Genomic DNA, 57,190 nt, shown 5'->3' on the forward strand with positions numbered 1-57,190 from the left:
GGTCGCGGGTTCGAGTCCCGTCCGCTGCGCCACTTTTTCTTCAGATGGGTGTCATCACCGGTCTGAGGTCTGAAGGCCGAGAGCACTTCAGGCCGATCCCAGTTTCAATCAGGCGCAAGCCTGAGCGATACGCAGCGGTAGTTCAGTCGGTTAGAATACCGGCCTGTCACGCCGGGGGTCGCGGGTTCGAGTCCCGTCCGCTGCGCCATCTTCGCTTCGAGGTCCCATGAACACCTTGAAGCAACAATCAAAGCGATCAGCGTGTCGCTTTTTTTGTGCCTGCCTTTCGAGCCGTGATCGAAAGGGGGATCCCAGTTTCAATCAGGCATAAGCCTGAGCGATACGCAGCGGTAGTTCAGTCGGTTAGAATACCGGCCTGTCACGCCGGGGGTCGCGGGTTCGAGTCCCGTCCGCTGCGCCATCTTCGCTTCGAGGCCCCATGAACACCTCGAAGCAACACGAAAGCGACCTTAGGGTCGCTTTTTTGCTTTCTGGGCCCGCCTCATTCAAGTGGGCCTGCTTGTCGGTTATATGAATTTTGCCCAGCCAAGCGTGCAACGCGGTTTCAGTGATGAGCCATGTGTTGCACAATAGGCGCAGTTTGTCCTACCCGGAATCCATGATGTCCAGAACCTCCGTCTTCGGTGCGCTCGGGCTAGCCCTTGTGCTGGCGGGCGTATCCGGTTGCTCCTCGAAGAAGCCCGCCATCTACGAGCACGAAAACTTCGACGACTCGGGCACGTTTTCGCGCAGCTTCCCGGTCAGCGAAGCTGGCTCGTGCGAGGCAGCCCGGCGCGCGCTGCTCAGTCAGGGTTACATCATCACCAGCAGCGGTGCCAACCAGATCGCGGGTAACAAGAGTTTCCAGCAGAACGCCGAGAATCACCTGCAGATCAGCTTCAACATCACCTGTGTCCCGGACAGCGGTGATGAGCAGCGCTCCACCATGTTCGCCAACGCCCTGCAGGATCGTTATGCGCTGAAGAAATCCAACACCTCTGCGAGCCTTGGCGTGGGCGTGCTGGGTTCGGTATCCATGCCTATCGGTTCGACTGACGATTCCATGGTCAAGGTGGCCAGCGAGACAGTCACTGCGCCGCAGTTCTACGAGCGCTATTTCGCCTTGGTCGAAAGTTACCTGCCAAAGCCTAAGAAAGTGAAAAAGGCCGAGCCCAAGGTCGAGACGCCCAAGTCCGAAAAGCCGGCTGCTGATCTGGGGCTGCCAGAGCAGACCTCTGCACAGCCTGTGGCCGCGCCGCTCGCGGTCAGCGCACCGGCTTCGACAGCTGAGCCCGTACCGCCCCCAGCCCCAGTTGCAGCCCCAGCACCCGCAGCCCTCGCGGCGCCTGCCAGCGAAGTACCGGCGGCACCCATGGTCGAAGATAGCCAGGGCTCGCAGCCTGTCACCCCGCCTGCCGAACCTGCGCCGATCCAGGTGCAGCAGGAGGCTCCTGTAACCGAGGCGGCGCCTGCGCCTTTGTAAAGGCGATCACCTAACTTCCCGAACGTCGGCTACGTTTACCTTTCATAAACCTGTCATGAAACCTTCATCCGTCCCGCTTAGCGTGACGGCATGACCCGAACAGATGAATGAGAAGAGGAAGCAAGCCAATGGATGACTATCAGGAAGAGTTGCTCGAATACCAGGCCTATGAGCTGGACCCTATGGAGCCGGCGGACGACGCCACCGAGCTCTAGCATTTCACACAGGCCTTAGCCCACCCGCCGCTGATTGCGGCGAAACTCCCCCGGCGTCAGGCTGGTCCAGCGCTTGAATGCGCGCTGGAAGGCCTCCGCCGACGCAAACCCCAAAAGATAAGCGATTTCACCAAAGGCCAGCTCCGTGTCGCGGATGTAGGTTTCGGCGAGGTCGCGGCGTGTGTCATTGAGCAGGTTGCGAAACCGCGTGCCTTCCTCGGCCAGCTTGCGACGCAGGGTCCAGGTAGGCAGTTGCAGGTGACGCGCCACGGCTTCAAGGTCCGGTTCCTGTCCACCATTGAGCAACGGGCCGAGCAGATGAGTGATGCGCTCACCCAGGCTGCGCACGCGGGTGCGTTGGGCCAATTCCGCTTCGCACAGCTGCAACAGGTGCTGCCAGGTGCTGGGGCAATGCTGGAGGTTGGGCAAATCCAGGGTTGCGCGGTCCAGGCGCAATTGGTTGCTGGATGCGCCAAACTGCACCGGGGTTGCGCTCAACGCCTGGTATTGGGCCGCATAGCTGGGCGCCTGGAATTCGATCTCCATGCGCTCGGCCTGCACCGAGTGGCCTGCCAAGTGCGAGAGTTGGGCCAGCCAGCCAGCCAGCAGCGAGTCGACCACGAAACGGTTGTAGGCATTGTAGGGGCTGATGGAGTAGAAGCGCAGCCAAGCGCCGTGGGCGTCCTCCTGAAAGCTCGACTGGCCCCGGTAATTGGCGGCATACAGCGGCTCGAAGTGCAGCAGGACACGCGCGGCCTCGCCCAGGGTCGGGGCCTGGGCTGCCGTGACGCCAGCCAGCCCTGCCTGGGCCAGACGACTCAAGCGGCCCATGTGCAGGCCTAGGGCTGGTTCGCCGCACAGCTCGATGGCGGCATGACCCAAATGCATGTAGCGGGGAATCGACAGGCGTGCGCCCGCTTCGGCCAGGCGAGGGTGGTCCAGTCCATAGCGGCGTAGGAGAGGAGCCGGGTCGTGGCCCAGTTGCTGGAGTGCTTCGCCCAGCGGTTGGACGAAGCCCACCGAGAGGTCGCCCAGGCGTACGCGAGGCCGAGTCATGGGACTACAACCAGAGGTTGAGCAGGCGGGCACCCTGGCTGGAGCTGCCGGCCAAATGCGTGCCTGCCTGGTTGGCAAAGCCCTGTCCGTCACTGCCTTGTTCCCAAAACTGGCCACGCAGGAATACGCTCAGGCTTGGGGTGATGCTGTTGGCGGTCAGGGTCAGTTGTTGCCAGGCCGTCTGTTCGCTGACTTCGCCACGTTGCAGTGGCAATTCGGCCGTCGCGTCCTGGTGGCGGTTGCCGCGCCAGGGTGTATTCCAGGTGTCCTTGCCGCTGAGGAAAACAGGATTGGCGATCAGATCCACCGACTGCTGCGCCAATTGCCGGTAGTTTTCCGGGTACCAGCTGTCGCTGCCCACCAGCACGCCGAGGCGGCCAGCCGGGGTCTGAATGACCTGCAAGGGAAACTTGCGTCCGTGATGGACGTAGCGGCGTACTTCGCTGTCCGGATACTGTTGGCGTTGGGGTTGGCCCAGTACCGAACCGTCACCGCCGAACACTAGGCTGCTGTTGAACAGAGGGCCGCTGCCGGGGCGCAGCACGCCGTTATCCAGGTAAGGCGCGGGCAGGACGATGGAGCCTGCCACCAGCGTCACGCCGAACTCCTTGGCCAGGCCACCGAACAGTTGCTGATAGTCGCTGGCCATCTGTTCGGCCTTCATTCGCAGGTGGGCGTCGGAGCGGCGATCGTCACCGGTGGCGGTGAGCATGGCCAAACCGTAGCGCAGTGGGTTGCTCACCTCCAGCCACTGCCAGGCTTCGTGGCGCTGGGTGACCTGGTACAGCTCGTTCTTTTCACCCCGGGCCCAGAGCCAAGTGCCGATGTGTTCCGGCAACACCACCACTGTACGCGGGCTGACCAGACCTTGGGCGCGAGCCTGTTCCAGATAGGCTGACAGCTTGCGGTGCAGACGTTGCAGGTTCTGGTAATCGCCCGGGTAGAGCACCGGTTCGATTCCCAGCAAGTTGCCGTGTTCGCCCGGTACGCCGTGGTTGAGCGCCAGTTCGATTCGCAAATCGGAAAGGTAATGGCCTTCCGGTCGCTGCATCGTCCAGAAGCCGTAGCCGCAGAGGGCGGCGATCATCACCAGCGCTAGAGCGCCTGCCAGGAATTTTCGCATGAAGCGCCAAGGCACCTTCACTGTATAGGGTGCCCTAGGGTAGACCTGCTGTGCAGGAGGATCAATAAGTTGTCAGTTTCGATCATTGAGCCTGTTCAAACGGCTGTTTAATGTCGATGTCTATAAACGACGGGGCCTGCGAGGCACCCGCGCTCCGTGATCCTGCCACCTGGGAGTTCATCCATGGCCGCCACCCTTTATCCGCACCTGCTGGCCCCGCTCGACTTAGGTTTTACCACCTTGCGCAATCGGACCTTGATGGGTTCGATGCACACAGGCCTTGAGGAGCGCCCAGGTGGTTTCGAACGCATGGCCGCCTATTTCGCCGAGCGGGCTCGGGGGGGTGTCGGCCTGATGGTCACCGGTGGCATCGCGCCGAACGACGAAGGTGGGGTGTATTCCGGCGCGGCCAAGCTCAGTACCGAGGAGGAGGCTGACAAGCACCGGATCGTCACCGAGGCTGTGCATGCCTCCGGTGGCAAGATCTGTCTGCAGATACTGCACGCCGGGCGTTACGCCTATAGCCCACGCCAAGTCGCGCCCAGCGCCATCCAGGCGCCGATCAACCCGTTCAAACCCAAGGAGCTGGACGAGCAGGGCATCGAGAAGCAGATCGCCGACTTCGTCAACTGCGCCACGCTGGCCAAGCGCGCGGGCTACGACGGCGTCGAAATCATGGGGTCGGAAGGCTACTTCATCAACCAGTTCCTCGCCGCCCATACCAACCAGCGTACCGACCGTTGGGGCGGCAGCTACGAGAACCGCATGCGCCTGGCCGTTGAAATCGTGCGCCGGGTGCGTGAGGCAGTCGGGACCGATTTCATCATCATCTTCCGCCTGTCGATGCTCGACCTGGTCGAAGGGGGCAGCACCTGGGACGAGATCGTGCAACTGGCCAAGGCCATCGAGCAGGCCGGGGCTACCTTGATCAACACCGGTATCGGCTGGCACGAGGCGCGCATTCCAACCATCGCCACCAAGGTGCCGCGCGCGGCTTTCACCAAAGTGACCGCCAAGCTGCGGGGCGCTGTGAGCATTCCGCTGATCACCACCAACCGTATCAACACGCCGGAAGTGGCCGAAGCCGTGCTGGCTGAAGGCGATGCCGACATGGTGTCAATGGCCCGGCCATTCCTGGCTGACCCGGAGTTCGTCAACAAGGCCGCCGCAGGCCACAGCGAAGAGATCAACACCTGCATCGGTTGCAACCAGGCCTGCCTGGACCACACCTTCGCCGGTAAACTCACCAGTTGCCTGGTCAACCCTCGTGCCTGTCACGAGACCGAACTCAACTACCTTCCGGTCACCCAGACCAAGCGCATCGCCGTGGTCGGCGCCGGCCCTGCGGGCCTGGCCGCGGCTACTGTGGCCGCCGAACGTGGTCACCAGGTGACGCTGTTCGACAGTGCCAGTGAGATCGGCGGGCAGTTCAACGTCGCCAAACGTGTCCCAGGCAAGGAAGAGTTCCATGAAACCCTGCGTTACTTCCGCAACAAGGTGGAGCGCACCGGTGTCGACCTGCGTCTGAATACTCGGGTCGGGGTCGATCAGCTGGTGGCGGGCGGTTTTGACGAGATCATTCTCGCCACCGGCATCAGCCCGCGCACGCCGGCGATTCCAGGCATCGAGCATGCCAAGGTGCTGAGCTACCTGGACGTGCTGCTCGAGCGCAAGCCGGTGGGCAAGCGTGTGGCGGTGATCGGTGCGGGCGGCATCGGTTTCGACGTATCCGAGTACCTGGTACATGAAGGGGTCGCTACCAGCCAGGATCGCGAGGCGTTCTGGAAAGAGTGGGGCATCGATACCCATCTCGAGGCCCGTGGTGGTGTGGCAGGCATCAAGGCCGAGCCGCATGCGCCAGCGCGGCAGGTGTACCTGTTGCAGCGTAAGAAAACCAAGGTCGGCGATGGCCTGGGCAAGACCACAGGCTGGATTCACCGCACGGGCCTGAAGAACAAGCGGGTACAGATGCTCAACAGTGTGGAATACCTAGCCATCGACAATGATGGCCTGCATGTGCGTATCGGCGAGGGCGAGCCGCAGGTGCTGGCAGTGGACAATGTCGTCATCTGCGCGGGCCAGGAGCCGCTGCGTGAGCTGTATGACGGGCTGGTCGCGGCGGGGCAGTCGGTGCACCTGATCGGTGGGGCGGACGTTGCGGCGGAGCTCGATGCCAAGCGGGCAATCAACCAGGGGTCGAGGTTGGCTGCTCAATTGTGATCGTCTCGAGGGCGCGGGGGCGCTGTGCGCCCCCCCCACGTCACTCTATCTGGACTTGGGAAGTTTCCTCAGAACGCTCGGAAACGTCGCCTATTGGGGGATTCAGCACAGCACATAGGCTCTTGGGCTACCCGGACTTATGAGAGCGCTGCATGTTTTCCTCAAAGATGCTCGAAGCACTTACATTCTTGCGTTGGTTCAAAGCGGGTGTGTTTCTTGGAATGTTGACCGGACCTCTTTGTAGCGAGGCGGCAGAGACCGTCATCAGCGCTCGCTACAACGGTAATGCTTCTGGAGAATTCGAGAGCACCACGCCCGAGGCTGCCTATTGCAAGAGGTTCCCTGGCCGGTGCGGTGAGTACAAGCTGTTCACGGCAAACTTGCCCATTACCTACGATAGACAGTCGGTACATGGTTCCCCGGACCCTCGCCGGCAGTTCTACTTAAAGGCGCCTGCGAGCCGTACCGTTCGGGTGACCCATGATAAGGGCATTGACGCCCATGAGCTGCAGTTCGAGATTACTCACCTCAGCCAGGGGCTGACGAACGACCCTAGGTTCCCGGGGGCGGCGAATCCGGTGTTCACGGCCTACGTCTACGGAGGGTGCAGTCATGTCGCGGCAACAGCCGTAGGTTCGATGAGTTATTACCTGCGGGCCGTTCGTTCTCCCGCAAATCCAACAGGTTGTTACTCAAGCGGTCAAGAGGGCAATGCGGGTGATGTTCATCAGAATCCCGTCGACACACTGGGCGTGGGCTATAGACTGGCCATGCCTTCGGCGTTGCGAATGAAACAGGGTATCTATCGGGGCAGCCTTGATTTCACTGTTGGCCCTGGAGGCGATTTTGACTTGGGCGAGGGGGTTACCAACCTCAATTCGCCAACCCTGCGGATCAACTTCGAACTCGATGTCCAGCACGCCTTCGCTCTGGACTTTCCCGCCGCGAGCGACCGTGCCGTGCTGGAGCCTCCTGGGGGCTGGTCGCGATGGCTCGGGGGTGGCACGCCGCCCTCTCGCCTGGAGCGCAGCCTGCGCTTGAACCTGTGGTCCACTGGCCCGTTCAAGGTCTACAAGATGTGTCAATACGATCAAGGGACGAGCTGTGGCATTCGCAACGGCGCGGGCCACCAGGTGCCGGTAGACGTGGCCTTGACGCTGCCCTCAAGCGTGCAACATGCCAATGCGCCTGTGCAGCGATTGACTATTCCGACCGGCCGCGCTAGCGCCTTGGCGTTTGAAATGGCGATGCCCGTGGCTGGCCAGTCGGGGCAGTTGCACTTCGATGTCGTCTCCCAGCATGTCAAATCCATGCTCGACTATCCCGGCAGCACGTATCTAGGCGATGTGACAGTGTTGTTCGATGCCACGCTTTGAGCGGGTGGCGCGGGTGGTGCAAAGGCGGAGCACGGGGTGCACAGCAGCACCCTGATCTCGATACACTCTCACGATGTCTAACGCCTTTGCCGACCTTCCCCAAGCACCTTTGCAGTCGTTGTCCTTGCCCTGGCTCGAGCACGCCGGTGTCCAACTCGCCGTGCTGCGTCTGGATCTGATCGACCCGCTGATCAGCGGCAACAAAGGCTTCAAGCTTCGCCATCACCTGCTCGACGCCCATGCCATGGGCGCCCCTGGGCTGATTAGTCTGGGCGGTAATCACTCCAATCACCTTCACGCCCTGGCGGCGGCGGGCAAGCGCTTTGGCTTCGCCACTGCGGGGCTGCTGCGTGGACATCCGCAGGACACACCCACGGTTCGTGACCTGCAGGCCTTTGGCATGGAGCTGCACTGGCTGGGTTACGCCGGCTACCGGGCGCGACACCAGGCCGGTTTCTGGGCGCCCTGGCAGGCGCGCTATCCCGGGTGGTACTGCATTCCCGAAGGCGGGGGCGGGCTGGCAGGGGCCGAGGGTTGTCGACTGATCGTCGAGCAGGCTCGGACGCAACTCCCGGCGCTCGGTTGGGAGGAATACCACGGCTGGTGGCTGGCAGTGGGGACCGGCACCACGCTGGCGGGCTTGGTGATGGCAGAGCAGGGGCTTCGTGAGGTGCACGGGGCCCTGGCGGTGCCCCCCGGGCATGGCGTCGAAGAAAACCTCTCGGCCTTGGTGCAGGGCGGTCATGAACTGCATGACGCGTGCCGTGGCGGATTCGCCCGGATCGACGATGAACTGCTGGCGTTCATCGACCAGAGCGAGCGCGAAAGTGGCCTGCCGTTGGAAGCGGTGTACACCGGCAAGGCCTTGCTGGCCCTGCGCGATCAGGTCGTGGCCGGGCGTTTTGCGCGCGGCACACGCCTGATCTTCCTGCACACCGGCGGGCTGCAGGGACGTCGCGGTTATTTGTAGGGCAGCATGCGCAGCAGCGTGTCGTCGCGGCGCACATAGTGGTGATAGAGGCCGGCCACGGCGTGCAGGCCGATCAACCAGTAGCCCCAGCTGCCGACTCGCTCATGCCAGCCTTTGACGAATTTGGCCAAGTCCTGATCGGGCGCGACCAGTGCAGGCAGGTCGAGGCCATAGAACGGGATCGGTTTGTCGGCGGCGCTGAGGATGATCCAACCGGCGATTGGCAGGCCGATCATCATCACGTACAGCAGCAGATGCACCAGGTGCGCCAGCCCCGTCTGCCAGGCCGGAGGTTTGGGCACGATCGGTGGGGTCGGGCGGCTCAGGCGCAGGGCCAGGCGCAGCCAGACCAGCACGAACACCGTCAGGCCGAGCATGAAGTGCAACTCTTTCATCAGGTCGCGCTCGGCGCTGCCTTTGGGAAACAGGCCGCGCAGCTCGATGGTGGCGTAGACCGCAGCCAGCAGCACCAGCATCAGCCAGTGCAGGGCGATGGACAGACGCGCGTAATGCGCCGTGGGCGTGGGTGAAGCCATGGTGGTTCCTCATCATCAGGTCGGAATTGCGCTCTTGGGTGGCGCGTGGGAGGTATTTTAATGGCAGGCTGGATTTTTTCTTTGCGCCAGGTCGATGAAATTTGATCTTGGTGTGGCCCCGATGTGAGGTCGGGGCGTTTTGATTATCAAGCCGAGAGTTGCGGCCAACTGTCGGCGACCAGGAACACTCGCTCGGCCTCTTGCCAGGTACCGTCCCCGGCCACCTCAAGCCTGACCAGCAATTGCGCGCGCGCCTGATCGTCCAGTTCGCCCAGCCAGGCCTCGAACTGCAGGGGCGACCAGCACGCCATGGCCTCCACCCGCGCCGGTGCCAGCCAGGCATGGCGGGGCAGGGGCTGCCAGCGTCCGGTTGGATTGGCCTGCTGGTAATCAGGCCAGTCGCTTCGACGCAACCAGCGCCCGCGCAGATGTTGTGCGTTGGCGCCGACCGGCGATTCGGCAAGCAATGGCCAAGGGTAGAACAGGTAGCCGCCGAGCCAGGCATGTGCCCGTGCCTCGTGCACCCCTAGCGATGCCAGGGCCTGGCGGCTCTGGGGCCAGGACGAGATTGTCAACTGATGGCGGGCCAGGTGGCCCAGTTTGCGGTCCAGGCGGTCATGGCAGCCCGGGCCCAGCCAGTGCGCCGGATCATGGCCGTCCCCGCCGGAGGGCCCCAGGTAGAGCTTGATGGCCAGTTCCAGATGGTGAACGCCTTCCCGGTCACGCAGGACGATATCCAGCTCTCCCAGCGTGTGTCCGCCTTCGCGGATCGGCAGGTTGGCTGCCAGCAGCTCGACGCCGGGCGCCTGGCCCAGGGCGAACTGCCACAGGCTTTCGTAGTACAGCCCAAGGCGGTGGCTGGTGAGGCGGGCGAGCCAGTCGAGCAGCGCCTGGTCGTCCTGGTCCAGCGCCAGTAGCCACTGTCGCAGGCGTTCGGGGTCGTCCGCCCAGGCACTGGCCGTCAACGGGTGACGTTGCGCGCAGGGCGGTTGGCTCAGCAGGGCAGGCGACAACATTGTCCACGCCAGGTCGCGTACGGCGGGGCGGCGCAACTGGCCAGGGAGGTCGTGAAGATCGGCGAAAGGCGTCATCCAGCGAGCATAGCCGGTTTGCCGCTGGCTGGTCGTTTCGCCCATAATCCCAAGGGCCACACTGGCCATCCGTCACCCGCCGCAGAGCCTTGCAGGAGCACCATGGAGCAATTTCGCAATATCGGTATCATCGGTCGCCTTGGCAGCTCCCAGGTGCTGGACACCATTCGCCGACTGAAAAAATTCCTGATCGAGCGCCACCTGCATGTGATCCTCGAGGACACCATTGCCGAGGTGCTGCCCGGCCATGGCCTGCAAACCTCCACACGCAAGCTGCTGGGCGAGGTCTGCGACCTGGTCATCGTGGTCGGTGGCGACGGCAGTCTGCTCGGCGCCGCCCGCGCCCTGGCTCGACACAACATCCCGGTGCTGGGGATCAACCGCGGCAACCTGGGCTTTCTCACCGACATCCGTCCCGACGAGCTGGAGACCAAGGTCGCCGAGGTGCTCGACGGCCATTACCTGGTGGAAAACCGCTTCCTGCTGCAGGCGGAGGTGCGTCGTCACAACGAGGCCATCGGCCAGGGCGATGCGCTCAATGACGTGGTACTGCACCCAGGCAAGTCGACGCGGATGATCGAGTTCGAGATCTACATCGATGGCCAGTTCGTCTGCAGCCAGAAGGCCGACGGCCTGATCATCGCCACCCCCACCGGCTCCACTGCCTACGCGCTCTCCGCGGGTGGGCCGATCATGCACCCAAAGCTCGACGCCATCGTCATCGTGCCGATGTACCCGCACACTTTGTCTGGACGGCCGATCGTGGTGGACGGCAACAGTGAACTCAAGATCGTCGTCTCCCAGGACCTGCAGATCTACCCGCAGGTCTCCTGCGACGGCCAGAACCACTTCACCTGCGCCCCAGGCGACACCATCACGGTAAGCAAGAAACCGCAGAAGCTGCGCCTGATCCATCCGCTGGACCATAACTACTACGAGGTGTGCCGCACCAAGCTCGGCTGGGGCAGCCGTCTGGGGAGTGGAGGCGACTGATGTTCGATCCGGCACGCAGTTTCGACATCATCGGCGATGTACACGGTTGTGCCCTGACCCTGGAGCGCCTGCTCGACGCGATGGGTTACAAGCGCCAGGGGGGCGTGTGGCGCCATCCTCGCCGCCAGGCGCTGTTCCTCGGCGATATCGTCGATCGCGGCCCGCGCATCCGCGAGGCCCTGCACATCGTCCATGACATGGTCGAAGCCGGGCAGGCCTTCTGCATCATGGGCAATCATGAGTACAACGCCCTGGCCTGGGTCACTCCGGCGCTGCCAGGCAGCGGCAAGACCTACGTGCGCGAGCACACCCCGCGCCACGCTCGGCTGATCGACGAAACCCTGACCCAGTTCGCCCAGCACCCAGGTGACTGGCACGATTTCCTGCAATGGTTCTATGAGCTGCCGTTGTTCGTCGACGCTGGGCGCTTCCGCCTGGTCCATGCCTGCTGGGACCCGGGGCTGATCGAGCCGCTGCGCCGGGAGTACCCGAACGGGTGCATCGATGAGCATTTCATCCAGGCCTCGGCGGTCTCCGGTAGCTTTGCATCTACCGTGTGCAACCGCCTGCTGCGCGGTACCGACATGCGCCTGCCGGACGGTCTGACGCTGACCGGTGGCGATGGTCTGACTCGTGCCTTCTTCCGCACCAAGTTCTGGGAAGAAGACCCTCAAACCTATGGAGACATTGTGTTCCAGCCCGACGCCCTGCCCGAGGACGTAGCCCGCACACCCCTGAGCCACAGCCAGAAAAACGCCCTGCTGCGTTACGCCGAGGACGAGCCGTTACTGTTCGTCGGTCACTACTGGCGCAGCGGCCGCCCGGCCCCGATCCGCGGCAACCTGGCCTGCCTGGACTACAGCGCCGTGCTCTACGGAAAACTGGCGGCCTACCGCCTGGATGATGAAACCCGCATTGACCCCCACAAGTTCGTCTGGGTCGATGTCGAACGCCTGCAGGCCAGCCAATGAACGTGATCGCCGCAATGCGCCTGCCGCTGTCGGTCGACCTGGGCGGATTCGTCAAGATGTTGCGCCGGTTGCAGGTCCCGCACCGGGTGGTCGAGCAGGGACAGGAGCAGATCCTCTGGGTGCCGGCGTCGCTGGCCGAGGACGTGCGCGAGCTGTATCAGCGCTATCCGGAGGGCAACGACGAGATCCAGTTGCCCGAAGAAGTGCTCGCGGGCATGGCCCAGCGTCCCTCCCTGGCTGAGCAGGCCCGGGCCTGCAAGATCACTGCCGGGATGCTGCTGGTGTGCCTGGTCGTCGCCGTGCTGACCGGTCTGGGTGACAACCTGTCGACGGTCGGCTGGTTCACCTTCCTGGATTTCCGAGTGCAGGGCCAGTACCTGTACTTCACCTCGCTGGAGCAGGGCTTGGCCGAGGGGCAGTGGTGGCGACTGGTGTCGCCGATGCTGCTGCATTTCGGTGTGCTGCACCTGGCCATGAACGCCCTGTGGTACTGGGAGTTGGGGCGTCGCATCGAGTTGCGCCAGGGCCCTTGGGCGTTGCTGGGCCTGACCTTGCTGTTCAGCCTGGTGTCCAACCTGGCCCAGCATTACACCAGCGGCCCCAGCCTGTTCGGCGGCCTGTCCGGTGTGCTCTACGGTTTGCTCGGGCATGTCTGGCTGTACCAGTGGCTGGCGCCCAGCCCGTTGTTCAGCCTGCCCAAGGGCGTACTGGTGATGATGCTGGTGTGGCTGTTGATCTGCCTGACCGGCGTGGTCGGCCAGCTCGGCTTCGGCCAGATCGCCAATGCCGCCCACGTCGGTGGACTGCTCATCGGATGCCTGACCGGGCTCTTGGGCGGGGCCCTGGCACGGCGTAAACTGTCGGCTTGATTTAGGAGATGTTATGTCCACCTTTGCGCAAATGATCGAAAACATCACCCCCGAGATCTACGAGAGCCTGAAACTGGCCGTGGAAATCGGCAAATGGGCTGACGGCCGCAAGCTGACCCCGGAGCAGAAAGCGCTGTCGCTGCAGGCGGTGATCGCCTGGGAGATGAAGAACCTGCCCGAGGAGCAGCGCACCGGCTATATGGGCCCACAGGAGTGCGCGTCGAAATCGGCACCGGTCCCCAACATTCTGTTCAAGTCGGACTCGGTACATTGATCGAACTCGCTCGTGGCTCTCTGAGCAAAATGGCGGTGCGCCTGGAAGCACCGGTTGTCCAATACGCCTTTCGCCTCGGTGAGGAGCAGGTGCCGGTCAATCCACTGATCGGTAAGACCCTGCGCCTGGAGTACCTCGGCGCCATCCACTGCACCCACTGCGGCAAGCGCACCAAGACCAGCTTCAGCCAGGGTTACTGCTACCCGTGCATGACCAAGCTGGCCCAGTGCGATGTCTGCATCATGGCCCCGGAAAAATGCCATTACGACGCCGGCACCTGCCGTGAGCCGTCCTGGGGCGAGCAGTTCTGCATGACCGACCATGTGGTGTACCTGGCCAACTCCTCGGGTATCAAGGTCGGTATCACCCGCGCCACCCAACTGCCCACCCGCTGGCTCGACCAGGGTGCCAGCCAGGCCTTGCCGATCCTGCGCGTGGCCACCCGGCAACAGTCCGGCCTGGTCGAGGATCTGCTGCGCAGCCAGGTACCGGACCGCACCAACTGGCGAGCGCTGCTCAAGGGCGACGCCGACGTGCTCGATTTGCCAGCCATCCGCGAACAGATCTTCGATGCCTGCGCCGAGGGCCTGCAGGGCTTGCAGGCGCGCTTTGGCCTGCAGGCGATCCAGCCGCTGGCCGACGCCGAAGTGGTCGAAATGCGCTACCCGGTCGAGGCCTATCCGAAAAAGATCGTGAGCTTCAACCTGGACAAAGACCCGGTGGCCGAAGGCACGCTGCTGGGCATCAAGGGCCAGTACCTGATCTTCGACACCGGTGTGATCAACATTCGCAAGTACACGGCCTATCAATTGGCCGTGCACCAGTAAAAGGACCAGCACGATGCGTACCGAACAACCGCAAGTGATCTACCTCAAGGATTACCAGGCGCCTGAGTACCTGATCGACGAGACGCACCTGACGTTCGAGCTGTTCGAGGACCACAGCCTGGTCCATGCGCAGTTGGTCATGCGCCGCAACCCGGCCCGGGGCGCTGGTCTGCCGCCGCTGGTGCTCGACGGCCAGCAACTGGAGCTTCTGAGCGTGCAGCTGGATGACCAGACGCTGGCCACCGGCGACTATCAGGTCGATGACGAAAGCCTGACCGTGCAGCCTAAGGCCGAGCGGTTCACCCTCGACACCAGCGTGAAGATCCATCCAGAGAGCAATACCGCGCTCGAAGGCCTGTACAAGTCCGGCAAGATGTTCTGCACCCAGTGCGAGGCCGAGGGTTTTCGCAAGATCACCTACTACCTCGATCGCCCGGACGTGATGAGCAAATTCACCACCACAGTGATCGCCGAGCAGCATCGCTACCCGGTGTTGCTGTCCAACGGCAACCCGGTCGGCAGCGGACCGGCCGAGGACGGTCGTCACTGGGCAACGTGGGAAGACCCGTTCATGAAACCGGCCTACCTGTTCGCCCTGGTGGCCGGTGACCTGTGGTGCGTCGAGGACACCTTCACCCGTCAGTCCGGTCGTGACGTGACCCTGCGTATCTACGTGGAGCCGGAGAACATCGACAAGTGCGACCACGCCATGGTCAGCCTCAAGAAGTCCATGCGCTGGGACGAGGAGGTCTATGGCCGTGAATACGACCTGGACATCTTCATGATCGTCGCGGTCAACGACTTCAACATGGGCGCCATGGAAAACAAGGGCCTGAACATCTTCAACTCCAGCTGTGTGCTGGCGCGCGCCGAAACGGCTACCGACGCCGCCCACCAGCGTGTCGAAGGCGTGGTGGCCCATGAATACTTCCACAACTGGTCGGGCAACCGGGTGACCTGCCGCGACTGGTTCCAGCTGTCGCTCAAGGAAGGCTTCACCGTGTTCCGCGACGCCGAGTTCAGCGCCGACATGAACTCGCGCACGGTCAAGCGCATCGAGGACGTAGCCTACCTGCGCACGCACCAGTTCGCCGAGGATGCAGGTCCCATGGCCCACCCGGTTCGCCCGGACAGCTTCATCGAGATTTCCAACTTCTACACACTGACCGTGTATGAAAAGGGTGCCGAAGTGGTGCGCATGGTCCGTACCCTGCTGGGCAGCGAAGGCTTCCGCAAGGGCAGCGACCTGTACTTCGAGCGTCATGACGGCCAGGCCGTGACCTGCGATGACTTCATCAAGGCCATGGAAGACGCCAACGGTGTGGACCTGACCCAGTTCAAGCGTTGGTATAGCCAGGCAGGCACGCCGCGCCTGGAGGTCCGCGAAGCCTATGACGCCGCCGCGCAGACCTACAGCCTGACTTTCCGCCAGAGCTGCCCGCAGACCCCGGACAAAGCCCAGAAGCAACCGTTCGTGATCCCTGTGGAACTGGGCCTGTTGGATGCCCAGGGCAACGACCTGCCACTGCGACTGGCCGGCGAAGCTGTGCCGCAGGGCACCAGCCGCGTGCTGTCGGTGACCGAAGCCGAGCAGACCTTCACCTTCGAAGGCATCGCCGCCAAGCCACTGCCGTCGTTGCTGCGTGGTTTCAGCGCGCCGGTCAAGCTGAGCTTCCCCTACGATCGCGACCAGTTGATGTTCCTCATGCAGCACGACAGCGATGGCTTCAACCGCTGGGAAGCGGGTCAGCAGCTGTCGGTGCAGGTGTTGCAGGAGCTGATCGGCCAGTATCAGCGTGGCGAGACCCTCAAGCTCGATCAGCGGCTGATCACTGCCCTGGGCACGGTACTGGGCAATGCGTCGCTCGATGCAGCGATGGTCGCCGAGATGCTATCGCTGCCAGGTGAGGCGTACCTGACCGAGATCAGCCAGGTGGCCGACGTCGATGCCATCCATGCCGCCCGCGAATTCGCCCGCAAGCAGATCGCCGAGCAGCTGTTCGACGCCCTGTGGGCGCGCTACCAGGCCAACCGCGAAGTCTCCGGCAAGACCCCTTACGTCGCCGAGGCCGAGCACTTCGCGCGCCGCAGCCTGCAGAACATCGCCCTGTCGTACCTGATGCTCACCGGCAAGCCGCAGGTGTTGCAGGCGACATTGGAGCAGTTCGAGCACTGCGACAACATGACCGAGCGTCTCACCGCCCTGGCGGTGCTGGTCAATTCGCCGTTCGAGGCCGAGCGCGCCAAGGCCCTGGAAGCCTTCGCCGAGCACTTCAAGGACAACCCGTTGGTCATGGACCAGTGGTTCAGCGTGCAGGCCGCCAGCCCCCGGCCGGGTGGCCTGGCGCGGGTCAAGGCGCTGATGCAGCACCCGGCTTTCACCCTGAAGAACCCCAACAAGGTGCGTGCGCTGATCGGTGCCTTCGCCGGGCAGAACCTGGTGAACTTCCACGCCGCCGACGGTTCGGGCTACCGCTTCCTGGCGGACCTGGTGATCGAGCTCAACGCCCTCAACCCGCAGATCGCTTCGCGCCAGTTGGCGCCGCTGACCCGCTGGCGCAAGTACGACGATGCGCGCCAGGCTCTGATGCGTGGCGAGCTGGAGCGCATCCTGGCTTGTGGTGCGCTGTCCAGCGATGTGTATGAAGTGGTGAGCAAGAGTCTGGCCTGAACCGGACTGACAGGGGCTGCTGGGCAGCCCCATTGCAGGCTTCGTCAGCTCCTATCAACCTAGGTGGGAGCTGGCGAAGCCTGCGATGGGGCGCAGCAGCCCCTTTCTTTTGCTTAACAAAACATAACGTCCCACTCGTTGTTTTCCCGCCGATATCCCCGATAGGATGGCCCCAAAGCCATTGCAGTGCTCTGGAACAGGGTTTTCGCAGCACCTGCCAATAGGCTTACCCACTACAAGAACACAAAAGGGGAGCGGTCATGAGAGACCGGATTAGGGCGCGTGCCCGGCGTGGTGCCTGGCCACTGGCGGCCAGCATGTGGCTGGCGCTGGCCATGTCGACAGCAGCAGGTGGTGCCCAGGCCGCCGCTGCCGAGGAGTACTCGGTGGAGTCGGCCAGGGCCAGCCAGAGCCTGCTGATCGATGCCGCCAATCTCGGTAAACGGCTGGTGGTGGTCGGCGACCGTGGTCATATCCTGTTCTCCGACGACCAGGGCAAGACCTGGACCCAGGCCCGGGTGCCCACCCGGCAGTTGCTCACGGCAGTGTTCTTCCTCGACGACAAGCGCGGCTGGGCGGTCGGCCATGACGCCCAGGTGCTGACCACCAACGATGGCGGCGCCACCTGGAGCAAACAGTTCGAGGACCTCGCGCGCGAAGCACCATTGCTCGACGTGACCTTCCTCGATGCCCAGCATGGATTTGCCGTGGGTGCCTATGGCGCCCTGATCGAGACCACCGATGGCGGCCAGCACTGGCAGGACATCGCCGAGCGGCTGGACAACCCCGATCAGTTGCACCTCAACGCTATTGCCAGCATCAAGGATGCAGGCCTGTTTATCGTCGGCGAACAGGGCAGCATGTTCCGTTCCAGCGACAACGGCCAGAGCTGGTCGCGCGTCGAAGGCCCCTACGAGGGGTCGCTGTTCGGCGTGATCGCCACTGCTCACCCCCGCACGCTGCTGGCCTACGGCCTGCGCGGCAACCTGTTCCGTTCCACTGATTTCGGCGATACCTGGCAGCCGATCGCGCTCAAGGCTGCCCGTGGCTCGTTGGAGTTCGGCCTGGCGAGCGCCACCTTGCTCAAGGATGGCAGCCTGGTTCTGGTGGGCAATGGTGGCACGGTACTGCGCAGTCGCGATGACGGCCAGAGCTTCACGGTCTACAACCGCGCCGACCGTCTCGCCCTGTCGGGCGCCGCGGAGCTTGCCAATGGCGGACTGCTGTTGGTGGGCCAAGGGGGCGTGCACCTGGCCACCGCCGAAGGCGCAGAGGAGGGGCAGCAATGACCAGCCGGGAGAGTTTCGACATGCACCAGCACCATCATCAAGACAAGGCGACCTTGCTCGAGCGGCTGATCTTCAACAATCGGCCGGCTGTCATCGCCCAGTGCCTGCTGGTGAGCATCTTCCTGTTCTGGCAGGCCACGCAGATCCGCCCGTCTACCAGTTTCGAGAAGATGATCCCGCTGCAGCACCCGTTCATCGAACAGATGCTCGAGCACCGCAATGACCTGGCCAACCTCGGCAACACCGTGCGCATCTCGGTGGAAGCGGTCAATGGCGACATCTTCGACAAGGACTACATGGAGACCCTGCGCCAGATCCATGACGAGGTCTTCTACATTCCGGGCGTCGACCGGGCTGGGCTCAAGTCGCTGTGGAGTCCGAGCGTGCGCTGGACCGAGGTGACCGAAGACGGCTTCGCCGGCGGCGAGGTGATCCCCAACACTTACAACGGCTCGGCCGAAAGCCTCGACGAGCTGCGCGACAACGTGCTCAAGTCCGGCCAGGTCGGGCGTCTGGTGGCCAACAACTTCAAGTCCAGCATCGTCGACGTGCCGTTGATGGAGAGTTACCCGGACCCTCAAGACCAGAGCAAGCAGGTCAAGCTTGACTACCAGCAGTTTTCCCATCAGCTGGAAGAGAAGATTCGCGACAAATTCCAGGCCCAGAACCCCAACGTGAAGATCCACATCGTCGGTTTCGCCAAGAAAGTCGGTGACTTGATCGACGGTCTGGTGATGGTGGTGATGTTCTTCGGCGTGGCCCTGGCCATCACCTGGGCACTGTTGTACTGGTTCACCTGGTGCATCCGCAGCACCATCGCCGTGCTCATCACCACCTTGGTGGCCGTGGTCTGGCAGTTGGGGCTGATGCATGCGGTCGGCTTCGGGCTGGATCCCTACTCGATGCTGGTGCCGTTCTTGATCTTCGCCATCGGCATCTCCCACGGGGTGCAGAAAATCAACGGCATCGCCTTGCAGTCGAGCGGAGCCGACAACGCCCTGACCGCTGCCCGGCGCACGTTCCGGCAGTTGTTCCTGCCGGGCATGATCGCCATCCTGGCCGATGCCGTGGGCTTCATCACCTTGCTGGTGATCGACATCGGCGTGATCCGTGAGCTTGCCATCGGTGCGTCGATCGGCGTGGCGGTGATCGTCTTCACCAACCTGATTCTGTTACCGGTAGCGATTTCCTACGTAGGCATCAGCCAAAAGGCCATCGCCCGCAGTAAGAAGGACGCCACCCGTGAACACCCGTTCTGGCGTCTGCTGGCTAACTTCGCCAGCCCCAAGGTGGCCCCGGTGTCCATCGCCCTGGCCCTGGTGGCTTTTGCCGGCGGCCTGTGGTACAGCCAGAACCTCAAGATCGGCGACCTTGACCAGGGCGCGCCGGAGCTGCGTCCTGACTCGCGCTACAACCAGGACAACAACTTCATCATCAGCAATTACTCCACCAGCTCCGACGTGTTGGTGATCATGGTCAAGACCCCGGCCGAGAGCTGCTCGATCCATTCGACCATGGCACCGATCGACGAGCTGATGTGGACCATGGAGAACACCCCCGGCGTGCAGTCGGCGATCTCCTTGGTGACCGTGTCCAAGCAGGTGATCAAGGGCATGAACGAGGGCAGCCTGAAATGGGAGACCCTGTCGCGCAACCCGGACGTGCTCAACAACTCCATCGCCCGCGCCGATGGCCTGTACAACGCCGACTGCTCCCTGGCACCGGTGCTGGTGTTCCTCAACGACCACAAGGCCGAGACGCTGGAGCGGGTGACCGCGGCGGCCCAGGCCTTTGCCGACAGCCATAACAAAGAGGGCCTGCAGTTCCTCCTGGCGGCCGGCAACGCGGGCATCGAGGCGGCCACCAACGAAGTGATCAAGTCGGCCGAGCTGACCATCCTGGTGCTGGTGTACCTGTGCGTGGCAGTGATGTGCCTGATCACCTTCCGCTCGTTCGCTGCAACGCTGTGTATTGTCTTGCCACTGGTGCTCACCTCGGTGCTGGGCAACGCCCTGATGGCCTTCATGGGCATCGGCGTCAAGGTTGCCACCTTGCCGGTGGTGGCCCTGGGCGTGGGGATCGGCGTGGACTACGGCATCTACATCTACAGCCGTCTGGAGAGCTTCCTGCGGGCAGGGCTGCCGCTGCAGGAGGCCTACTACGAAACCTTGCGCTCCACCGGCAAGGCGGTGCTGTTCACCGGCTTGTGCCTGGCCATCGGGGTGTGCACCTGGATCTTCTCGGCGATCAAGTTCCAGGCGGACATGGGCCTGATGCTGACCTTCATGTTGCTGTGGAACATGTTCGGGGCGCTGTGGCTGCTGCCGGCGCTGGCGCGGTTCCTGATTCGTCCGCAGAAGCTGGCGGGCAAGGCGGGTGGGTCGATCTTCGCGCATTGATCCGAAGGGGGGCCGCTTTGCGGCCCTTCGCAGGCGTGACTCGCGGCCACAGCTCTCGCGTCGCCGAGGCTATAATGCCGGTCCACTTCTCTGCGGACCTTTCCATGACCACCCTTGCCACTGCCCTCGAATCCTGTGACATGCTGCTGATCGACGGGCTGCATGCCTTCGATTTCACCTTCGACGCCGATGGCCTGTCGGTCGAATGCATGGACGGTCGTCAACTGCGCCGTTGGCGCTTCACGCCAGAGCAAGTCGCCGCCGCAGTCGCCGAGGGCGATCAGTGGCTGCTCGACGATGCCGACGGTGAGCATCGGCTAGTCTGTATGGATGCCTTGCGCGCCTCGGAAGATGACGACGATGAAGATCTGGAAGAGCCTGCTGACCGCTAGTCTCATGGGCCTGACGTTCAACGCACACGCAGGCGTGCTGTTAGTCGGTAGCTATACCGATGGCACCAGCCAGGGGCTCTATCGCTATAGCTTCGATACCCGCAGCGGCCAGATCGACCCCACGCCGCTGCAGGTGGTCAAGAGCGTGAGCCCCTCGTGGCTGGTGCTCTCGGCTGACCAGCGCTTGCTGTTCGTGGTCAACGAAACGCCCCAGGGCCACGTGAGCAGTTTTTCGCTGGGCACCCAGGGTCAGATCAAACCGCTCAACCAGGTGGCCAGCCGTGGCGACGAGCCGACCCATGCCAGCCTCAGTCATGACCAGCGCTACCTGTTCATTGCCAACTACGCTGTCGCACCTGTGCCGGGGGGGAGCCTGGTGGTGATCCCGGTGGCACGGGACGGCACGCTCAAGGAGGCGGTCCAGCAGCTGCGCCATGCCCCGAGCAAGGTCAATCCCGAACGTCAGGCCGGTGCCCATGTGCACTCGGTGGTGCTTTCGCCCGACGGTCGCCACCTGTACGCCAGCGACCTGGGCGCCGACAAGGTATTCATCTACCGCTACGACGGTGCCAGCCCCCAGCATCCCTTGAGCCCGGCGATCCCCGCTTCGGTGGCCTTGCCTGCCGGCAGCGGCCCGCGTCATCTGTTGTTCGACGCCAAGGGCCGGTACGCCTACCTGACCTTGGAAATGAGCGGCGAGGTGGTGACGTTCGAGGCCCAGGACGGCAACCTGATCGAACGCCAGCGCCTGCCCCTGACCGAGCAGCAGGACGCTGCGGCCAAGGCGTCCGGAGGGCTGCACTTGTCGGCCGACGGCCGATTCCTCTATGTCAGCAACCGCGGCACTGCCAACGAGATCGTGGTGTATGCGGTGGGCAAGGATAACGGCCAGTTGAGCCTGTTGCAGCGCCGCTCGGTGGAGGGGGACCACCCCCGGGAGTTCGCCCTCGATCCGAGTGGCAACTTCCTGCTGGTGGCCAACCAGAAGAGCAACCAGATCGTGGTCATGCGCCGCGACCCACGCAGCGGCAAGCTCGGCGAGACCGTCCAGACCCTGTCCCAGGACGCGCCGTCGGACCTCAAGTTTCTCGAGTGACTATCAATCGGCTTGATAATCGCTACTGGCGCAATGAATTTCTGCGGGCCTCCCTGACGGCGTAAGTTTGACCCAAGGCCAACAACGGCCATCGTCAAACCATCGAAGTCGAGGACAGCCCGCATGAACTTCAATCTCTTCCCGGTCATTGCCGCTTCCGCCATTTCCGCCTCTGTCGTCCTGCCTGCCCATGCTCAGGTCGAAGTGCGCGGCAAATCGTCTGTCACCCAGAGCTATACCGAAAAGTACCTGCAGCAAAGCGCGCATTTCCATGCAGCCCTGGGCGGAAAACACGCACATTGATTCGTAGAAGGGGGTGGTAGTAGCACAACGCCATATGTTTAAATTTGACGCTGTATTTTTGACTCCGGAGGTGGAGCATGATGTGGCGTATCGCGGCGGTGGTGCTGTTGCTGTTCTCTTCGCCGATCCTGGCTATCTGAAAGATACAAACGTCGGTCTCGAGTTGCTGCGCCGGCCTCTTCGCGGGTTTTAACCCGCTCCCACAGGTCCTTCGGTGCTCTCAAGCACACCGCTGTACCTGTGGGGACGGGCTTATCGAGGCGTCGAGCCGCCGCGAATGGGCACCCTGCAGACACAGGGCCTCAGCGGGTCATGATGGCCTTGAACAGGTCTGATTCCAGCCAGCCCTGCAACCAAGTGCGCACACGTGGGTACGGTGCCCCGGCAAACCAGGCCGGTTCCACCCCCGCAAACTGACGCATCAAGGGGAGCAGGGCGGCATCGGCCAGGCTCGGGTGCTCTGCCAGCAGGTACGGACGGCCTTCGAGCAATCCTTCCAGCTCCGCCAGCCAGGGTTCGGCCTGCTGGCGATAGTGCTCGCGCGAATGTTCAGGGTGACGTTCGGCGTACTTGTACAGGTTCACCTGGGCTTTGAAGGTCTGGTCGTTGCGCGCAATCAGCTCCAGCGCCTGGGTCGCCGCCGCAGGGGCGGCCTGCAGACGCCAATCCTGCGGATCGTGCTGCTCCAGGGCCCAGCGCATGATGTCCAGGCTTTCTTCGAGCACCTGGTCACCGGTGTCGAGCACCGGCACCGTGCCCTTGGGCGACAGTGCCAGCAGTTCGGCGGGCTTGTTCTTCATCGCCACTTCGCAAATCTCCACCGCGCAACCGGCATAGCGCAGGGCCAGGCGTGCGCGCATGGCCCAGGGGCAGCGGCGGAACGAATAGAGCTTCACCCGCACACCTCCACATCGCTCAGGCCATTGCCCTGGCGGCGCACCTGGATCTGCACTGGGATGCGCTCATGCATCTCCTGTACGTGGGAAATCACCGCCACCTTGCGCCCCTGGGCCTGCAGGCCGTCGAGGGCATCCATCGCCAGTTGCAGGGACTCCGGGTCCAGGCTGCCGAAGCCCTCATCGATGAACAGCGATTCGATGCGCAGGGTGCTGGAGGCCATGGACGCCAAGCCCAAGGCGAGGGCCAGGGACACCAGGAAGGTTTCGCCGCCGGAGAGCGAATGCACCGACCGCAGCTCGTCGCCCATCTCGGTGTCCAGTACCAGCAGGCCCAGGGCGCTGCCGCCGCGCTTGAGGCGATAGCGCTTGGCCAGTTGGCGCAATTGGCTGTTGGCGTGATGCAGCAACAAGTCCAGGTTGTAGCCTTGGGCAATCTTGCGGAAGACATCGCCCGAGGCCGAGCCGATCAGGGTGTTCAGACGTGCCCAGCGCTGCCACTGGTGATAGGCCTGCTCGATTTCGCTGGCCAACGCCTGGTGCGCTTGCTGGCGACGCTGATCGTCGGCCTGACGGGCGCGCAGTTCTGCGCACTGCTGCTCCTGGCTGGCCAGGGCTTGCTCAAGGGTGGTCAGCGCTTCGTCCAGAGACTCGGGGTCCACTTCGCCGGTGGCTTGGGCGACGTGCTGCTGCAGGCGCTGTTCACGCTCCTGCAACAGCACGCGGCCTTGCTCGATGGCTTTTTCCGCTGTTTGCAGACGCTGGCGCAATTCGCCGAGCTGGGCATCGTCGATGGCCAGCAGGCGGTCGAGACCGGAGTCGTCCAGTTCGGGATGTTCGCTGCGCCATTGGGCGATCTGCCCCTGCAACTGCTGGCACTCCTGCTCCAGCGCCTGCTGGCGCTGGCGGCTGGCCTTGAGCTCGCCGGCCAGTTGCACACCTTGGGTGCGCAGCGCCTGCAAGCGCTCGGCGGTCTCGGTCTCGGCGAGGCGGGCGTGTTCCAGTTGCGCGTCCATGTGCTGTTGCCAGGCCTCGGCGCTGAGTTGTTCGCCGAGCAGTTCAGCCAGGGTGGCCAAGGCTTGCAGGCGCTGTTCATCCAGGGTGGCGAGCTTGTGTTGAAGCTGCTGCTGGGTGTTCAGGCGCAATTGCTGCTGGTCGCGCAGCTTGTCCAGCTGAACCTGGCGTGCCTGTTGTTCTTGCTGCTCGTCCTTGCGCTGGTCGAGCTGCTGGCGGCGCTGGGCGATCTGCTGGTCGAGGCCGAGGAAGGCGTTGGCCGGATCGTCGCGCAGGGCCTGGAGGATGTCTGCGGGCAGGACGTTGGTCAGATCGTTCAGACTTTGCTCAAGCTGTTGCTCATCGGCCCCCAGGGCCTGGTGTTGTTGCTCGAGATGACGCTGGGCCTGCTGCTGGGCTTCGCTGGCAGCCTGCAACTGCTGGTTCAGGCGGGCAGCGTCTTTTTGCAGGGCGAGCAGGGTGCCCTGGCGCTTCTCGTCGCGGGTGATCTCTTCATCCAGGCGGCGCAGCTGGCCGTCGAGCCAAGCACCGCGGGCTTTGTCGTCCTGCGGTGCGAGGGCGGGCCACAGGGCATGGGCCTGGAGCTGCTCGAGGATCGGTTGCAGTTGCTCGCCCAACTGTACCTGTTGCTGCTGGTAGTCCTTGAGCTGGGCGTTTACCACGCCCAGTTGGGTACGCAGCTCCACCAATTGGCTATTGAGGGTTTCAACTTGGGTGCGGGCGGCGTCTTCTTCGGTCTGGTCATGGCGGCCCAGGCTCTGCAACAGGGCTTCGGGCTGGTGGAAGGGATGCTCGGCGCTGCCGCAAACAGGGCAGGGCTCGCCGTCGCGCAGTTGCGCGCGCAGCTCCTCGACGCTGCTGGTCCGTGCCAGGCGCTGGCGTTCCAGCAACTGGCGGGTCAGGGCGAGGGCCTGTTCGGCGGTTTCCAGCTCGGCCTTGGCGGCGGTGCCTTGGCCGATGAGCTGTTGGCGCTGTTGCATGGCCTGCTGCTGGCGCTCGCGCAGGCTGGCCAGGGTATGACGCAGTTCCTGTTCGCGGCCATGCAAGCGTGACAAGTCTTCGACCTGGCGTTGCTGCTTGCGGTTGTCCTGAAGCATCGCGCCCAGCAGGTCGATCTGCTCGGCCAGCGCCTGGGGCTCGGCACCGGCTTCGCGGAACAACAGCTCGAAGCTGTCGCGTTGGGACTGCAACTGCGCATTGGCCTGGCTGACCTGGGCCTGCAGGCCCGGCAGCTCTTCGCGGCCCTTGGCCAGGCGGCCGCCCACCAGCATCACTTGCTTCAACTGCGGCAGATAGGCCTGCCAGGCATCGGTCAGCCCGGCCAGCTGTTCACTGTGCGCGAGCGCCGCGTCGATCTGCTCCAAGGTTTGCAGACTGCGTTGCTGGTTTTCCTCCAACTGCTGCAATTGCTGCTGGCCGTCGGCGACCTCCTGGGCCGCCTGCTCGGCAGCGGCGCGTTGGGCGGCCAGTTCTTCGCTCAGGCGCGCCAGGCTGTCCTGGGCAGCGAAGGCCTGGCGCAGGCGTGGGGCGTTTTCGCTGTGCTGGGCTTGGCGCTGGGCAAGCGCTTGGCGCGCGCCTTCAAGCGCCTGCTCGAGTTCGCCCATGCGGGCTTGCAGTTCGTCTTGCTGGCGGGCTTGGTCGGCGAGCTCCGCAGCCAGTGGGGTCAACTGTGCGGTCAGTACTTGCTGGCGATGGAACTGGTGGCGCTGCGGCGCGAGGCGTTCCAGGCGCTGCAGGTCCAGGCGCTGCTCGGCCAGTTGCTGCCACTGTTGCTCGGCCGCGTGCAGCGCCTGTTGGGCCTCGGTGTGCTGGGCCTGCAACTGGCGCTGCTCCTGAAGCCAGGTGCGTTGTTGCTGCAGTTGCCGCTGGCGCGCCTGGTCGGCCTTGAACTGTTGTTGGGCCTGCTCCAGTTGCTGGTCGAGTGCGGCGCGGGCTTCGGTGTCCATGGGCAGCAGGTGCTCGGCCTGCTTCTTCAGGTCGTTGTGCCGTTCGCCGGTTTCTTTGGCCTTGGTGAAGGCGCGTTGGCCCAGGCGGGTGTAGATGGCGGTGTTGGTGAGCTTTTCGAGCAGCTCGCTGCGTTCTTTGTCGTCGGCCTTGAGGAAGGCGCCGAATTCGCTTTGGGCCAACATCACCGCGCGGGTGAACTGCTCGAAGTTCAGGCCCAGGCGTGCTTCGACCAATTGCTTGTATTCGTTCTTGCCGCTGCCAAGCAGTTGCTCGCTGTCCAGGTCGTACAGGCTCTGGCGGCTGTGCTGCAGCTTGCCATTGGCTTTCTCGCGGGCGCGGTTGGCTTCCCAGCGGGCGCGGTAGCGGCGCCCGTCGATGCCGACGAAGTCCACCTCGGCATAGCCGCTGCCGGTACCTCTGCGCAGCAGGTTGCGTGGGTCGGAGGTCGGGATCTCGCCATCGGCGTCGGGCACCTTGGCCTCCCGGCCGATGTCGTCCAGGCGGGGGACTGCGCCGAACAGCGCCAGGCACAGGGCATCGAGCAGGGTGCTCTTGCCAGCGCCGGTGGGGCCGGTGATGGCGAACAGGCCGGCGCTGGCCAGGGGCTCGGCAGTGAAGTCGATGTCGATCGGGCCTGCCAAGGAGGCGAGGTTTTTCAGGCGAATGGCAAGGATCTTCATGGCTGAGCCTCCTCCAACTGGACGTCTTGCAGCAGCTGGGCGAAATCAGCCAGAGCCTGCTCATCGACCGGGTTGCCATAGGCCTGTTCCCAGGCACGACTGAACAGGTCTTGCGGGGTCAATTGCGACAGCTCGACGAAGGGGTGCTCGTCCTCGTCCTGCCTGTCGCGCCCAGCGTATTCGGCGCTGATGCGCACCAGACGCACGGCCTTGCCCTGCAGGGCACTCTCGATCTGCTGGCGCAGGTCTGGCTGCGGCTCGTCCAGGTGCACCCGCACTTCCAGCCAGCTCTGGCGGTTGGGATCGTCCAGAAGATCGACCACCGGCAGGTCGGCCAGCTGTTGCAGCAGCTCGCCCAAAGGTGCCGGACCGATGCGTTGCAGGGCCACGGCCCGTGGTATCGGACGAGGCTCGACGCTGACCAGTTCGGCGCCGTCGAGCTCGATTTCCAAGACCTGGTGCGGGTAGTTGATTTCAGCGAACGACAACGGAATCGGTGAGCCGCTGTAGCGGATGCGCTGCTCACGGTTGACCCGTTGCGGTTTGTGCAGGTGGCCCAGGGCGACATAGCTGATGGCTTTGTCGAACAGACGCGCCGGCAGGGCCTCGGCGTTGCCGATGATCAGGCTGCGCTCGGAATCTTCCGAAACTGCGCCTCCGGCCATGTGCGCATGGCTGATGGCGACCAGGGCCTGGTCTTTCTTGCGCTTGGCCTGGGCTGCGGCGATCAGTTGCTGGTGCACCTGGGTAATGCCTTGCAGGTAATCGTCGCCCAGCTGTGGGCCGGTGACTTCCGCCGGGCGCAGGAATGGCAGGGCCAAACACCAGGCGCAGACCTTGCCGCGGGCATTGGTCAGCGGAATCAGCAGGCGCTCGGCGTCCAGCTGGCCTTCATCGAGCCAATGCACACGGCCCAGCGCGTGAGTACGCAGGCGCCGCATCAAGGCAGCCGGCAGTTCGATCCGCGAGCCGGAATCGTGGTTGCCGGCGATCATCACGATGTCGAGCTTGGGCTGTTGCTCATGGGCCTGGACGATGAAGTCGTAGAGCCGCTCCTGGGCTTTGACCGGTGGGTTGACCGTGTCGAAGATGTCGCCGGCGATCAACAAGGCGTCGGGTTGGCGCAGGCGCAGTTGGCCGAGCAGCCAGTCGAGGAAGCAGGCATGTTCGAAGTCGCGTTCCTGGCCGTGCAGGCTTTGGCCCAGGTGCCAGTCGGAGGTGTGAAACAGACGCATTGAAATTTCCGCAAGCATGCAGGCGTGGAGTCGAGGACCACGCGCTGAAGGTTATTTGGGGTAAAGCGGCGGCAGGCTGCCTGTCTCGCCCGAAGGCGTCAGAACCTGCTCGGCCGGTGGGATGGTGCCGATGGCGCGCCACAGTTCGTCGCCTTGCCAGTACTGGCCGCTTTCGCTGTACAAGGCGCCATTGAGCCCATCCAAGGCATCGGACAAGGGTACGAAACGGGCGGCCATCTCGGCCAGGGTTTCCGGCTGCTGGCGTGCCCAGGCGTCAAGCGCCTGACGAGTGGCCTGGGGGTCGTTGGCCTGGCAGGCGCGCTTGAGATCGTCCAGCAGGCTGCGCGGGCTCGGACCGCTTTGGGTGGCCCGCAGCACCGCCGGCTGCGAGCGTGCGCGCCACCACAGGGCGAAGCCCAGCAGGGTGGTCAGCGCCAGCACCAGGGTCGCGAGCTGCCAGGGCCACACGCGAGCATTGCTGGCACTGCTGTCGCCGACCGGCGTGTCGGCGCTCAGGGCCGGGTTGTCTTCCACTTGCAGGGTGCGCGCCGGCAGGCTGCTGTGCTCCAAATGGTCTTCGCGGGTATTCCACCAAGTAATTTCCAGTGCAGGCAGGGCCAGGGCGCCGCTGTGGGTCGGGACCAGTGCCTCGCGCTCCTCGCGATTGGCGGTCATGCCCCGTTCGCTGATTTCATTGCGCAGTACAGGTTGGTCCGGATAACGGCGCAAACCGTGGATCTCGGTAGCTGGCAAAGGCGGTAGCTGGGTGCTGGACAGCCCCTCGGCGCGCAAGGTGATGCTGCGGGTCAGGGAGTCGCCGATCTGCGTCTGCTGGTTGCTTGGGTCCGGGCTCCAGTGTTCTTCCAGGGTCAGGCTTCGCGTCGGCAGCCAGGGTTGGTCGGCAGGCCAGGCGCCGGGGATCGGCCGCACCTTCAACTGCAGTGGCAACGAGCTCACCTGGACCTGGCGACCCACACGCGGGGTTCCGGCCGGCTGCCCGCCATTGTCGGCGGCGGTGGCGGTGAAGGTCAGTGCCGGGAGCTCCAGGGTGCCGCTTTGTTGCGGGTAGATCGCATAGCGGGTCTCGATCACGCCGTGGCGTACGCCGTTGATTTCCTTTTCATAGGTGCGCGATTCGCCCAGTGGCTCGACCTTGGCGTTGTCCAGTTGCAAAGGGCTCAGGCTGCTGTCGTCGTACAGCGACACCGAGTGATAGATGCGCAGGGTCAACACGGCCTGGGCCTGGACGTACACCTCTGGGCTGTCCAGGCTGGCCTCGACGAAGACCTGGGAGGCGCTTTCGGGACGGCTGGCATCGGCTTGCAGTACTTGCAGCTCGATGGCTTGGCTCTGCGACTGGCCCAGTTGCAGCTCGGGGATACGCAAGCTGCCACTGCGCTTGGGCAGCAGGGTGATGATCCAGCGGGTGCTCGCGCGGGTCTCTCCGTCAAGGGTGTGCAGGCTGTTGAGCTGGCGGGTGCCACGCACTTCGAAGTCGCCTTCCAGGGCGCGCAGGTCGGGCTTGCCGAACTGTGTGACGTCTTGGCTTTCCAGGGTCAGCTCGAAGGTTTCGCCGGCCTGCAGGCGAGTGCGGTCGACGCTGGCCTGCAGGGTCGGTTGGGCCTGGGCCTGGAGAAGCCACAGCAGGCTGAATAGAAAGACGCCGAGGCGACTCATCGTGAAGTGTCCTGATGCAATTGCTGTTCATACCAGAATTTGCGCCGCAGCAGCTGGGCCGGGTTGTCGGGGATTTCCCGCAACCATTGCTCCAGGGCCTGGCGCTGTTCGGCATCCAGGCTGGTGGAGACCGGCCGCTGCGGCGGCTGGGTGGTGCTGTCGTCATCGCCAGGTTGCGAGCTGCCTGGCCCTTGCGCATTGCTTGCGTTCTCGCCCTGGGCCTGGGAGGAGGCCTGCTCATCGCTGCCAGGTGTGCCTTGGGCTGGGCTGGACGCTGAGCTGCTGTTGCCCTCGGTCTCGTTGCCGGGGGTACCTTCGGACTCGCTGCCGGCCGGTTGTTCCTCGGCCTTGGCCTGGCGTTGCTGCAACAATTGCTGGACCAACGCCTGGTTGTCCAGGGCCGGCTGCAGGTCGGGTTGACGTTCCAGGGCCTGCTCGTAAGCATCCAGCGCGGCTTCCAGCTCACCGGCGCGGGCCAAGGCATTGCCTCGATTGTAGTGGGCTGCGGCGCTGCTGCCTTGGGCGAAGGCCTTGGCTGCTGCTTCATAGTCGCCCGCCTGGTACAGCGCCATGCCGCGCCACTGCGGGTCTTCGAAGTGCCGGGCAGCGTCGGCAGGGTGTTGTTGCTCGAGCAGGCGCTGGCCTTGCTGGTCCGGGCGCAGCCACAGGTCGTTGAATTCGAAGGCCTGGCTCGGTTGCGGCAAGGCCAGCAGTAGCGGCAGGCAGAACAGCCAACCGCGCCGACCGGCGCAGGCGGCCAGCACGAGCAAGGGCAGCAGCAGCCAGTAGCCTTGGTCCGCCCAGCTGTCCAGTTGCACGGTCTGGCCGTTGCTGCGCAGGGCGTGAGGGTTATCGAACAGCCCCAGGCCACGCAGGTCCAGGTCATCGATGCGGGCGTGGCGGTAACGTCCACCGGTGCCGTTGATGAAGGCTTTGAGACTGGCGCTGTCCAGGCGGGGCAGGAGAATGCCGCCCTGATCGTCCTTGAGGTATTCGCCGTTGGCCTGACGCACCGGTGCGCCCTCGCTGCTGCCGATTCCGAGCATCAGCAGGCTGGGGCCCTGGCGGCCCAGGGCCTTGAGTATGCCGCTGCGTTCGGCGTCGCTCAGCGCCGAGCCGATCAGCAACAGGCGCCCCTGGCCCAGGCCGCTCTGGGCGAGCAGGGCAAGGCCTTTCTGCACGGCCAGGTCGGCCCGTTGGCCGGGCTGCGGCATGATCGACGGATCGACCGCCTCCAGCAGGTTGCGGGTGGTACCCAGGTCATCGGACAGCGGCACCAGGGTATGCGCGCTGCCGGCATACACCACCAGGGCGGTCTGGCTGTCGCGACGATGCTCGAGCAGGTCGAAGATCTTGCGGCGGGCCTGCTCCAGGCGGTTGGGCGTGCTGTCTTCGGCGAGCATCTGTGGGGTCAGCTCGAGCAGGATCACCAGCGGGTCGGCGGGGCGCTGGCGGGTTTCTTCCAGGCGTTGCCAGCTTGGGCCGAGCAAGGCCAGGACCACCAACAGCCAGGCCAGGCCCAGGGCGATCCACGGCAACTTGCTGGTCTGGCCGTTGCCGCCGCCGAGCAGCACACCATGGAATTGCACGGGCAGGATCAGCTGCCAGCGCCCGGCGCGCTTGCGCCGGTGCCAGAGCTTGAACAGCAGCCAGCCGAGCAGAGGGATCACCAGCAGCCAGAGAGGGCGCAGCCATTGCGGCCAGAATTCGATCATCGCCGCCTCCTCAGACGCAGGCGCTTGAGGCGCTGACGCCATTCCGGGTGCGGCTGTAGAAAGCGCGGTCGGCGCAGCAGGCGTTGGAAGAGGTTGTCCGGCCATTGCACGGCGACCACCAGCAGCACACTCAAGAGCAATGCCAAGGCCAGCGGCCAGGCGTAGAGGGCTTTGGCGGTGCGTGCCTGGGTCGGTTGCTGGGCCACCGGTTCGAGCTGGTCGAGGGTATCGCCGATCGCGACCAGCTCGGCGCCGTCATGGGCGCGGAAGTAGGCCCCCTGGGTCAGTTCGGCGATCTCTTTGAGCGAGGCTTCGTCCAGGTCCAGGCTCGGGTTCAGGCCCAGCAACCCTGGCGTACCGCTGGCTTCGGGGTTGGCACCGATGCCGATGGTGTAGATGCGCACGCCTTCCTGGGCGGCCAGGCGGGCGGCGGTGAGCGGGTGGATCTGCCCACCGTTGTTGGCTCCGTCGGTGATCAGCACCAGCACCCGGCTCTGCGCCGGACGCTGGCGCAGGCGTTTGACCGCCAGGCCAATGGCGTCGCCGATGGCGGTGTTCTTGCCGGCGATGCCGATCTGCGCCTCGTCGAGAAAGGTGCGCACGGTGCGTCGGTCAAAAGTCAGCGGCGCCTGCAGGTAGGCTTCGCTGCCGAACAGGATCAAGCCGACCCGGTCGCCCTCGCGGTCCTGGAGAAAATCGCCGAGCAGCGCCTTGACCAGGTCCAGGCGGCTGATTTCGTCGTCCTTCCACTGCATGTCGGGAAAGTCCATCGAGCCGGACACATCCACCGCCACCAGCAGGTCGCGACCGCTGGCCGCCACCGGCACCGGATCGCCGAGCCATTGGGGACGGGCAGCGGCCAGCAGCAGGAGCAGCCAGATCGTCACGAAGGGCGCCTGCTGGCGCCAGGTCGGCAAATTCAGGCGGGCACGGCGCCCGGCCAGGCCTTCGAGTTCATCGAGAAAGCCCACCTTGAGCACCGGCTCGCCGCTGTCGGCAGCCGGCAGCACCAGGCGCGCGAGCCAAGGCAACGGTAACAGCAAGAAGACCCACGGCCAGGCCAGCTCAAACATGCTTGCGGATCCAGATTTCGACCGCCTGGGCGAGCCCGGCGATGGCCTTGTCGTCGAGCTTGCACTCGGGTTTGTAGGCGCCTTCGACCAGCACCATCCATCGAGTCAGGCCTGCGGCCGGGCAGCGGTTGTCTAGAAACGCCAGCCACTGACGGCCGTTGAGCGTGTGGCTGTTGGCGCCGGGGTAGTGGTTGCGGCACAGGCGTTTGAGCAGCGCGTTGATGTGCTGCAGCCAGGCGCCGGCAGGTGCGCCGTCGTAGGGGCGGGGCAGGCGAGCCAGTTCGGCCAGTGCTTCCAGGCGGATGGGGTCCAGCGGCTGCTCGGCGCGCACCACTCGGGGTTTGGCCGGACGCCAGTGGCGCAGTCGCCACAGCCCCCAGCCGAGCAGGGGCAGCAGGGCGAGCAGCCCCCACCAGCCCGGCGCGGGCGGCCACAGGCTCACGGCCGGCGGCGCGATCAAGGGTTGCAACTGGTCCAGCGGGTTCATTGACCGTTCCCCGGGCGCTGGGCGTTGAGGTACTCACGCAGTTGCTCGATCATCTCGCTCTGGGTGCTCAAGGGCATCAACAGTACCCGCAGCTTCTGCGCCAGCAGCTCCCAGCGCTCGATGCGCGCCTCGGCCTGCTGGCGGTAGGCCTGGCGCAGGTTGGCATCGAGGGTGTCGAGCTCCAATTGGGCACTGCGTTGGGCAAAACGCAGCAAGCCGGCGGCCGGCAGCGCGTGGTCGAGCGGGTCGGAGACGGGCATCAGCAACAGATCGCAGTGGCGCGAGAGCATGCTCAGGTGCTGCTCGACACCAGGGGTCAAGGCGCGTTCGTCACAGATGATGATGGCCAGGCTGCCTGGGCGCAGCACCTCGCGGGCGCGGCGCAAGGCAAGGCCCAGGCTGTCGGGCTGAGGCACGGCCTCGGTGTGCAGCGACTGGTTCACTTTGGCCAGTCGGTTGAGCAACTGCAGCAGGCTTTGTTTGCTGCGCCGGGGCTTGATCTCGTGGTGTTCGTTGTCGCCGAACACCAGTCCGCCGATGCGGTCGTTGTGGCCCAGCGCGGCCCAGCCGAACAGGGCCGCAGCCTGGGCCGCCAGGACTGACTTGAACATCAGTCCGGAGCCGAAGAACAGGCGTTGGCTCTGCTCGACCAGGATGAAGATCGGCCGTTCGCGCTCCTCGTGGAACAGCTTGGTATGCGGCTCCTGGGTGCGCGCGGTGACGCGCCAGTCGATGTTGCGCACGTCGTCGCCGGCCTGGTAGACCCGCACCTGGTCGAAGTCCACGCCGCGTCCGCGCAGCTTGGAGTGGTGCAGGCCCACCAGCGGGCTGCGCTGGCCGGGCCGGGAAAACAGCTGGATTTCGCGCACGCGGTGACGCATGTCGATCAACTCGGCAAGGCCGATGCGGATGCCGGGTTCGGTCAGGTGCGCGGTGGGCATGGGGTCAGGCGACAGCGACAACGTCGAGGATGCGCTGGACCACCCGGTCCTGGTCGATCCCCGCCGCTTCCGCCTCGAAGGACAAGATGATGCGGTGGCGCAGCACGTCGAACAGCACTGCCTGGATGTCCTCGGGGCTGACGAAATCACGCCCGGCCAGCCAGGCGTGGGCGCGGGCGCAGCGGTCCAGGGCGATCGAGCCGCGCGGGCTGGCGCCATAGGCGATCCAGTCGGCCAACTCGGCGTCGAACTTGGCCGGTGTGCGGGTGGCCATCACCAACTGCACCAGGTACTCCTCCACGGCGTCGGCCATGTACAGGCCGAGGATTTCCTTGCGCGCGGCGAAGATCGCCTGCTGGCTGACCCGCCGCTCCGGCTTGACCTCGCCGCCGAGCGCCTCGCCGCGGGCCTGCTGGAGGATGCGCCGTTCCACGGCGGCATCCGGGAAGCCGATCTTCACGTGCATCAGGAAGCGGTCGAGCTGGGCCTCGGGCAGGGGATAGGTACCTTCCTGTTCGATCGGGTTCTGGGTGGCCATGACCAGGAACAGCGGCGACAGCTCGTAGGTGCTGCGCCCGACGCTGACCTGGCGCTCGGCCATGGCTTCGAGCAACGCTGACTGCACCTTGGCCGGTGCGCGGTTGATTTCGTCGGCCAGCACCAGGTTATGGAAGATCGGCCCCTGCTGGAACACGAAGCTGCCGGTTTCCGGGCGATAGATTTCGGTGCCGGTGATGTCGGCCGGGAGCAGGTCGGGGGTGAACTGGATGCGGTGGAACTGCGCTTCGATACCTTCGGCCAGTTCCTTGATGGCCTTGGTCTTGGCCAGGCCCGGTGCGCCTTCGACCAGCATGTGGCCGTCGGCCAGCAGCACGATCAGCAGGCGTTCGACCAGCTTCTCCTGGCCAAGGATCTGGGAGGAAAGAAAGGTGCGCAGCGCGATCAGCGCCTCACGGTGTTCCATCGTCGACGGTTCCTGGAAATGGGCCTGGCGTGCTGGTACAGCGGCGTCCGGGCAGGGGGTGATACTTTAATCCATCCAGGCCCATGCCGACCAATGGCGGCGTGGATTTTTCTTGCAGGGCTGTCCGGTGAAGCCGAGGCAGTTCAACGGGGTGGCTCGGCCCGATCGTGGGTTGGCTGCGATCGGGCCGCCAGTGCGCGTCAGTTCTTCGCGCTGGAATGCTTGCGCCCTTGGTCGAACAGGGCAAAGACCACCACCAATACGCCAGAGATCGCCAAAATCAGTGCCACACCGTCAGTGGAATGGGTGGCCGATCCGGCCACCAGGGCCAGTCCGCCCAGTGGCGCCAGGCCGCCGGCCACGGCCGTGCCGATCTCGCGGCCGGTACCAAAGCCCGAAGAGCGCGTCTGGGCTGGGAACTGTCGACTGAGGAACGAGCCCTGAGGGGCGAACATCATGGGCGCGAGGATGCCGGTACCGATCGCGATGGCAATGTAGATCAGGGTCGGCTCGCCCGTGCTCAGCAATTGCAGGAAGGGGTAGGCGAACACTGCCGACAGCACACCGCCAAGCATCAGTACGGTCTTGCTGCTCCATTTGTCGCACAGCCAGCCGAACAACGGCACGGTGAAGATTGCCACCAGGCTGGCAATGGTCACCGACAGCGAAGTGACATGGGCCTCGACGCCCTTGAATTGGGTCAGGTAGGCCAGGGAAAAGGTCTTGAAGATATAACTCAGTGCGTTGTAGCCGATGGCTACGAAGAACACCACCGCCAGGCCCTTGAGGTCATGTTTGAACAGCAGCTTGAGCGGCGAGACCTGGGGTTTGTCCTTGGCCTGGTCGAGCTTCTTGAAATCCGGGGTCTCAGGGATGCTCTTGCGCACCCACAAGCCGATGCCGACCAGTGCGATGCTGGCGATGAACGGGATGCGCCAGCCGCCGGCGAGCAGGAATTCATTGCCGTTCATGGTCAGCAGATACACGGTCAGCGACGACAGCAGCAGACCCAGGTTCAGGCCCAGTGCCGGCCAGGCACCCTGGCTGCCGCGCTTGCCTTCGCTGGCGTGCTCGTAGGAGGTGACCGCCGCGCCGGACAATTCGGCGCCCGCGCCCAGGCCTTGGATGATGCGGATCACCACCAGGATGATCGGGGCCCAGATGCCAATGCTGGCGTAACTGGGAATCAGGCCGATCAGGGCCGTGCAAATGCCCATCATGCAGAAGGTGATCACCAGCACCTGTTTGCGCCCGAAGCGGTCGCCCAGGTAGCCGAACAGTACGCCGCCGAAGGGGCGGGCGATGAAGCCGATGGCGAAGGTGGAGAACGCCAGCAGCGAGGCCACGGCCGGGTTGCTGGCATCGAAGAAGATCTTCGAGAAGACGATCGCTGCCATGGTGGCGTACAGGTAGAAGTCATACCACTCCAGCATCGAGCCGAAGATGGTCGCTGCTGCCACCTTGCGCAGGCGTTTGCGCTGCTGGTCCGGGGTTTCGGTCGCGGCCAGGGCCGCCTCGTGTACCGACATCTGAGGTTTCCTTATTGTCTTTGTAGTGGGCTATGCAGGGGTTTCAGCGGGCCTTGAGGATCTTCGCGGCGATCATCTGGCCAATAGGGATGGCGGAGGTGGCTGCAGGCGAGGGTGCGTTGCAGACATGCACCATGCGTGGGGTCTCGGCGAACAGGAAGTCGTGCACCAGGGTGCCGTCGCGCATGACCGCCTGGGCGCGGATGCCGGCCTCATACGGCAGCAGGTCTTCTACCTCCAGTTGCGGACAGTACTTGCGGCACTGCTCCAGGTAGCCTCGCTTGAACAGCGAGTTCTTCATTTCAGTGGTGCCCGAGCCCAGGTTATTCCAGATCGTTTTCCAGAAGCCCGGGAAGCGCGCGTACTCGGCCACATCGCGCCAGTTCACCGAGAACTTGCGGTAATTCTCCCGGCCCAGGCCCAGCACCGCGTTGGGGCCGACGGTGACGCTGCCGTCGATCATGCGTGTCAGGTGCACGCCAAGGAACGGCAGGTCCGGGTCAGGGATCGGGTAGATCAGGTGGTTGACGATCTGGTTCTTGCTCGCCGGCAGGCGGTAATACTCACCGCGGAACGGGATGATCTGGTGGTCGATCTTCACTCCGGCCAGGCGCGCCAGGCGGTCGGACTGCAAGCCGGCGCAGGCGACCAGCTGGCGGGCGCGCCAGCTTTGGCTGTCGCTGCTCACCTCCACGTAGTCGCCCTGTTCCTGGATCGCCCGCACGGTGGTGGCCAGACGAACGTGACCGCCGGCCTTCTGGATGACCCGGGCCATGGCGTCGCACACCTGCTTGTAGTCGACGATGCCGGTGGCATCGAGAAACAGCGCGCCCTTGCCGACGATGTTCGGCTCGCGGCGCTTGAGTTCGGCGGCGTCCAGGCGCTCGACCTTCAGCCCGTTCTGCTGTGAGCGCTCGTACAGCGCGTGCATGCGCTGCATTTCCAGATCGTTCGAGGCCACCAGCAGTTTGCCGCAGACCTCGAAAGCGATGCCGTGCTCGGTGCAGAAGTCCTTGGTGGCCTGGGCGCCGCGTTTGCACAGGTCGGCCTTGAGACTACCTGGTGCGTAGTAGATGCCCGCATGGATCACGCCGCTGTTGTGGCCGGTCTGGTGAAGACCGAGGCTGGTTTCCTTCTCGAGGATCAGCAACGAGGCGCCGGGGCGCTGTTCGAGCAGGGCCATGGCGGTGGCGAGGCCGACGATGCCGCCGCCGATGATGCAGTAGTCGTAAGTCATGCAGGGGATACCTTGGTGTTCTTGTCGGTGAATCTGCTTATCAGGTTGTCTGACTAAGTCGGGCGAATGAAAGATCGCCAGGCCGTATGCGAAGGCTCCGAAATCAGTCGAGGTCGGGAAGGTCGATCTTCAGGCGCCTTGCCGATGCCCGCAGGTGGGCTTCAGCGCAGGCGGCAGCCGCCTGGCGGTCACCGTCGGCAATGGCTTGGTACAGCGCCTGGTGTTCACGGTTGGCATCGGCTGCACCGCCTTGGGGAAGGGCCGCGGAGTTCTCCCAGGCGTTGCGGCGCGCGGTGGCTAGCTGGCCACCCAGAAAATCATGGAAGGCCACGAAATAATCGTTCTTGCTGGCTTCGGCAATGGCCCGGTGGAAGGCCACGTCGGCGGCAGAGGCTGTAGCCAGGTCGCTGCGCCCGTCGAGCATCGTCTGCAGGGCCTGGGCCATGCGGGCGAGGTCCGCGTCGTCGCGGCGTCGGGCCGCAACGGCGGCAGCTTGGGTTTCGATCCACAGACGCATCTCGAACATCTGCACGAGATCTGGCTTGCGCCCGTTGCTCCCGGGGAAGCGGAAAACCGTGCCGCAGGGCGTTTGCGAGATATAGGAGCCGAGCCCGCGCCGGGCGATGAGCACGCCGTCCGCCTTCAGTTGCGCCACTGCCTCGCGCACCACCGAACGGCTGACATTGAGCTGTTCGGCCAGTTGCTGTTCGGTGGGCAGGCGCGATTCGGCGGCCAGGCGGCCGGAATCGATTTCTGCGCGGATGGCGCTGACGACCCGTTCGACCAAGGTGTCCGGGCGCTGAAGCTCTAGCATGGGTATGCCGCCTATTGATCAGGTTGTCAGACAATGCCTGGGGTGAGGATCGCCTGTCAACGATTTCAAGGGGTTATGAGAGCGGGCCCTGGGGAAAGCAAGCCTGCCGCTACCGCGTTCAGAGCTCGCTGACGTAGGTCCCGGTGCCGTCGAGAATGTTGCGCAAGGTCAGCTCGACCTCCTCGAGGTCCGTGCCCGGTGAGGTCAATAGGATCTCCAGCTGCTCCGAGCCCTTGAGCGCATCCCGGTCGCCGGCGGCCACTTCGATCAGCAGGCGGTCGGCGCTCAGCGTGACCTTCAGCCCGTCTAGCGTCGAGGGCTCGTCGTCCAGGGTCAGGTCCACGGTGTCTTCGTCGGGGTAACGGGTGAGCAGGAACATCTGCCCCTTGTCGCTGTGGCAGCACAAGGTCGCCATGTTGTCTTCCTCTTCGTCGCAGGGTGTGGCGAAGAGCAGGGCGGTTTTCAGTTGCATGGGCAGGCTCAGGTCAAAGAAATGAGCGGGAATTCTGACAGCCTTGGGCATGGACATAAACGTAAAGTTACCGCCCCTTGACCGAAATTGTCGCAGCGCTGCAAGCCGTGGTGACCGCTCAGTCGTTAAGCTGCCCAGTCGATGGACACCCGTAAAGCCACAGCCCTGAGGGGCAGTCGTCTTTGCAGGTGCCCATCCATGGAACGGATGGACGTGCAGATCGCGTCCAAACGCCTGGTTTTCACCGCCCTGTCGTCACGGTTTGACTATCGTTGACCGTGAACGGCGGACGCACGCGACGCTTCACCTAATAACAAAGCCCAAGCGGAGTACCACAGATGGCGTTCTTCACCGCAGCCAGCAAAGCCGACTTCCAGCATCAACTGCAAGCGGCCCTGGCGCAGCACATCAGCGAGCAGGCACTGCCACAAGTGGCGCTGTTCGCCGAACAGTTCTTCGGCATCATCTCTCTGGACGAACTCACCCAGCGCAGGCTTTCGGACCTGGCCGGTTGCACCCTCTCTGCCTGGCGCATCATCGAGCGCTTCGACCCCCAACACCCGCAGGTGCGGGTCTACAACCCCGATTACGAACGCCACGGCTGGCAATCGACCCACACCGTGGTCGAGGTGCTGCACCATGACCTGCCGTTCCTGGTCGACTCGGTGCGTACCGAACTCAACCGTCGCGGCTACAGTATCCACACCCTGCAGACCACCGTGCTCAGCGTGCGCCGCGGCGCCAAGGGCGAGCTGCTGGAGTTGCTGCCCAAGGGCACCCAGGGCGAGGGCGTGCGCCATGAATCGCTGATGTACCTGGAGATCGACCGCTGCTCCAGCGCTGCCGAGCTGACCACCCTGACGAAGGAAATCGAGCAGGTGCTGGCCGAGGTGCGGGTGGCTGTCGCCGACTTCGAGCCGATGAAGGCCAAAGTCCGCGACCTGGTGGAGCTGGTGGAGCAGACCGCATTCGGTCCGGCGCAACATGACAAGGCCGAGGTGAAGAGCTTCCTGTCGTGGCTGCTGGACAACCATTTCACTTTCCTCGGTTACGAAGAGTTCGTGGTCGAGTCCGACGCCGATGGCGGCCACCTGGTCTATGACGAAGGTTCGTTCCTCGGCCTGACCCGCCTGCTGCGCGCAGGGCTGGGCGCCGATGACCTGCGCATCGAGGACTACGCCGTCGCCTACCTGCGCGCGCCTGAGCTGCTGTCGTTCGCCAAGGCCTCGCAGCCGAGCCGTGTGCACCGCCCGGCGTATCCGGACTACGTGTCGATCCGTCAGATCGACGCCGACGGCAAGGTCGTCAAGGAGTGCCGCTTCATGGGTCTGTACACCTCGTCGGTGTACGGCGAGAGCGTGCGTACCATTCCGTACATCCGCGGCAAGGTCGCTGAAGTCGAGCGCCGCTCGCACTTCGACGCCAAGGCCCACCTGGGTAAGGAGCTGGCCCAGGTGCTCGAGGTGCTGCCTCGTGACGATCTGTTCCAGACGCCAGTGGACGAGCTGTTCACCACGGTCATGTCGATCGTGCAGATCCAGGAGCGCAACAAGATCCGCGTGTTCCTGCGCAAGGACCCGTACGGCCGCTTCTGCTACTGCCTGGCCTATGTGCCGCGTGAAATCTACTCCACCGAGGTGCGCCAGAAGATTCAGCAGGTGCTGATGGAGCGCCTGAAGGCCAGCGACTGCGAGTTCTGGACGTTCTTCTCCGAGTCGGTGCTGGCGCGTGTTCAGCTCATCCTGCGCGTCGATCCGAAGAACCGCATCGACCTGGACCCTCAGCAGCTGGAAAACGAAGTCATCCAGGCCTGCCGTTCCTGGCAGGACGACTACTCCGCCCTGGTGGTGGAGAATTTCGGCGAGGCCCAGGGCACCAACATACTGGCCGACTTCCCCAAAGGCTTCCCGGCTGGCTACCGCGAGCGCTTCGCTGCCCACTCGGCGGTCGTCGACATGCAGCATGTATTGGCGCTGTCCGAGAGCAAGCCACTGGCGATGAGCTTCTACCAGCCGCTGACCCGTCTGGGCGACCGCCTGCTGCACTGCAAGCTCTACCACGCCGACACCCCGCTGGCGCTGTCGGATGTGCTGCCGATCCTGGAAAACCTCGGCCTGCGCGTGCTCGGCGAGTTCCCGTACCGCCTGCGCCATGCCAGTGGTCGCGAATACTGGATCCACGACTTCGCCTTCACCTACAGCGAAGGCCTGGACCTGGACATCCAACAGCTCAACGACATCCTGCAGGATGCCTTCATCCACATCGTCAAGGGCGACGCCGAGAACGACGCCTTCAACCGCCTGGTACTGACCGCCGGCCTGCCATGGCGTGACGTGGCGCTGCTGCGCGCCTACGCACGCTACCTCAAGCAGATCCGCCTGGGCTTCGACCTGGGTTATATCGCCAGTACCCTGAACAACCACACCGACATCGCCCGCGAGCTGACCCGGCTGTTCAAGACCCGCTTCTACCTGGCACGCAAGCTCACCGTCGAGGACCTGGACGACAAGCAGCAGCGCCTGGAACAGGCCATTCTCACTGCGTTGGACGAGGTTCAGGTACTCAACGAAGACCGCATCCTGCGTCGCTACCTGGACCTGATCAAGGCCACCCTGCGCACCAACTTCTACCAGCCGGACGCCAACGGGCAGAACAAGTCGTACTTCAGCTTCAAGTTCAACCCCAAGCTGATCCCCGAGCTGCCCAAGCCGGTGCCGAAGTTCGAGATCTTCGTCTACTCGCCGCGGGTCGAGGGTGTGCACCTGCGCTTTGGCAACGTTGCCCGCGGTGGCCTGCGCTGGTCGGACCGTGAGGAAGACTTCCGTACCGAAGTGCTCGGCCTGGTCAAGGCCCAGCAGGTGAAGAACTCGGTGATCGTGCCGGTGGGAGCCAAAGGTGGTTTCCTGCCGCGCCGTCTGCCGCTGGGGGGTAGCCGCGACGAGATCCAGGCCGAGGGCATTGCCTGCTACCGGATCTTCATCTCGGGCTTGCTCGACATTACCGACAACCTCAAGGACGGCGGCGTGGTGCCTCCGGCCAACGTGGTGCGTCACGATGACGACGACCCCTACCTGGTAGTGGCCGCGGACAAAGGCACCGCGACCTTCTCCGACATCGCCAACGGCATTGCCAATGACTACGGCTTCTGGCTGGGCGACGCCTTCGCCTCCGGTGGCTCGGCTGGCTACGACCACAAAGGCATGGGCATCACCGCTCGTGGCGCCTGGGTCGGCGTTCAGCGCCACTTCCGCGAGCGCGGCATCAATGTGCAGGAAGACCCGATCACCGTGGTGGGCATCGGTGACATGGCCGGCGACGTGTTCGGCAACGGCCTGCTGATGTCCGACAAGCTCAAGTTGGTGGCGGCATTCAACCATCTGCACATCTTCATCGACCCGAATCCTGACCCAGCCACCAGCTTCGTCGAGCGCAAGCGCCTGTTCGAGCTGCCGCGATCGGCCTGGAGCGACTACGACACCAGCATCATGTCCGAAGGCGGCGGAATCTTCCCGCGTAGCGCCAAGAGCATCGCCATCAGCCCGCAGATGAAGGAACGCTTCGCCATCGAAGCCGACCGCCTGACGCCGACCGAACTGCTGCACGCACTGCTGCAGGCCCCTGTGGATCTGCTGTGGAACGGTGGTATCGGCACTTACGTCAAGGCCAGCAGCGAAAGCCATGCCGATGTCGGCGACAAGGCTAACGACGCATTGCGGGTCAACGGCAACGAACTGCGCTGCAAGGTGGTGGGCGAGGGCGGCAACCTGGGCATGACCCAGCTTGGCCGGGTCGAGTTCGGCCTCAACGGCGGCGCGACCAACACCGACTTCATCGACAACGCCGGTGGCGTGGACTGCTCCGACCACGAGGTCAACATCAAGATCCTGCTCAACGAAGTGGTGCAGGGTGGCGACATGACCGAGAAGCAGCGTAACCAACTGCTCGGCAGCATGACCGACGAAGTCGCCTCGCTAGTGCTGGGCAACAATTACAAGCAGACCCAGGCCCTGTCCCTGGCGGCCCGCCGTGCCTTGGAGCGGATCGCCGAGTACAAGCGCCTGATGGCTGATCTGGAGTCGCGTGGCAAACTGGACCGGGCTATCGAGTTCCTGCCGTCCGAGGAGCAACTGGCCGAGCGTCTGGCCGCAGGCCAGGGCCTGACCCGCGCCGAGCTGTCGGTGCTGATTTCCTACAGCAAGATCGACCTCAAGGAGCAACTGCTCAAGTCGTTGGTGCCCGATGACGACTACCTGACCCGCGACATGGAGAACGCGTTCCCGCCGTCGTTGGTCAGCAAGTTCGCTGACGCCATGCGCCGTCATCGCCTCAAGCGCGAAATCGTCAGCAACCAGATCGCCAACGACCTGGTCAACAACATGGGCATCACGTTCGTCCAGCGTCTGAAGGAATCCACCGGCATGAGCCCGGCCAACGTCGCCGGTGCCTATGTGATCGTTCGGGACATCTTCCACCTGCCGCACTGGTTCCGTCAGATCGAGGCGCTGGACTACCAAGTCCCGGCCGAGATCCAGCTGACCCTGATGGATGAGCTGATGCGCCTGGGGCGTCGCGCGACCCGTTGGTTCCTGCGCAGCCGCCGCAACGAGCAGGATGCCGGTCGCGATGTCGCGCACTTCGGGCCGAAGATCGCCCAATTGGGCCTGAAGCTCGATGAGCTGCTCGAAGGCCCGACCCGCGATCGCTGGCAGCAACGCTACCAGGGCTTCGTCGAAGCCGGGGTGCCGGAGTTGCTGGCGCGCATGGTTGCAGGCACCACCCACCTGTATACCCTGTTGCCGATCATCGAGGCCTCGGATGTCACCGGTCACGATCCGGCCCAGGTGGCCAAGGCGTTCTTCGCCGTGGGCAGCTCGCTGGACCTGACCTGGTATCTGCAGGAGATCAGCAACCTGCCGGTGGAGAACAACTGGCAGGCCCTGGCCCGCGAGGCGTTCCGCGACGACATCGACCTGCAACAGCGGGCGATCACCATCTCTGTGTTGCAGATGGCCGATGCGCCGGAAGACATGGACGCCCGTGTTGCACTGTGGTGTGAACAGCACCGGGTGATGACGGAGCGCTGGCGCGCCATGCTCGATGACCTGCGCAACGCCACGGGCACCGACTACGCAATGTATGCGGTGGCCAACCGTGAGCTGGTCGACTTGGCCATGAGCGGGCAGGCGGCGGTGATACCGTCCTGAGCGTAAGCTGAAAACAAAAAGCCCCGGCAGCGATGCCGGGGCTTTTTTCATTGGGGCTGTCGAAATTCGTGACGGCGGCGGGGCACGTCTGCGGGAACGGATTGGCCCGCGAAACAAACGGCGCGGATGTTACTTGAAACGCCGCTCTACACCCTTCTCGACCAGAATCTTCGCCGAGATTTCCTCAACCGAGAAATGCGTGGAGTTGATGTGCGGGATGTTCTCCCGGCGGAACAGGCTCTCCACCTCGCGCACCTCGAACTCGCACTGGGCGAAGCTCGAATAGCGGCTATTGGGCTTGCGCTCGTGGCGGATGGCGGTGAGGCGGTCGGGGTCGATGGTCAGGCCAAACAACTTGTGATGGTACTTTTTCAGTACCGCCGGCAATTGCAGACGTTCCATGTCGTCTTCGGTCAGTGGGTAGTTGGCTGCACGGATGCCGAATTGCATCGCCATGTACAAACACGTCGGCGTCTTGCCACATCGCGACACGCCCACGAGGATCAGGTCGGCTTTGTCGTAATAATGGGTGCGCGCGCCATCGTCGTTATCCAAGGCGAAGTTGACTGCCTCGATGCGCTCCATGTAGTTGGAGTTGCCGCCAATCGAGTGGGACTTGCCCACGGAATACGACGAATGGGCGGTCAATTCCTGCTCGAGCGGGGATAAAAACGTCGAAAAGATGTCGATCATGAAGCCGTTCGACGTTGCCAGGATTTCTCGGATGTCCTGGTTGACGATGGTGTCGAAAATGATCGGCCGCATGCCGTCCCGTTCGGCGGCAGCATTGATTTGCTGCACCATGCTCCGGGCTTTGTCCGGGGTGTCGATGTAGGGGCGGGTGAATTTATTGAAAGGAATGCTTTCGAATTGTGCCAGCAGGCTTTGGCCCAGTGTTTCTGCAGTGATACCGGTACCGTCGGAGATGAAGAACGCGGATCGTTTCATTTGCACCCTGGGCCTTAAGCTGCCGAAGTTTTCTGGAGTATGATAGGTTCGGTTTGCCGAACGTGACTGTTCGGCATTCTCACTTATTTTCCAGGTCCAGGCCACAAGCGTCCGGCCAAGTCAGTGTGACAGGCGGCCGCCCTTGAGCTTTTCCAATACAGTTAGTGGAGAGATCACCTTGGTTGAGTACGTAGTTTCCCTCGATAAGCTCGGCGTCCATGATGTAGAGCATGTGGGGGGCAAGAACGCATCCCTGGGCGAGATGATCAGTAACCTCGCAGGTGCCGGCGTATCGGTGCCGGGCGGCTTTGCCACTACGGCTCAGGCGTACCGCGATTTTCTCGAGCAGAGTGGCCTGAACGACCGTATCCACGCAGCCCTGGACGCGTTGGACGTCGATGATGTCAACGCCCTGGCCAAGACCGGCGCGCAGATCCGCCAATGGGTAATGGAAGCCGAGTTCCCGGCGCGTCTGGATGCCGAAATCCGCACCGCCTTCGCCGAAATGTCCCAAGGCAACGACAACATGGCCGTGGCCGTGCGCTCCTCGGCCACCGCTGAAGACCTGCCGGACGCCTCCTTCGCCGGGCAGCAGGAAACCTTCCTGAACATCCGTGGCGTGGACAACGTGATCCGCGCCGCCAAGGAGGTGTTCGCCTCCCTGTTCAACGACCGCGCCATCGCCTATCGCGTGCACCAGGGCTTCGACCACAAACTGGTCGCCCTGTCCGCCGGCGTGCAGCGCATGGTCCGTTCGGAAACCGGCACCGCCGGTGTGATGTTCACCCTCGACACCGAGTCGGGCTTCCGTGACGTGGTGTTCATCACCGGCGCCTACGGCCTGGGCGAAACCGTCGTACAGGGTGCGGTCAACCCTGACGAGTTCTACGTCCACAAGCAAACCCTGCAGGCCGGCCGCCCGGCCATCCTGCGCCGCAACCTGGGCAGCAAGGCCATCAAGATGATCTACGGCGACGAGGCCAAGGCCGGTCGTTCGGTCAAGACCGTCGATGTCGACCGTGCCGACCGCGCGCGTTTCTGCCTGACCGACGCCGAGGTCAGCGAGCTGGCCAAGCAGGCCATGATCATCGAGCAGCACTACCAGCGCCCGATGGACATCGAGTGGGCCAAGGACGGTGACGACGGCAAGCTGTACATCGTCCAGGCACGTCCCGAGACCGTGAAGAGCCGTTCCAGCGCCAATGTCATGGAGCGCTACCTGCTCAAGGAGAAGGGCACTGTCCTGGTGGAAGGTCGCGCCATCGGCCAGCGCATCGGCGCCGGCAAGGTTCGCGTGATCCACGACGTCTCCGAGATGGACAAGGTCCAGCCGGGCGACGTGCTGGTCTCGGACATGACCGACCCGGACTGGGAACCTGTGATGAAGCGCGCGAGCGCCATCGTCACCAACCGCGGCGGGCGCACCTGCCACGCGGCGATCATTGCGCGTGAGTTGGGCATCCCGGCGGTCGTCGGTTGTGGCAATGCCACCCAAGTGCTCAAGGATGGCCAGGGCGTGACCGTCTCCTGCGCCGAAGGCGACACCGGCTTCATCTTCGAAGGTGAGCTGGGCTTCGACGTCAAGCAGAACTCGGTCGATGCCATGCCTGAGCTGCCGTTCAAGATCATGATGAACGTCGGCAACCCGGACCGCGCCTTCGACTTCGCCCAACTGCCGAACGCAGGCGTGGGCCTGGCGCGCCTGGAGTTCATCATCAACCGCATGATCGGCGTGCACCCCAAGGCGCTGCTCAACTACGCAGGCCTGCCGGCCGACCTCAAGGAGAGCGTCGACAAGCGCGTGGCCGGTTACTCCGACCCGGTCGGCTTCTATGTCGAGAAGCTGGTCGAGGGTATCAGCACCCTGGCCGCGGCGTTCTATCCGAAGAAGGTCATCGTGCGCCTGTCGGACTTCAAGTCCAACGAATACGCCAACCTGATCGGCGGCAAGCTGTACGAGCCGGAGGAAGAGAACCCGATGCTGGGCTTCCGTGGCGCCTCGCGTTACATCAGCGAGTCGTTCCGTGACTGCTTCGAGCTCGAGTGTCGCGCCCTCAAGCGCGTGCGCGACGAAATGGGCCTGACCAACGTCGAGATCATGGTGCCGTTCGTGCGCACCCTGGGCGAGGCAAGCCAGGTGGTCGATCTGCTGGCCGAAAACGGCCTGGGCCGTGGCGTCAATGGTCTGCGCGTGATCATGATGTGCGAACTGCCCTCCAACGCCTTGCTGGCGGACGAGTTCCTCGAGTACTTCGACGGCTTCTCCATCGGTTCCAACGACCTGACCCAGCTGACCCTGGGCCTGGACCGTGACTCCGGCATCATTGCCCACCTGTTCGACGAGCGTAACCCGGCAGTGAAGAAGCTGCTGGCCAACGCCATCGCCGCGTGCAACAAGGCCGGCAAGTACATCGGCATCTGCGGCCAGGGCCCTTCGGACCACCCAGACCTGGCCAAGTGGCTGATGGAGCAGGGCATCGAGAGCGTATCGCTGAACCCAGACTCGGTGCTCGAGACCTGGTTCTTCCTGGCCGAGGATCAGGGCGCGGCATGATGCAATGAACGCGGGAGCGCTTCATGGCGCTCCTGCCTGGTTTCTTCCAGGGCGAGTTCCAGCGATGGATCCCGCCCTTTTTTGTGCAATCGACCTATGCAAAGCAGCAGTACCCTGTTTCCCGTGGCCTTGCTCAGCGCCGAGCGCCGGGGTGATCTGAGCGAGGATGTGTACCGGATCAAGGCCGGCAATAGCCCCGACCCCAGCGTCGAGTTGGCCGTTACACGCCTGGGGCTGGCCGACCAGGCCGCAGCCCAAGGCGTGCCGGTGATTCTCCTGCACGGCAGCTTCTCCAATCGCCGCTTCTGGTATTCGCCCAAGGGTGTCGGCCTAGGCGCCTTTCTGGCGCGCGCCGGGTTCGATGTGTGGATTCCGGAAATGCGCGGCCATGGACTTTCTCCCCGCAACCGCCACTGGCGTCACAACCGGGTGGCCGACTATGCCCGCTTCGACTTGCCGGTGATCGGCGCATTCATCCAGGAGCAGGCCGGGCAGGCGCCGCACTGGATCGGCCACTCCCTGGGCGGCACCATTCTCGCCGCAGCCCTGGGCGGCGCATATTTGGAAGCCGAGCAGGTAGCCAGCGCGGCGTTCTTCGGTACCCAGGTCAGTCGGGTCTATTGGCCGTTGAAGGTTCCGCCTGTGGCCTGGAGCGCGCGTTTGCTGCTCAAGCGCCTGGGTCAGCTGTCCGGGTCGCGGCTCAAACGTGGGCCGGAGGACGAGCCGATCGGTCTGGCCTTGGAGACCCTGGGCTGGCACGGCCTGTTCGGGCGTTTCGGCGACAAGCAGGACGACTGGTGGGCGGGGCTGGCGACCGTGAACGTGCCGGTGCTGGCAGTGGCCGGTGCGGCGGATTACCAGGACCCGGTCTGGGCCTGCCGCAAGTTGTTCGAGCAGTTGGGTGGCCAGCGCAAGCAGTTTTTACGGCTTGGCGCTGAAGAAGGCTTCGACGCATTCGGGCATGTGGACATGTTGGTTAGCAAGGCGGCCCAGGTGCAGGTATGGCCACTGGTGGAGCGCTGGCTGAGGGCCCCTGAATCACCGTTGCCGGGGGCTACGGTGGTTGTCGAGTCTGCCCCAGCGCTGTAGAGGCTGACTGAGTAGTCTCGGATGACTGCAAGGCCCTCCCCGGTGTAGCCTTGCTCAAATCCCGCTTTCGTTGTGACTGACAGGAGTTTGCCATGCAGCATTACGTAACGCCCGACTTGTGCGACGCCTACCCGGACCTGGTCCAGGTCCTGGAGCCCATGTTCAGCAACTTCGGTGGCCGCGATTCCTTTGGTGGCCAGATCGTCACGATCAAATGCTTCGAGGACAACTCGCTGGTCAAGGAGCAGGTCGAGCTCGATGGCAAGGGGAAGGTCCTGGTGGTGGACGGCGGTGGTTCGCTGCGCCGCGCGCTGCTGGGTGACATGCTGGCCGAAAAGGCGGCCAAGAACGGCTGGGAAGGCCTGGTGATCTATGGCTGTGTGCGTGACGTGGACGTGCTGGTGCAGACCGACGTCGGTGTCCAGGCCCTGGCCAGTCACCCGATGAAGACCGACAAGCGCGGTATTGGCGATCTCAACGTGGCCGTGACCTTCGCTGGGGTGACCTTCCGTCCGGGCGAATATGTGTATGCCGACAACAATGGCGTGATCGTCTCGCCAAGCCCGTTGAAAATGCCGGAGTGATGCGCCGCGCGCGCTGATGGAGCAGGAATGTTCGAGGAAGACAACGCGCAGTGGGGGCTGGTCCATGCCCTGGTGCTCGATGGTAAAGGCGGTGCGCGCTCGATTGCCCGGACAGCGCTGGATGCGCTCCAGTTGCAACCAGAGGAAAGCCTTTGGTTGCACTGGGATCGCAGCCATCCCCAGACGCGTACCTGGTTGCTCCAGGAGAGCGGCCTGAGCACCTTCGCCTGCGACTTGCTGCTGGAAGAGAACACGCGTCCGCGTCTGTTGCCCTTGGCCAACGAGCAGATGCTTTTGTTTTTGCGGGGCGTGAATCTCAATCCCGGCGCCGAGCCCGAAGACATGGTCTCGGTGCGGATCTTCGCCGAGGCCCGGCGAGTGATTTCGTTGCGCCTGCGACCACTGCGCGCCAGTGATGAAGTGCTTCAGCAATTGGACGAGGGCAGGGGGCCGAAGTCGGCCTCCGAGCTGTTGCTGCTGATGGGGGAGCTGCTTACCGAGAAGGTCCAGGCGTTGGTTAGCGACCTGTCGGAAGTGGTCGATCTCGAAGAAGAGAAGGTGGAAACCGATGAACGGTATTCGCCGGTGCAAGGCAGCCTGCAACAGATCCGCCGTCGTGCTGCTGGGCTACGGCGTTTTCTCGCCCCACAGCGGGAACTCTATGCGCAACTTTCGCGCAACAAGTGGAGCTGGTTCGGCGAAGGGGATGCCGACTACTGGAACGAGCTGAACAACAGCCTGATCCGCTATCTCGAAGAGCTCGAGCTGACCCGCGAGCGGGCCGCTCTGGTGCTGGAAAGCGAGGATCGACGGCGCAGTGAGCGGATGAACCGAACCATGTACCGCTTCGGCATCATCACCTGCATTTTCCTGCCGATGAGCTTCGTCACCGGCCTGCTGGGCATCAATGTCGGGGGCATTCCGGGCGCCGAGAGCCCGTATGGCTTCCTGTTCGCCTGCGCCGTGGTGCTGGGGTTGGCGGCGGGGCAATGGTGGCTGTTCCGACGGTTACGCTGGGTATGATGGGCTGTCCTGCCGGGGGATGCATGAGGCATTTTGAAACATCCGTCCCACATTCATGTGTGACCCGTAGTCCCGAGCCCTCGTCTTTGACAGACATTGCGCGAGGTGCCTATGCACGATCCGTTTGAAGAATCCTTGCGCGACCTGCTCAAGGCATCGCCGTCCGGCCAAGACCGAGACGATGCCGCATGCCTGGGTCGCGTCCTCAAGACCGCCAACCGCCAGGTCGGCGCGGGCGATCTGTTCAGCTTGCTGGGGCGCTGGAGCCAGGCGCTGATGATCGCTGTGAACAATGGCTCGGCGCATGTCGCGCCGGTGCGTCGCAACCCTGCCGCTGGCAGAAAAGCAGATAAGGCCGATTGAATATGGAACTCGATCTCTGGACCCAGAGCCTGGTCACCGCCATGACCGCCCTTTGGACCAAGGTGGCGAACTTCATCCCGAACCTGTTCGGCGCGCTGGTCGTGGTGTTGCTCGGCTTCGTGGTGGCCAAGCTGCTCGATACGTTGTTGTCCAAACTGCTGGCCAAGTTCGGCCTGGACCGCCTGATGAGCGGTACCGGTCTGACCAAGATGCTCAGTCGGGTGGGCATCCAGGTCCCTATTTCTACCTTGATCGGCAAGATCGTCTATTGGTTCGTGTTGCTGATTTTCCTGGTTTCGGCCGCCGAGTCCTTGGGCCTTGAGCGTGTCTCGGCCACCTTGGACATGCTCGCCCTCTACCTGCCCAAGGTATTTGGCGCAGCTCTAGTGTTGCTGGCTGGCGTGCTGTTGGCGCAGTTGGCCAATGGCTTGGTACGTGGCGCTGCCGAAGGCGTCGGTCTGGAATATGCCGCAGGCGTCGGGCGTATCGCCCAAGGTCTGGTGATTATCATCAGCATCTCGGTTGCGATCAGCCAGTTGGAGGTCAAGACCGATCTGCTCAACCATGTCATCGTCATCGGCCTGATTACCGTTGGTCTGGCCGTTGCGTTGGCGATGGGGCTGGGCAGCCGGGAAATTGCCGGGCAAATACTGGCCGGCATCTACGTGCGCGAACTCTATCAAGTGGGCCAGCAGGTGCGGATTGGAGAGGTTGAAGGGCATATCGAGGAGATCGGTACGGTCAAGACGACCCTGCTGACCGATGATGGCGAATTGGTGTCGCTTTCGAATCGAGAATTGCTCGAGCAGCGAGTCAATAGCCGCTAACCGCACAAAAGCTGTTAATGTATGCCGCCGCGAAAACGGCCCAAGGGGGCCGCGCGGCGACATTGACCTGACTGTCGGCCAGATCCGTTTTGAATAAAGTTCACTCGCCGCCCATGCGCTATGACCCCCGTGAGCTCACCGATGAGGAGTTGGTGGCGCGTTCGCATGAGGAGCTGTATCACGTAACGCGCGCCTATGAAGAACTCATGCGGCGCTATCAGCGGACCCTTTTCAACGTCTGCGCGCGTTATCTGGGGAACGACCGGGATGCCGACGATGTCTGCCAGGAAGTGATGCTCAAGGTGCTCTACGGTCTGAAGAACTTCGAGGGTAAGTCCAAGTTCAAGACCTGGCTCTACAGCATCACCTACAACGAATGCATTACCCAGTACCGCAAGGAGCGTCGCAAGCGACGGTTGATGGATGCCTTGAGTCTGGACCCTGTTGAAGAGGCGTCCGAAGAGAAGGCACCCAAGGCCGAAGAGAAGGGCGGACTGGACAGATGGCTGGTGCATGTGAACCCGATCGACCGGGAAATCCTAGTGCTTCGATTTGTCGCAGAGCTGGAATTTCAGGAGATCGCCGACATCATGCACATGGGCCTGAGCGCCACGAAAATGCGCTACAAGCGTGCGCTCGACAAGCTTAGAGAGAAATTTACGGGGCTGGCTGAAACTTAGCACCGCGTAAATATCTCTAACCAACCGGCAAGTTCTGCTAGACTTGCCGTCGAGTTGTCCCCCGGATGTTGGTGGGACTGCTTAACTATCACCAGATGGGGATTTAACGGATGAAATTGAAAAACACCTTGGGCTTGGCCATTGGTTCGCTTGTAGCCGCCACTTCGTTTGGCGCTCTGGCACAAGGTCAAGGCGCCGTCGAGACCGAACTCTTCTACAAGAAAGAGTTCTTCGACAGCCAGCGCGACTTCAAGAACGACGGCAACCTGTTCGGTGGCTCGATCGGTTACTTCCTGACCGACGACGTCGAACTGCGTCTGGGCTATGACGAAGTTCACAACGCTCGTGGCGAAGACGGTAAGAACATCAAGGGCTCCAACACTGCCCTGGACGCCGTTTACCACTTCAACAACCCGTACGATGCCATCCGTCCGTACGTTTCGGCTGGTTTCTCGCACCAGAGCCTGGGCCAGACCGGCCGTGGTGGTCGTAACCACTCCACCTTCGCCAACGTTGGCGCTGGCGCCAAGTGGTACATCACTGACATGTTCTACGCCCGTGCTGGCGTTGAAGCTCAGTACAACATCGACCAGGGCGACACCGAGTGGGCTCCTAGCGTCGGTATCGGCATGAACTTCGGCGGTAGCCCGAAGCAAGCTGAAGCTGCTCCGGCTCCTGTTGCTGAAGTCTGCTCCGACAGCGACAACGACGGCGTTTGCGACAACGTCGACAAGTGCCCTGACACCCCGGCCAACGTTACCGTTGACGCCGACGGCTGCCCGGCTGTTGCCGAAGTCGTACGTGTTGAGCTGGACGTCAAGTTCGACTTCGACAAGTCGGTCGTCAAGCCAAACAGCTACGGTGACATCAAGAACCTGGCTGACTTCATGAAGCAGTACCCACAGACCACCACCACCGTTGAAGGTCACACCGACTCCGTTGGTCCAGACGCTTACAACCAGAAGCTGTCCGAGCGTCGCGCCAATGCTGTCAAGCAGGTCCTGACCCAGCAGTACGGTGTTGAATCCAGCCGTATCGACTCGGTTGGCTACGGTGAGACCCGTCCGGTTGCTGATAACGCCACCGAAGAAGGCCGCGCCATCAACCGTCGCGTTGAAGCTCAGGTCGAAGCCCAAGCCAAGTAATTTGGTTTGATGCTTCATGAAAAACCCGGCCTCGGCCGGGTTTTTCTTTTTTCGGGGGCGCCCGGTGAGGGCCCCAGGAGAATTGCTGCACGCCTGTTTTCCAGGGATTCTCGTCCGCTTAGGGCGCGCGCCGTGGAACTGACAAGCAACCCATGTGCCTAGAGCCCTGTCGTCCGAGCCGCGCGGTGGCTATAATCGCCCCCTCACTCACCGCGAGTCTAGCCCGCCCATGTATACCCTGGCCCGCCAGCTGTTGTTCAAGCTTTCCCCGGAAACCTCCCACGACCTCTCCCTAGACCTGATCGGCGCCGGTGGCCGCCTCGGTCTCAATGGCCTGCTGTGCAAGCAGCCGGCGGCGCTGCCGGTGACAGTCATGGGCTTGAACTTTGCCAATCCGGTGGGCCTTGCCGCAGGTCTGGACAAGAACGGCGCCGCCATCGACGGCTTCGCCCAGCTCGGTTTCGGCTTTGTCGAAATCGGTACCGTGACGCCACGCCCGCAGCCTGGCAACCCCAAGCCGAGACTGTTCCGGCTGCCAGAGGCCACTGCGATCATCAATCGCATGGGCTTCAACAACCTGGGTGTCGATCATTTGCTGACGCGGGTACGTGCGTCGCGCTTCGACGGCGTGCTGGGCATCAATATCGGCAAGAATTTCGATACCCCGGTCGAGCGCGCGGTGGATGACTATCTGATCTGCCTGGAAAAGGTCTATACAGCCGCCAGCTACATCACCGTCAACGTCAGTTCGCCCAATACCCCAGGTCTGCGTACCCTGCAGTTCGGCGACTCGCTCAAGCAACTGCTCCAGGCGCTGGCCGTGCGCCGCGAACAACTGGCCAGTGAGCATGGCAAGCGTGTGCCGCTGGCGATCAAGATCGCCCCGGACATGACTGATGAAGAAACCGCCATGGTGGCCTCTGCGCTGCTCGAGACCGGCATGGACGCAGTGATCGCGACCAACACCACGCTGAGCCGTGAAGGCGTCCAGGGCCTGCCATATGGTGAAGAGGCGGGCGGTCTGTCCGGTGCGCCAGTTCTCGAGAAAAGCACTCACACCGTGAAGGTTCTGGCGGGCGAGCTGACCGGCAAGTTGCCGATCATTGCCGCCGGTGGAATCACCGAGGGGCGTCATGCAGCCGAGAAGATTGCAGCCGGCGCGAGCCTGGTGCAGATCTATTCGGGCTTTATCTACAAAGGGCCTGCGCTGATCCGTGAGGCAGTGGACGCGATTGCTGCCATGCCACGGCCGTAATAAAGGCAGACATAAAAAAGGGCCCCTTGAAGGGGCCCCTGGGCCTCAGCCCGCCGCCCGGATAGGGCGCGCATGGTGACTCGAATTCAGTGTCCTCGTCTCAGCCAACGGCGTGATTTTCGTTGAGTCTCTGGATGCCTGCGGTGCCGGTCATTCCATCCCAGTTATCGCCCCGGCCCTCCCGCCAGCCATTGATCCAGGCTTGACGAACGGATGGCAGATTGAAGGGGCAAAGTTCGCGGGATTTGCCGGTAACCCCGTATTGGTAGCCACGTGAATATGCTCTTTCCAACGGATCACGCTTAAGTCTTCTCATAGGGTGTTGCCCTCACTTGTTGACTGTAATGTCCCGTCGGCCTCTCCGAGGCCGGGCAGAATCGTTCTGCCGGTGTGCGCTCGCTGCCGGCGTGGCGAGCAGAAAGTGTTGCCTCGTTGCGAGACAACCTAAGGCCAGTTCTAACCAAAGCGGGTCACAGTGTGAATGATCGATTTGTCATAAGGACGTAACGTTTCATAGGGTCAAAGGATAAGTAAATAATTGCGACTCAACGTGATTTGTCCTTAAGCCCGCTATGATCAGGGTTTAATGCCCTTTGCAGTCATCTGGCCAGCGTCGTGGTCGGGTGTGCAGTAATAATTTGAAATGCGACGAAGGGTCACATGCGTGGCCGCGTTGCTGGAAATTTTCATACTGCCGGACGATCTAACCCACTTTCGCAGGGTGCGAAGGGGCTTGTCGTTCAGGTGGCCCGGCTTTCCCGGACTGCGGGCAAGGCCACCCGGACGCCTGCTGGAAGGGCGTGCGGGCAAACATCGGCGGGACGATGCGTCGGCCCGTCACTCAATCAGCCCAAGGCTCTGGATTGCTCATGTCGGACCGTTTCGAACTTTATCTCACTTGCCCCAAAGGTCTTGAAGGCCTGCTCGCCGAGGAGGCCCGTAGCCTGGGCCTGGACGATGTGCGGGAGCACACCTCTGCCATCCGTGGCTCGGCCGACATGGAAACCGCTTACCGCCTGTGCCTGTGGTCGCGTCTGGCCAACCGCGTGTTGTTGGTGCTCAAGCGCTTCGGCATGAAAAACGCCGATGAGCTCTACGACGGCGTGCATGGGGTCGAGTGGCAAGATCACTTGGCTGCTGACGGCACCTTGGCCGTGGAATTCAGTGGTCATGGCTCCGGAATCGACAACACCCATTTCGGTGCCCTTAAGGTCAAGGACGCGATCGTCGACAAGCTACGCAACCGCGAAGGACAGCGCCCGTCCGTGGACAAGATTGATCCTGACGTGCGTGTGCACCTGCGCCTTGATCGTGGCGAGGCGATCCTCTCCCTGGACTTGTCCGGACACAGCCTGCATCAACGCGGTTACCGTCTGCAGCAAGGTGCTGCGCCCTTGAAGGAGAACCTGGCGGCGGCGGTGCTGATCCGAGCCGGCTGGCCACGCATCGCCGCCGAAGGCGGCGCGTTGGCCGACCCGATGTGCGGTGTGGGCACGTTCCTGGTAGAAGCCGCGATGATCGCCGCGGATATCGCGCCCAACCTCAAGCGTGAGCGGTGGGGCTTCACGGCCTGGCTTGGCCATGTGCCGGCGTTGTGGCGCAAAGTTCACGAGCAAGCCCAGGCCCGCGCCCAGGCGGGTCTGGCCAAGCCTGCGCTGTGGATCCGCGGCTATGAGGCCGATCCGCGGCTAATCCAGCCGGGGCGTAACAACGTCGAGCGCGCAGGTCTGGGCGACTGGGTGAAGATCTATCAGGGCGAAGTCGGCAGTTTCGAACCGCGTCCGGACCAGAACCAGAAAGGCCTGGTCATCAGCAACCCACCCTACGGTGAGCGTCTGGGTGACGAAGCCAGCCTGCTGTACCTCTACCAGAACCTTGGGGAGCGTTTGCGTCAAGCCTGCCTGGGCTGGGAGGCGGCAGTGTTCACTGGCGCTCCCGAGCTGGGCAAGCGCATGGGTATTCGCAGCCACAAGCAGTACGCCTTCTGGAACGGCGCCTTGCCGTGCAAGCTGCTGCTATTCAAGGTTCAGCCCGACCAGTTCGTTACCGGCGAGCGTCGTCCGGCCGAGCCGGATGCAGGCGCTACGCAGCGTCCGGCAGCCGTGGCCAGTGAGCCGGCGCGCCTGTCCGAAGGCGCGCAGATGTTCGCCAATCGCCTGCTGAAGAACCTCAAGCAGTTGGGCAAGTGGGCCCGTCGCGAGCAGGTCGATTGCTACCGTTTGTATGACGCCGACATGCCCGAATATGCCCTGGCGGTGGACCTTTACCAAGACTGGGTGCACGTGCAGGAGTACGCCGCGCCACGCTCGGTCGATCCGGACAAGGCTCAAGCGCGTCTGCTCGATGCCTTGGCCGCCATCCCTCAGGCCCTGGGTATCGACCCACAGCGTGTGGTGCTCAAGCGCCGGGAGCGCCAGAGTGGGACGCGTCAGTACGAGCGCCAAGGTGCCGAAGGCCGCTTCCAGGAGGTGAACGAAGGGGGGGTAAAGCTGCTGGTGAACCTCACGGACTATCTGGACACCGGCTTGTTCCTCGACCATCGTCCGATTCGTCTGCGCATCCAGCGCGAGGCGTCCGGCAAGCGCTTCCTCAATCTGTTCTGCTATACCGCGACGGCCACGGTGCACGCCGCCAAGGGCGGGGCCCGCAGCACCACCAGTGTCGATTTGTCCAAGACCTATCT

General features: G+C 63.5%; 45 protein-coding genes and 3 tRNA genes (2 of these 48 cut by a window edge). 29 read left to right on the top strand and 19 right to left on the bottom strand.

Translation table 11 applies throughout. The features are described from left to right. From HMPREF3173_RS11990 to HMPREF3173_RS12005, 4 genes are all read left to right on the top strand, one after another. Window positions 1-32: transfer RNA gene (locus tag HMPREF3173_RS11990), tRNA-OTHER, on the top strand; it begins 50 nt to the left of the window's first position. 99 nt (window positions 33-131) lie between these two features. Next, window positions 132-208 (top strand) — tRNA-Asp (locus tag HMPREF3173_RS11995). Window positions 209-344: 136 nt separating this feature from the next. Further along, window positions 345-421, top strand: a tRNA-Asp gene (locus HMPREF3173_RS12000). 201 nt (window positions 422-622) lie between these two features. Then, complete coding sequence (locus HMPREF3173_RS12005; protein WP_070573320.1) at window positions 623-1,483, top strand: DUF2242 domain-containing protein; 861 nt, start codon at window positions 623-625, stop codon at window positions 1,481-1,483. 230 nt (window positions 1,484-1,713) lie between these two features. Here HMPREF3173_RS12005 and HMPREF3173_RS12010 read toward each other — a convergent pair whose 3' ends face one another. Both HMPREF3173_RS12010 and HMPREF3173_RS12015 read right to left on the bottom strand, forming a co-directional pair. Further along, entirely contained in the window at window positions 1,714-2,754 is a 1,041-nt protein-coding gene (locus HMPREF3173_RS12010; RefSeq protein ID WP_070573322.1) for an AraC family transcriptional regulator, read from the bottom strand. Window positions 2,755-2,758: 4 nt separating this feature from the next. Then, a complete protein-coding gene (locus HMPREF3173_RS12015) occupies window positions 2,759-3,877 on the bottom strand; it encodes a carbon-nitrogen hydrolase family protein (RefSeq protein ID WP_070573324.1) in 1,119 nt (372 codons plus the stop codon). A 183-nt stretch (window positions 3,878-4,060) separates the two neighbouring features. Between HMPREF3173_RS12015 and HMPREF3173_RS12020 the strand changes: the two genes are divergently transcribed. From HMPREF3173_RS12020 to HMPREF3173_RS12030, 3 genes are all read left to right on the top strand, one after another. Further along, a complete protein-coding gene (locus HMPREF3173_RS12020; protein WP_070573326.1) occupies window positions 4,061-6,097 on the top strand; it encodes an NADPH-dependent 2,4-dienoyl-CoA reductase in 2,037 nt (678 codons plus the stop codon). Window positions 6,098-6,249: 152 nt separating this feature from the next. Beyond that, a complete protein-coding gene (locus tag HMPREF3173_RS12025) occupies window positions 6,250-7,473 on the top strand; it encodes a hypothetical protein (RefSeq protein WP_083300018.1) in 1,224 nt (407 codons plus the stop codon). Window positions 7,474-7,546: 73 nt separating this feature from the next. Then, a complete protein-coding gene (locus HMPREF3173_RS12030; protein WP_070573327.1) occupies window positions 7,547-8,443 on the top strand; it encodes a 1-aminocyclopropane-1-carboxylate deaminase/D-cysteine desulfhydrase in 897 nt (298 codons plus the stop codon). Here HMPREF3173_RS12030 and HMPREF3173_RS12035 read toward each other — a convergent pair. Then, complete coding sequence (locus tag HMPREF3173_RS12035) at window positions 8,434-8,979, bottom strand: cytochrome b (protein ID WP_043206798.1); 546 nt, start codon at window positions 8,977-8,979, stop codon at window positions 8,434-8,436. The two genes, HMPREF3173_RS12030 and HMPREF3173_RS12035, sit on opposite strands and share 10 nt — an antisense overlap. Window positions 8,980-9,125: 146 nt before the next feature. After that, window positions 9,126-10,115 (bottom strand): DUF1853 family protein, encoded by a 990-nt coding sequence (locus HMPREF3173_RS12040; RefSeq protein ID WP_070573330.1) that lies wholly within the window; start codon window positions 10,113-10,115, stop codon window positions 9,126-9,128. Between the two features lie 57 nt (window positions 10,116-10,172). Here HMPREF3173_RS12040 and HMPREF3173_RS12045 point away from each other — a divergent pair, with 57 nt between their 5' ends. The 11 genes from HMPREF3173_RS12045 to HMPREF3173_RS12095 all read left to right on the top strand — a co-directional run bounded on the left by HMPREF3173_RS12045 (window position 10,173) and on the right by HMPREF3173_RS12095 (window position 22,154). Beyond that, a complete protein-coding gene (locus HMPREF3173_RS12045) occupies window positions 10,173-11,063 on the top strand; it encodes an NAD(+) kinase (protein ID WP_043206793.1) in 891 nt (296 codons plus the stop codon). Beyond that, on the top strand, window positions 11,063-12,034 hold the full coding sequence (locus HMPREF3173_RS12050; RefSeq protein WP_070573332.1) for a metallophosphoesterase: 972 nt from the start codon (window positions 11,063-11,065) through the stop codon (window positions 12,032-12,034). Before HMPREF3173_RS12045 ends, HMPREF3173_RS12050 begins: the two co-directional genes overlap by 1 nt. Next, on the top strand, window positions 12,031-12,903 hold the full coding sequence (locus HMPREF3173_RS12055; protein WP_070573334.1) for a rhomboid family intramembrane serine protease: 873 nt from the start codon (window positions 12,031-12,033) through the stop codon (window positions 12,901-12,903). Before HMPREF3173_RS12050 ends, HMPREF3173_RS12055 begins: the two co-directional genes overlap by 4 nt. Before the next feature lie 13 nt (window positions 12,904-12,916). After that, entirely contained in the window at window positions 12,917-13,177 is a 261-nt protein-coding gene (locus HMPREF3173_RS12060) for a YeaC family protein (protein WP_043206786.1), read from the top strand. After that, the gene (locus HMPREF3173_RS12065) at window positions 13,174-14,004 is read left to right on the top strand and encodes a DUF2797 domain-containing protein (protein ID WP_043206785.1); all 831 of its coding nucleotides are present in this window, start codon (window positions 13,174-13,176) and stop codon (window positions 14,002-14,004) included. Before HMPREF3173_RS12060 ends, HMPREF3173_RS12065 begins: the two co-directional genes overlap by 4 nt. Window positions 14,005-14,017: 13 nt before the next feature. Next, window positions 14,018-16,675 (top strand): aminopeptidase N, encoded by a 2,658-nt coding sequence (gene pepN / locus HMPREF3173_RS12070; protein WP_070573336.1) that lies wholly within the window; start codon window positions 14,018-14,020, stop codon window positions 16,673-16,675. Window positions 16,676-16,935: 260 nt separating this feature from the next. Next, window positions 16,936-17,964, top strand: a complete 1,029-nt coding sequence (locus HMPREF3173_RS12075) for a WD40/YVTN/BNR-like repeat-containing protein (RefSeq protein WP_070573338.1) — start codon at window positions 16,936-16,938, stop codon at window positions 17,962-17,964. Continuing rightward, a complete protein-coding gene (locus HMPREF3173_RS12080) occupies window positions 17,961-20,363 on the top strand; it encodes an efflux RND transporter permease subunit (protein WP_070573340.1) in 2,403 nt (800 codons plus the stop codon). Before HMPREF3173_RS12075 ends, HMPREF3173_RS12080 begins: the two co-directional genes overlap by 4 nt. Before the next feature lie 104 nt (window positions 20,364-20,467). Further along, on the top strand, window positions 20,468-20,755 hold the full coding sequence (locus HMPREF3173_RS12085) for a DUF5629 family protein (RefSeq protein ID WP_043206779.1): 288 nt from the start codon (window positions 20,468-20,470) through the stop codon (window positions 20,753-20,755). A gap of 4 nt (window positions 20,756-20,759) precedes the next feature. Beyond that, complete coding sequence (locus tag HMPREF3173_RS12090) at window positions 20,760-21,851, top strand: lactonase family protein (protein ID WP_070573342.1); 1,092 nt, start codon at window positions 20,760-20,762, stop codon at window positions 21,849-21,851. A gap of 123 nt (window positions 21,852-21,974) precedes the next feature. Then, complete coding sequence (locus HMPREF3173_RS12095; protein ID WP_043206774.1) at window positions 21,975-22,154, top strand: hypothetical protein; 180 nt, start codon at window positions 21,975-21,977, stop codon at window positions 22,152-22,154. Window positions 22,155-22,456: 302 nt separating this feature from the next. Here the strand turns inward: HMPREF3173_RS12095 and HMPREF3173_RS12100 are convergent, their stop codons facing one another. The 13 genes from HMPREF3173_RS12100 to HMPREF3173_RS12160 all read right to left on the bottom strand — a co-directional run bounded on the left by HMPREF3173_RS12100 (window position 22,457) and on the right by HMPREF3173_RS12160 (window position 38,835). After that, window positions 22,457-23,050, bottom strand: coding sequence for a glutathione S-transferase (locus HMPREF3173_RS12100; protein WP_070573343.1), 594 nt, complete (start codon window positions 23,048-23,050; stop codon window positions 22,457-22,459). Further along, window positions 23,047-26,691 (bottom strand): AAA family ATPase, encoded by a 3,645-nt coding sequence (locus HMPREF3173_RS12105; RefSeq protein ID WP_070573345.1) that lies wholly within the window; start codon window positions 26,689-26,691, stop codon window positions 23,047-23,049. The genes HMPREF3173_RS12100 and HMPREF3173_RS12105 overlap by 4 nt, the downstream gene beginning before the upstream one ends. Then, a complete protein-coding gene (locus HMPREF3173_RS12110) occupies window positions 26,688-27,926 on the bottom strand; it encodes an exonuclease SbcCD subunit D C-terminal domain-containing protein (RefSeq protein WP_070573347.1) in 1,239 nt (412 codons plus the stop codon). The genes HMPREF3173_RS12105 and HMPREF3173_RS12110 overlap by 4 nt, the downstream gene beginning before the upstream one ends. A 51-nt stretch (window positions 27,927-27,977) precedes the next feature. Further along, window positions 27,978-29,603 carry a BatD family protein gene (locus HMPREF3173_RS12115; RefSeq protein WP_070573351.1) on the bottom strand — a complete coding sequence of 542 codons (1,626 nt, stop codon included), beginning with the start codon at window positions 29,601-29,603 and terminating at the stop codon, window positions 27,978-27,980. After that, window positions 29,600-31,318, bottom strand: coding sequence for a tetratricopeptide repeat protein (locus HMPREF3173_RS12120; protein ID WP_070573353.1), 1,719 nt, complete (start codon window positions 31,316-31,318; stop codon window positions 29,600-29,602). The genes HMPREF3173_RS12115 and HMPREF3173_RS12120 overlap by 4 nt, the downstream gene beginning before the upstream one ends. Beyond that, window positions 31,315-32,391: a vWA domain-containing protein gene (locus tag HMPREF3173_RS12125; RefSeq protein ID WP_043206765.1), complete on the bottom strand. Its 1,077-nt coding sequence runs from the start codon at window positions 32,389-32,391 to the stop codon at window positions 31,315-31,317. The genes HMPREF3173_RS12120 and HMPREF3173_RS12125 overlap by 4 nt, the downstream gene beginning before the upstream one ends. Then, window positions 32,384-32,878 carry a DUF4381 domain-containing protein gene (locus HMPREF3173_RS12130; protein ID WP_070573355.1) on the bottom strand — a complete coding sequence of 165 codons (495 nt, stop codon included), beginning with the start codon at window positions 32,876-32,878 and terminating at the stop codon, window positions 32,384-32,386. The genes HMPREF3173_RS12125 and HMPREF3173_RS12130 overlap by 8 nt, the downstream gene beginning before the upstream one ends. Beyond that, window positions 32,875-33,819: a DUF58 domain-containing protein gene (locus HMPREF3173_RS12135; RefSeq protein WP_070573425.1), complete on the bottom strand. Its 945-nt coding sequence runs from the start codon at window positions 33,817-33,819 to the stop codon at window positions 32,875-32,877. The genes HMPREF3173_RS12130 and HMPREF3173_RS12135 overlap by 4 nt, the downstream gene beginning before the upstream one ends. A 4-nt stretch (window positions 33,820-33,823) precedes the next feature. Further along, on the bottom strand, window positions 33,824-34,783 hold the full coding sequence (locus HMPREF3173_RS12140) for an AAA family ATPase (protein WP_043206762.1): 960 nt from the start codon (window positions 34,781-34,783) through the stop codon (window positions 33,824-33,826). A gap of 200 nt (window positions 34,784-34,983) precedes the next feature. Further along, a complete protein-coding gene (locus HMPREF3173_RS12145; RefSeq protein ID WP_070573357.1) occupies window positions 34,984-36,312 on the bottom strand; it encodes an MFS transporter in 1,329 nt (442 codons plus the stop codon). Window positions 36,313-36,355: 43 nt separating this feature from the next. Further along, window positions 36,356-37,549, bottom strand: coding sequence for an L-2-hydroxyglutarate oxidase (gene lhgO / locus HMPREF3173_RS12150; protein WP_070573359.1), 1,194 nt, complete (start codon window positions 37,547-37,549; stop codon window positions 36,356-36,358). A 103-nt stretch (window positions 37,550-37,652) separates the two neighbouring features. Then, complete coding sequence (locus tag HMPREF3173_RS12155; protein WP_043206755.1) at window positions 37,653-38,363, bottom strand: FadR/GntR family transcriptional regulator; 711 nt, start codon at window positions 38,361-38,363, stop codon at window positions 37,653-37,655. A 118-nt stretch (window positions 38,364-38,481) separates the two neighbouring features. Next, a complete protein-coding gene (locus tag HMPREF3173_RS12160; RefSeq protein WP_043206753.1) occupies window positions 38,482-38,835 on the bottom strand; it encodes a hypothetical protein in 354 nt (117 codons plus the stop codon). 338 nt (window positions 38,836-39,173) lie between these two features. On the opposite strand from HMPREF3173_RS12160, the gene HMPREF3173_RS12165 reads away from it, so the two are divergent. After that, the gene (locus HMPREF3173_RS12165) at window positions 39,174-44,039 is read left to right on the top strand and encodes an NAD-glutamate dehydrogenase (RefSeq protein WP_070573361.1); all 4,866 of its coding nucleotides are present in this window, start codon (window positions 39,174-39,176) and stop codon (window positions 44,037-44,039) included. Window positions 44,040-44,168: 129 nt separating this feature from the next. On the opposite strand, the gene HMPREF3173_RS12170 is transcribed toward HMPREF3173_RS12165, so the two are convergent. Beyond that, window positions 44,169-44,987, bottom strand: coding sequence for a posphoenolpyruvate synthetase regulatory kinase/phosphorylase PpsR (locus HMPREF3173_RS12170; RefSeq protein ID WP_043206750.1), 819 nt, complete (start codon window positions 44,985-44,987; stop codon window positions 44,169-44,171). A gap of 178 nt (window positions 44,988-45,165) precedes the next feature. Between HMPREF3173_RS12170 and ppsA the strand changes: the two genes are divergently transcribed. The 9 genes from ppsA (at window position 45,166) to HMPREF3173_RS12215 (ending at window position 54,507) form a co-directional block, all read left to right on the top strand. Then, on the top strand, window positions 45,166-47,541 hold the full coding sequence (gene ppsA / locus HMPREF3173_RS12175) for a phosphoenolpyruvate synthase (RefSeq protein ID WP_070573363.1): 2,376 nt from the start codon (window positions 45,166-45,168) through the stop codon (window positions 47,539-47,541). A 96-nt stretch (window positions 47,542-47,637) separates the two neighbouring features. Beyond that, the gene (locus HMPREF3173_RS12180) at window positions 47,638-48,630 is read left to right on the top strand and encodes an alpha/beta fold hydrolase (protein WP_070573366.1); all 993 of its coding nucleotides are present in this window, start codon (window positions 47,638-47,640) and stop codon (window positions 48,628-48,630) included. A 92-nt stretch (window positions 48,631-48,722) separates the two neighbouring features. Further along, a complete protein-coding gene (gene rraA / locus HMPREF3173_RS12185) occupies window positions 48,723-49,214 on the top strand; it encodes a ribonuclease E activity regulator RraA (protein ID WP_043206744.1) in 492 nt (163 codons plus the stop codon). A gap of 27 nt (window positions 49,215-49,241) precedes the next feature. Next, window positions 49,242-50,237, top strand: coding sequence for a zinc transporter ZntB (locus HMPREF3173_RS12190; protein WP_043206743.1), 996 nt, complete (start codon window positions 49,242-49,244; stop codon window positions 50,235-50,237). Window positions 50,238-50,348: 111 nt separating this feature from the next. Then, complete coding sequence (locus HMPREF3173_RS12195; RefSeq protein WP_043206741.1) at window positions 50,349-50,600, top strand: hypothetical protein; 252 nt, start codon at window positions 50,349-50,351, stop codon at window positions 50,598-50,600. A gap of 2 nt (window positions 50,601-50,602) precedes the next feature. After that, on the top strand, window positions 50,603-51,427 hold the full coding sequence (locus HMPREF3173_RS12200; RefSeq protein ID WP_043206740.1) for a mechanosensitive ion channel family protein: 825 nt from the start codon (window positions 50,603-50,605) through the stop codon (window positions 51,425-51,427). A gap of 113 nt (window positions 51,428-51,540) precedes the next feature. Beyond that, window positions 51,541-52,107, top strand: coding sequence for an RNA polymerase sigma factor SigX (sigX, locus tag HMPREF3173_RS12205; protein WP_043206738.1), 567 nt, complete (start codon window positions 51,541-51,543; stop codon window positions 52,105-52,107). Between the two features lie 110 nt (window positions 52,108-52,217). Further along, complete coding sequence (locus HMPREF3173_RS12210; protein ID WP_043206737.1) at window positions 52,218-53,252, top strand: OmpA family protein; 1,035 nt, start codon at window positions 52,218-52,220, stop codon at window positions 53,250-53,252. A 229-nt stretch (window positions 53,253-53,481) separates the two neighbouring features. After that, complete coding sequence (locus HMPREF3173_RS12215; protein WP_070573368.1) at window positions 53,482-54,507, top strand: quinone-dependent dihydroorotate dehydrogenase; 1,026 nt, start codon at window positions 53,482-53,484, stop codon at window positions 54,505-54,507. Window positions 54,508-54,607: 100 nt separating this feature from the next. On the opposite strand, the gene rmf is transcribed toward HMPREF3173_RS12215, so the two are convergent. Beyond that, complete coding sequence (gene rmf, locus HMPREF3173_RS23960; RefSeq protein ID WP_080642046.1) at window positions 54,608-54,823, bottom strand: ribosome modulation factor; 216 nt, start codon at window positions 54,821-54,823, stop codon at window positions 54,608-54,610. A gap of 553 nt (window positions 54,824-55,376) precedes the next feature. Here rmf and rlmKL point away from each other — a divergent pair. After that, a protein-coding gene (rlmKL, locus tag HMPREF3173_RS12220) for a bifunctional 23S rRNA (guanine(2069)-N(7))-methyltransferase RlmK/23S rRNA (guanine(2445)-N(2))-methyltransferase RlmL (protein ID WP_070573370.1) crosses the window boundary here: on the top strand, window positions 55,377-57,190 show its 5' portion. Its footprint extends 379 nt past the window's final position; the window shows 1,814 of its 2,193 coding nt (coding positions 1-1,814); the start codon lies at window positions 55,377-55,379; its stop codon lies beyond the right edge, outside the window.

The organism is Pseudomonas sp. HMSC08G10 (genome assembly GCF_001808425.1).
Lineage (GTDB): Bacteria > Pseudomonadota > Gammaproteobacteria > Pseudomonadales > Pseudomonadaceae > Aquipseudomonas > Aquipseudomonas guariconensis.

Coding starts and splice junctions, on each gene's coding strand:
- rmf (WP_080642046.1), bottom strand. CDS start 54,823: ATGAGAAGACTTAAGCGTGATCCGTTGGAAAGAGCATATTCACGTGGC.
- HMPREF3173_RS12140 (WP_043206762.1), bottom strand. CDS start 34,783: ATGGAACACCGTGAGGCGCTGATCGCGCTGCGCACCTTTCTTTCCTCC.
- HMPREF3173_RS12110 (WP_070573347.1), bottom strand. CDS start 27,926: ATGCGTCTGTTTCACACCTCCGACTGGCACCTGGGCCAAAGCCTGCAC.
- HMPREF3173_RS12030 (WP_070573327.1), top strand. CDS start 7,547: ATGTCTAACGCCTTTGCCGACCTTCCCCAAGCACCTTTGCAGTCGTTG.
- HMPREF3173_RS12195 (WP_043206741.1), top strand. CDS start 50,349: ATGCACGATCCGTTTGAAGAATCCTTGCGCGACCTGCTCAAGGCATCG.
- HMPREF3173_RS12040 (WP_070573330.1), bottom strand. CDS start 10,115: ATGGGCGAAACGACCAGCCAGCGGCAAACCGGCTATGCTCGCTGGATG.
- HMPREF3173_RS12050 (WP_070573332.1), top strand. CDS start 11,063: ATGTTCGATCCGGCACGCAGTTTCGACATCATCGGCGATGTACACGGT.
- HMPREF3173_RS12135 (WP_070573425.1), bottom strand. CDS start 33,819: ATGCCCACCGCGCACCTGACCGAACCCGGCATCCGCATCGGCCTTGCC.
- rraA (WP_043206744.1), top strand. CDS start 48,723: ATGCAGCATTACGTAACGCCCGACTTGTGCGACGCCTACCCGGACCTG.
- HMPREF3173_RS12160 (WP_043206753.1), bottom strand. CDS start 38,835: ATGCAACTGAAAACCGCCCTGCTCTTCGCCACACCCTGCGACGAAGAG.
- HMPREF3173_RS12170 (WP_043206750.1), bottom strand. CDS start 44,987: ATGAAACGATCCGCGTTCTTCATCTCCGACGGTACCGGTATCACTGCA.
- HMPREF3173_RS12025 (WP_083300018.1), top strand. CDS start 6,250: ATGTTTTCCTCAAAGATGCTCGAAGCACTTACATTCTTGCGTTGGTTC.
- HMPREF3173_RS12145 (WP_070573357.1), bottom strand. CDS start 36,312: ATGTCGGTACACGAGGCGGCCCTGGCCGCGACCGAAACCCCGGACCAG.
- HMPREF3173_RS12095 (WP_043206774.1), top strand. CDS start 21,975: ATGAACTTCAATCTCTTCCCGGTCATTGCCGCTTCCGCCATTTCCGCC.
- HMPREF3173_RS12190 (WP_043206743.1), top strand. CDS start 49,242: ATGTTCGAGGAAGACAACGCGCAGTGGGGGCTGGTCCATGCCCTGGTG.
- HMPREF3173_RS12125 (WP_043206765.1), bottom strand. CDS start 32,391: ATGTTTGAGCTGGCCTGGCCGTGGGTCTTCTTGCTGTTACCGTTGCCT.
- HMPREF3173_RS12060 (WP_043206786.1), top strand. CDS start 12,917: ATGTCCACCTTTGCGCAAATGATCGAAAACATCACCCCCGAGATCTAC.
- HMPREF3173_RS12075 (WP_070573338.1), top strand. CDS start 16,936: ATGAGAGACCGGATTAGGGCGCGTGCCCGGCGTGGTGCCTGGCCACTG.
- HMPREF3173_RS12215 (WP_070573368.1), top strand. CDS start 53,482: ATGTATACCCTGGCCCGCCAGCTGTTGTTCAAGCTTTCCCCGGAAACC.
- HMPREF3173_RS12005 (WP_070573320.1), top strand. CDS start 623: ATGTCCAGAACCTCCGTCTTCGGTGCGCTCGGGCTAGCCCTTGTGCTG.
- HMPREF3173_RS12200 (WP_043206740.1), top strand. CDS start 50,603: ATGGAACTCGATCTCTGGACCCAGAGCCTGGTCACCGCCATGACCGCC.
- HMPREF3173_RS12115 (WP_070573351.1), bottom strand. CDS start 29,603: ATGAGTCGCCTCGGCGTCTTTCTATTCAGCCTGCTGTGGCTTCTCCAG.
- HMPREF3173_RS12085 (WP_043206779.1), top strand. CDS start 20,468: ATGACCACCCTTGCCACTGCCCTCGAATCCTGTGACATGCTGCTGATC.
- HMPREF3173_RS12165 (WP_070573361.1), top strand. CDS start 39,174: ATGGCGTTCTTCACCGCAGCCAGCAAAGCCGACTTCCAGCATCAACTG.
- sigX (WP_043206738.1), top strand. CDS start 51,541: ATGCGCTATGACCCCCGTGAGCTCACCGATGAGGAGTTGGTGGCGCGT.
- HMPREF3173_RS12120 (WP_070573353.1), bottom strand. CDS start 31,318: ATGATCGAATTCTGGCCGCAATGGCTGCGCCCTCTCTGGCTGCTGGTG.
- pepN (WP_070573336.1), top strand. CDS start 14,018: ATGCGTACCGAACAACCGCAAGTGATCTACCTCAAGGATTACCAGGCG.
- HMPREF3173_RS12045 (WP_043206793.1), top strand. CDS start 10,173: ATGGAGCAATTTCGCAATATCGGTATCATCGGTCGCCTTGGCAGCTCC.
- lhgO (WP_070573359.1), bottom strand. CDS start 37,549: ATGACTTACGACTACTGCATCATCGGCGGCGGCATCGTCGGCCTCGCC.
- HMPREF3173_RS12180 (WP_070573366.1), top strand. CDS start 47,638: ATGCAAAGCAGCAGTACCCTGTTTCCCGTGGCCTTGCTCAGCGCCGAG.
- HMPREF3173_RS12090 (WP_070573342.1), top strand. CDS start 20,760: ATGGGCCTGACGTTCAACGCACACGCAGGCGTGCTGTTAGTCGGTAGC.
- HMPREF3173_RS12105 (WP_070573345.1), bottom strand. CDS start 26,691: ATGAAGATCCTTGCCATTCGCCTGAAAAACCTCGCCTCCTTGGCAGGC.
- HMPREF3173_RS12015 (WP_070573324.1), bottom strand. CDS start 3,877: ATGCGAAAATTCCTGGCAGGCGCTCTAGCGCTGGTGATGATCGCCGCC.
- HMPREF3173_RS12130 (WP_070573355.1), bottom strand. CDS start 32,878: ATGAACCCGCTGGACCAGTTGCAACCCTTGATCGCGCCGCCGGCCGTG.
- HMPREF3173_RS12020 (WP_070573326.1), top strand. CDS start 4,061: ATGGCCGCCACCCTTTATCCGCACCTGCTGGCCCCGCTCGACTTAGGT.
- HMPREF3173_RS12210 (WP_043206737.1), top strand. CDS start 52,218: ATGAAATTGAAAAACACCTTGGGCTTGGCCATTGGTTCGCTTGTAGCC.
- HMPREF3173_RS12010 (WP_070573322.1), bottom strand. CDS start 2,754: ATGACTCGGCCTCGCGTACGCCTGGGCGACCTCTCGGTGGGCTTCGTC.
- HMPREF3173_RS12080 (WP_070573340.1), top strand. CDS start 17,961: ATGACCAGCCGGGAGAGTTTCGACATGCACCAGCACCATCATCAAGAC.
- HMPREF3173_RS12155 (WP_043206755.1), bottom strand. CDS start 38,363: ATGCTAGAGCTTCAGCGCCCGGACACCTTGGTCGAACGGGTCGTCAGC.
- HMPREF3173_RS12055 (WP_070573334.1), top strand. CDS start 12,031: ATGAACGTGATCGCCGCAATGCGCCTGCCGCTGTCGGTCGACCTGGGC.
- HMPREF3173_RS12035 (WP_043206798.1), bottom strand. CDS start 8,979: ATGGCTTCACCCACGCCCACGGCGCATTACGCGCGTCTGTCCATCGCC.